Genomic DNA, 56,779 nt, shown 5'->3' on the forward strand with positions numbered 1-56,779 from the left:
GGAAGACCCCCAGTACATCGCTATCGATTGCGGCATCGTGGGCAGCCTGACCCGCGAAGACCAGGACTACCTAGCACGTAACCTTCTGGCCTTCTTTCATCAGGATTATTACGAAGTCGCCGCCCTGCACATCGAATCCGGCTGGGTGGGCGAAAACACTCGTGCCAATGAGTTCGCCGCCGCGATACGCACTGTATGTGAGCCAATCCTGGAAAAGCCGCTCAAGGACATCTCCTTCGCCCAAGTGCTGCTGGGGCTGTTTCAGACCGCACGGCGCTTCAATATGGAAGTCCAGCCGCAGCTGGTACTGCTACAAAAGACGCTGCTCAATATCGAGGGGCTGGGTCGTCAACTCTACCCCGACCTGGACCTATGGAGCACCGCCAAGCCTTACCTGGAACAATGGATGAAAGAGCGCGCCGGCATCGGAGGGCTATGGAAATCTCTCAAGCGCCAAGCGCCGGAACTCTCTCATCAACTCCCGGAGCTACCGGCACTTGCCCATCAGGCACTCAGCCGCATGGAGCACGAACATCGTCAGCGCCTGCAACAGGCCGGGGCCATCGAGGGCATTCGCTACCAGCTGCAGCGCAAGGACAAGCGTCAGCACCGATTACGCCTGGGGTTGATCCTGGTGGCACTGGCCTTGGTCTGGCAACCGCTGAGTGCCTGGTCCTCGACCCAGGATTGGCCGGTACTGGCGGCGGCGGCCATCGGTCTGGCGCTCGTCGTATGGCAATGACTCCCTTTTTACTTTGACCGGATGCTTAGCATGCAAGACACTTATTCTTCACAACCAACCTCTGCCGACCAGAGCATTCTCGATGCATTGGCCGAGGTATTACGCCAAAGGCGGCACGCAGCACCGGAAGATTCTTATGTCGCCGCCTTGCATCACAAGGGTTTGAACAAGATACTCGAAAAAGTCGGCGAAGAAGCGACCGAAACACTGTTGGCGGCCAAGGATGCCGAACACGGCACTGAGGCACAGCGTCACGCCCTTGTCGCCGAAACCGCTGACCTGTGGTTTCATAGCCTGGTCATGCTTTCGCACTTGGGCATGGATCATCAGCCGGTACTCGACGAACTGGCTCGTCGCTTTGGAATCTCGGGTCATGCGGAAAAGTCCGCCAGATCCCAATAACGCACCGCTATCAACCGCAGCACCGTAAAAGAGGAATTGCATATGTTAGGTGGTATCAGTATTTGGCAGCTGCTGATTGTTCTGGGCATCATCATCCTGATTTTCGGCACCAAGAAACTGCGCAACGTAGGGACTGACCTCGGTGGAGCCATGAAAGGCTTCAAGAAAGCCATGCATGAAGACGAAACGGAAGATGCCGACGCCAAGGCCAAGAAGACCGACGAGCCCCGTGCCAAGGTCGCCCATGAAGACAACGGCAACACTTACGATGTGAAAGCCGAAGAAAAGCAGCCCGAACGTTCCGACGAGCGCAAGTAATCTATGCTGGATATCGGTTTTCTTGAGCTATTGCTCATCGGTGTGGTGAGCTTATTGGTGCTGGGTCCCGAGAGGCTTCCGCGCGCCGCGCGTACGGTGGGCCTGTGGATTGGCAAGGTCAAGCGAACGGTGTCCGGCATGCAGCGTGAAATCAACGCCCAGCTGGAAACCGAAGAGTTGCGCCAGAAGCTCAACGAGCAACAACAAAAACTCGACGATAGCCTCAAGAAGGCCAAGCAAGACGTCGAAAGCCTGGCGGACACTCCCCCTTCTCGTTCGGATGCTACGAAAAACCCGAACGAGACGTCGGAGAATGAACCGCCCCCCGAGGATCCTGTGGCGCGTGCTACATCACGGCTCGACGATGCCCTGGCTACCGTGCGTGAAGACCTACCCACCGCATCATCCGATGACACCTCGGCCGCCAAGAAGGATACCGATTCCCGATGAGCACGTCCGGCGACTCGCAGAAAGAGCAAGTCCAGGCCCCTTTGATTGAACATTTGATCGAACTACGCTCGCGCCTGATGCGTGCGGTGGTAGTGATCCTGGTCATTTTTCTAGGGCTATATTCGTTTGCCAACGACATCTATTCCTTTGTCGCCCAGCCATTGATGGCGCTGTTGCCGCCAGGCTCGCAGATGATTGCCACCGAAGTGGCATCACCCTTCCTTGCACCATTCAAACTGACTCTGGTGGTGGCGGTATTCGCCGCCATTCCCTATGTGTTGCATCAGGCCTGGGCATTTGTCGCACCCGGGCTTTACGACAATGAAAAGGCCATGGCAGTGCCAATCCTGGCCTCCAGCATAGCGCTTTTCTATACCGGGGCGGCATTCGCCTATTACGTGGTATTTCCGCTGCTGTTTCAGTTTTTCACCCAGACCGGGCCGGAAAACGTGGCGGTAATGACCGATATAAATCAGTACCTTAACTTCGTCCTCAAGTTGTTTTTCGCCTTTGGTGTGGCGTTTGAAATCCCCATTGCTACCTTTCTGCTGATCGCCTCCGGGGCCACCACGGTGGAAAGCCTGTCGAAAAAACGCCCTTACATCGTCCTGGGGTGTTTCGTCGTCGGAATGCTGCTGACGCCGCCGGATATTATTTCCCAGAGCTTGCTGGCAGTACCCATGTACCTGCTTTATGAAGTCGGGCTGTTATTCGGCCGCCTGGTACGCAAGCGTCGGGCGGAAAAAGATGCCGCCGAGGAACAGGATAAAAATGTCTGACATCTCAGCCAGATAACGTAATTCCTGTACCGTAAAACCGCAACGGCCCCTCTATTGATCAAATAGAGAGGCCATTTTAGATAGAGGGGCCGTTGTGCGTCAGGCTATCAGGTCAGCATTTCGTCGATACGATCCACTAGCTTGAAGATCCCGGTAGCCGCTTCACTGATTCTGGTCGCCAACATGTAGGCCGGTGTGGTCACCACCTGGTGTTCTCGATCCACGACGATGCCTTCTACTCCGCAACTACGGTGCAACCCCCCCATGGCACTGATGGCACCGGAAACGCCCGGGTCGTTGCCCACGGTCACCGCAATGCCCTCGCCTAGCAAACGCGGCACCAACACCGGCGAGATACACATCAGGCCAATCGGCTTGGCATCTTCACGAAAGCCCGCCAAAGCGTCCTTGAGTGCCTCAAGCACCTGCATGTTGTCGCCTGCCCGAGCAAAGTCGGAGAGATTCTTGGCCACCCCGAAACCGCCGGGGACGATCACCGCGTCGTAATCACCGGCCTGGAGCTCTCCCAGCTCGCTGATCTCACCACGGGCCAGGCGTGCGGCCTCTTTCAGTACATTGCGGCTTTCGCCGTCTTCCAGCGCCTGGGTAAGATGATTCACCACCTGATATTGCTCGATATCCGGGGCGAAGCAACGATAACCGATCCCCAACTGGTCCAGACGCAGCAGCGTCAAGGTGGTTTCATAAATTTCCGAGCCGTCGAACACGCCACAGCCTGCCAGGATCACTGCCACCTGTTTGGTCATTTTTATTTCCTCGTTTGGGTGTCGCCGCCATGGGCAATGCTGAATAAATCGATCGTCCACTTTAGTGAGTCTCTTCTCCGGCCACAAGGCGGCTTTCGCCGGATAGCACGGCTGATATACTCAAGGGATTGTTGTCGCCTGTACCGTCGGCGATGAGCTTTCCGTTACTGTCTGGAGAAACGCCTTGAACACGCCCAGTCCTCGCCATTTTCCTGCGCTACGCATGCGCCGTATGCGCCGCGATGATTTTTCTCGTCGCCTGATGCAAGAAGCCTCCCTGACCCCCAGCGACCTGATCCTGCCGGTTTTCGTGCTGGAAGGCGAAAACCAGCGCGAAGCGGTCGCCTCGATGCCCGGCGTGGAGCGTTTGTCGCTGGACCTTTTGATCGAGCAGGCACGCGAAGCCTACCAACTGGGTATTCCCGCCCTGGCATTGTTTCCGGTGGTGACCGCCGAACATAAAAGCGATCTGGCGGAAGAAGCCTATAACGCCAATGGGCTGGTGCAGCGCAGTGTACGGGCATTGAAAACCGCCTTACCGGAACTGGGGATTATTACCGATGTGGCGCTTGACCCCTACACCAGTCATGGCCAGGACGGCATTATCGATGAGCAGGGCTATGTCCAGAATGACCGCACCGTCGACACCTTGCTCAAGCAGGCGTTGTCCCACGCCGAGGCCGGCGCCGACGTGGTGGCGCCTTCGGATATGATGGACGGACGCATTGGCGCCATCCGTCAGGTACTCGAACAGGAACACCTGCACAATGTGCGCATCATGGCCTACAGCGCCAAGTATGCTTCGCATTACTACGGGCCTTTCCGAGATGCGGTGGGCTCGGCAGCCAATCTGGGCAAGGCCGACAAGCGCACCTACCAGATGGACCCGGCCAACAGCGATGAAGCCCTGCATGAAGTCGCCCTGGACCTGGCCGAAGGCGCTGACATGGTGATGGTCAAGCCCGGCATGCCTTATCTGGATGTGGTTCGCCGGGTAAAGGACGAACTCAGAGTCCCCACTTTCGCTTATCAGGTCAGCGGCGAGTACGCCATGCACCGCGCGGCGTTCGACAACGGCTGGCTGGAAGCCGAGCCGGTGATCATGGAATCGTTGATGTGCTTCAAGCGTGCCGGTGCCGACGGTATCTTGACCTATTTCGCCCTGGAGGCAGCCCGCTACATGCAATCTCAAGGGTAGGCCCAGGCTAGACGTTCGCGCCAGATAGCAAGCGCTGCGATAACGAGCGCTGTCATCTGGCTGTCATCCTCGTCGATTAACCTCGACGCATATTCACCAATATTCGCCCCCAAAGCTGCCTGGGCGTGACCGGGAGCGCGTACATGCAAGACTCAGCCATTGATGGTTCCCAGAACGAGAGCAGCGACACCGCAAGCGAGGCGGCACCCTTGCGCCTCAACCGTACCCCTACCGGCGTGCAGACGCGTCACCCCGTGCCGGAAACCGACCTCGACGATCCGTTGCTGTATTTCAATCGTGAGCTCTCCCACCTGCAATTCAACATCCGAGTGCTCGAACAGGCCCTCGATGAGTCGCATCCATTGCTCAATCGCTTGATGTTCCTGCTGATCTTCTCCTCCAACATGGACGAGTTCTTTGAAATCAGGGTGGCTGGGCTCAAGCATCAAATCGCTTTAGGCGATGACACCACCGGCGCGGATGGCCGGCTACCCAAGGCAGTACTCGCGGAAATCTCGCAAACTGCCCATCGGCAGATTATTCGTCAATACCAGATACTCAACGACACCTTGCTACCCCAGCTGGAAGCCCAGGGACTGCGCTTTCGACGGCGTGATCACTGGACAAGCGAGCAAAAGGCCTGGGTGCGCGAGTTCTTCGATAACGAAATCATGCCGGTGATCAGCCCTATCGGGCTGGACCCTTCGCATCCGTTTCCTCGCCTGGTCAACAAGAGCCTGAATTTCATCGTCAGGCTGGAAGGCAAGGATGCCTTCGGACGCGCCGGTGGGATGGCAATCCTTCCCGCACCGCGTTCATTGCCTCGCTTGATGGCCCTGCCCAAGGCCCTTTGCGAGGAAGGCTTCTCCGAATACGTCTTCTTGTCTTCGATGATCCACGCCCATGCTGACGAGCTGTTTCCCGGCATGAACGTGCGCGGTTGCTATCAGTTCCGTCTGACGCGCAATGCCGACATGAGTGTCGACCCCGAAGAAGTCTCCGATCTGGCCTCGGCGCTACGCGGTGAATTGCTCGCGCGTCGCTATGGCAATGGGGTACGCCTGGAAGTGGCGGAAAACTGCCCGGCCGACTTGATCGATTTTCTGCTGACGCAATTCGAACTGGGGCCGGACGATCTGTACCTCGTCGAAGGCCCGGTCAACCTGACCCGCATGATGGCGGTACTGGGAGACGTCGACAGGCCGGACCTGGTCTATCGCCCCTTCACTCCCAGTATTCCCAATTCGCTCAAGAGCGGCAGCTTGTTCCAGGCCATCGCCAAGCACGATATCCTGCTGCACCATCCTTTTCAGTCGTTCACGCCGATCGAAGACCTGCTGCGCGAGGCGGCACGTGACCCGAATGTGCTCGCCATCAAGCAGACGCTATACCGTACCGGCGCCGAATCGCCGATTGTCAGCGCCTTGGTGGACGCCGCAAGCCAAGGCAAGGAAGTCACGGTGGTGATCGAGCTTCGCGCACGTTTCGATGAAGCCGACAACCTGGTACTCGCCTCTCGCCTCCAGGAAGCTGGCGCCATCGTGATTTACGGCATCATGGCCTACAAGACCCATGCCAAGATGCTGCATATCGTGCGACGTGAAAAAGGCAAGCTGCGCCACTATGCCCATCTGGGCACCGGCAACTACCACTCCAAGACCGCCAAGCTGTATACCGATTACAGTCTGCTCACCGCCAATCCCAAGCTGTGTAGCGATGTTCACAAGGTCTTTCAGCAGCTCTCCGGTATGGGCAAGGCAAGGCGTATCGATACCCTGCTGCATGCACCTTTCACTCTGCATGAGCGATTGGTGGAAATGATCGAGCGCGAAGCACAGCACGCCCAGCAAGGTAAGCGCGCTCACATCATCATCAAGTGCAATTCCCTGACCGAGCCCAAACTGATCCGAGCGCTTTACCGGGCGTCTCAGGCGGGGGTCGAGTGCGACCTGATCATTCGCGGCATGTGCTGCCTACGCCCTGGGGTGCCGGGTATCTCGGACAACATACGGGTACGCTCGATTATCGGGCGCTTTCTGGAGCACACCCGCGTGTTTCATTTTCATAACGATGGCGAGCCGGAAATCTGGTGCTCGAGCGCCGACCTGATGGCGCGTAACATGTTTCACCGGGTGGAAACCTGCTTTCCCCTGCTGGAAAAGAAAATCGCCACCCGGGTGCGCAAGGACCTGGAAACCTACCTGGTGGACAACTGCCAGAGCTGGCGGCTGCAATCCGACGGGCAATATGAGCTTCAGTGCCCGAACGGCAGCGCTCCCATCAGTGCTCAGGAAACGCTGCTTTACGCTTATGCCTCGAAAATTTGACCTATCCTCAGCCCTTGGCACTGCTGGTCAAGAGCTGATAGTCAGGGACTGAGAGTCAGGTGCGCTGCCGGTCAGGCGTAACGTTTACGCAGAACTTTCGCGGCCTCCACCATATTGGCCAGGGCCGGTTCGACTTCTTCCCAGTGACGGGTTTTCAACCCGCAATCAGGATTGACCCACAGCCGCTCGGCAGGAATCTTCTCCAGCGCTTTTTCCATCAACTGTACCATCCAGGCTACCTCGGGAATATTGGGGGTGTGGATATCGTAGACACCGGGGCCAATCTCGTTGGGATAGGCGAAGTCCTGAAAGGCCGCCAGTAGCTCCATGTCCGAACGCGAGGTTTCGATGGTGATTACATCGGCGTCCAGTGCGGCAATCGCCCCGATAATGTCGTTGAATTCCGAATAACACATATGCGTATGGATCTGGGTCTCGTCGCGCACCCCGGAGGCGCTCAACTTGAAGCATTCCACCGCCCAATTCAGGTAAGCCTGCCATTGCCCTTGGCGCAGCGGCAGCCCTTCGCGCAATGCCGGTTCGTCAATCTGAATGATGCTGATGCCCGCTCGTTCAAGGTCCACCACCTCATCGCGTAGCGCCAACGCAATCTGACGGCAGGTGGTCTCGCGGGGCTGGTCGTCGCGCACGAAGGACCAGTGCAGAATCGTCACCGGCCCGGTAAGCATGCCTTTCATGGGCTTGTCGGTCAGTGTCTGGGCGTATTCACTCCAGCGCACCGTCATGGGTGCCGGACGGCTGACATCCCCATAAATTACCGGCGGCTTGACGCAGCGTGAACCGTAGCTCTGTACCCAGCCGAACCGGGTAAAGGCGAATCCCTCGAGCTGTTCACCGAAATACTCGACCATATCGTTGCGCTCGGCTTCGCCATGTACCGGTATATCCAGCCCCAAGGCTTCCTGGCGCGTGACGCTATAGGCGATTTCCTCACGCATGCGCGTTTCGTAAGCTTCACGCCCCAGGGTCTTTGCCTTGAACGCCCGGCGCGCCGCACGGATATCCTGGGTTTGCGGAAAAGAGCCGATCGTGGTGGTGGGAAACAGCGGTAGATCAAGTTTGCGCCGCTGGGCCAGGGCGCGTTGGGCATAGGCGCTGCTACGCGCGCTATCGGCAAGCTGTATGGCCGCCAGGCGGGCTCTTACCGTCTTGCGGCAGGTCCGCTCGGAGCCGCGTCGTTCATCCAGGGCGCGGGTGGCTGCGTCCAGGCGTGTTTCATCCTCGGCGGTAGCCCGGTTGTCCAGCAAACGAGAAAGGCTGACCACTTCATCGAGTTTCTGCCGGGCAAACGCCAGCCAGTTTTTCAGCTGATTATCCAGGTCGCTTTCAAGCGCAAGGTCCACCGGCACATGCAACAACGAACAGCTCGGGGCCAGCCATAGGCGATTGCCCAGGCGTACCTTTACCGGCATGAAGCGCTCCCGCAAGGCCGCCAGGTCCGCTCGCCAGATATTACGTCCATCCACCACCCCCACCGAGAGCACTTGATGCGGCCCGAGACGATCGATCACATGGGTCAGTTCATCCGCTCCACGCACCGCATCGACATGCAACCCGGCCACCGGCAGGCGCGTCGCAAGCGACAGATTATCGCCCAAGCCGCCAAAATAAATGGCCACCATCAGTTTGAGCGGTGCCGCCTGGAGGCGGTGATAGGTACGTTCATAAGCTTGCTGCCAGGCCAGAGGGAGATCCTGCACCAAGGCGGGTTCATCGAGCTGCACCCATTCCACCCCCTGTACCGCCAAGCGATTGAGCACCTCGCCGTAAACCTCGACCACTTCTTCCAACAGCGACAAACGGTCGAACGCCTGGCCTTTTTCCTTGCCCAGCCACAACCAGGTCAGTGGCCCGGTCAAGGTCACCTTCACCGAATGTCCGGCCTGGTGCGCCTCGTCCACTTCATCGAACAAGCGAGTGGACGCCAACTGAAAGCGCTGGTGTTCATGCAGCTCAGGGACCAGGTAGTGATAGTTGGTATCGAAATACTTGGTCATTTCGCAAGCCGCCGCCGGGATACCGCTGGGTGCCCGACCGCGAGCCATGCGAAAGGTGGTATCCAGGCTAACGTCACCAGCGGCCAGTTCCTGCTGAGCGGCAAAGCGCTCCGGCACTGCCCCCAGCAAGGCGGAAACATTCAGCACCTGATCGTAGAAAGCGAAATCACCTACGCTGACCCAATCCAGCCCGGCCTGGCGTTGCGCCGCCCAGTGGCGGGCACGCAAGTCACGTCCGACATTTTCCAGGGCCTCGCGATCCTGATCGCCTTTCCAATAGGCTTCCGTGGCTTTTTTCAATTCGCGCTGCGCGCCAATGCGTGGATAGCCCAGAATATGAGAAACTGTCATGATGAAACCTTTCAACGTGAATAATTTCGCACAGTCTGCAAGCCACGCAATTGTGAATCAAACTAAACTTATTAATGATAACCATGAATGAAATTCACTTATGATCGAGTTACGTCACCTGAGAACCCTGGCCGCCCTGCGCGAAACCGGCTCCCTGGTGGAAGCCGCCGACCGCGTGCATCTCACCCAATCCGCGCTTTCGCATCAACTCAAGGACCTGGAAGCCCGTCTGGAAAGCACACTCTTCGTGCGCAAGACGCGGCCGGTGGAATTTACCCGTGCTGGGCTGCGCTTGCTCGCCCTGGGCGATCAGGTATTACCCCAGGTACGCATGGCCGAACGCGACCTGGCACGCCTGGCGGGCACCGAGCAGGGGCGGTTGCATATGGCCATCGAGTGCCACAGCTGTTTTCAATGGCTGATGCCCACCGTGGATCATTTTCGTAACCATTGGCCGGAAGTGGAAATCGATATTCCCAGTGGCCATCATTTCGACCCGCTGCCGGCTCTTGCCCGGGAACAACTCGACCTGGTGATCACCGCCGACCCCCAGCCGATTGCAGGTGTGCACTATGAGCCCTTGTTTCGCTATGAGGGCTTACTGGCAGTGGCTCGTCAGCATGCGCTTGCGGCAAAGCCATTCGTGACCGCCCAAGACCTGCGAGAGGAAACCTTGATCACTTATCCGGTGGAGCACTCACGGCTGGATGTGTTTACGCAGTTTCTCGATCCCGCCGGCGTACGTCCCAAAGAGATACGTACCGCTGAGTTGACCATCATGATGATGCAACTGGTGGCCAGTGGACGGGGAGTCTGCGCCTTGCCCAGCTGGGCATTGACCGAGTATCTGGAGCGCAATTACGTGAGTGCGGTGGGCCTGGGGCGCGAGGGCGTATGGGGAACCCTTTACGCGGCATTGCGCGAAGAAAATCGAAAAGCACCCTGGATGGAGGATTTTCTGCGTACCGCCCGGGAAACCTCGTTTGCAGTACTCGAAGGTATCAAACCGGCCTGAGCCATATCATTCACGGCGGGGAAGCAACAGCGTAAAGCGGGCACCTTGCAACTCAGGGCTTTGATCCACGGTCACGCTGCCCCCGTGCCAAGCCATGATCTTTTCCACGATCGAGAGCCCCAAGCCGTATCCCCCAGAGCTGCGCGCTCGGCTGTCATCAAGCCGGGCAAAAGGCTTGAATATCTCGGCACGCGCCTCCTCCGGTACACCGGGGCCGTCATCTTCGACATCGATACGCACCAGATGAGGCTCGTCGTATAACCGGATAACCACTCGCGACTGGGCATAGCGGCAGGCATTGCTGACCAAGTTCTGCAAGGCGCGCTGCAAGTAACGTGGTTCCACACTCAATTCGACATCGTCATCGTGCACCAGCTGTAGCGACAAGTTCTCATGCAAGGGTGAAAGCGTCTCGATGACTCGCTCTGCCATCGCCCCGCAGTCTATCAGTGCGGTTTGCATTTCCGCGCCGTTGATCGACTCGCTGCCCAGGCGGGCATAGGTGAGAATCTCGTCGACCAGATCGTCAAGTTCGGAAATGTCACCATCAATGCCTTGCAGTTGGCGCCGAATCGCCGGCTCCTCGGTCATGTCTTCGACCATCTGGACGGCAAAACGGATACGTGCCACCGGGGTGCGCAATTCATGCGAGACAGCGCGAATCATTTCCTGCTGACCACGCAACAAGGACTGTACCTGATTGGCCATGCCATTGAACGCCATCCCCAGACGGCCCAGAAAATCGCCGCTTTCCACCTTCACCCGGGTTTCCAGGCGCCCGCTGGCGATGCGCGTGGCGGCCAGTTCCAACCGCGACATACGGGTTTCGATACTGCGCATGATCAGATAGATGATCAGTGCCAGCACCACCATCAAGCCGAGCAACAATGCCAAATGCAGCTTCAGCGGCAGCGACTCCAGGCGGATGACCGGCCCGGCCTGTAACCACTGCGCCTCTCCCGGCAGGCGATACAGCAACTTGGCGTCCAGCGTATACGACAGTAATTGCATGACCACCTGGCCTTGCTCCAGTTGCGCCTGCTGAGCTGAAGTTATTTCTTCGGGCGGTGTCAGCAGCAAACTCAGCGGCCATGCGCCCTGCTCCAGGATATCCAAGCGCTCGACCCGTTGTGATCGGCTGACGCTAGCCAGCCAGTTACCCAGCAAGCGCATCATGCCCTGCCACTGGCGTTCGCTCCAGCCGGGCAACTCGGCCTGAAGTACCCAAGGCATGTCAGGCAACTGCTGTTGTAGTTCCCAGGCGTCGCCCGAACCATTGTTGACCAATACCTGCCCGCGTGCGAGACGGGCGCGGGCGAAATACTGACCACCGAGTTCTTCGATCGGAAGCAATGACAGGTCCATGTCCAGTTGCTGGGCATAGTCAGCCAATACTTCTTCCCAGGATGCCTCGGGCTCATTGGCGAGCGCTTGTGTCAACAGCGACATGGGCAATGCCACCAGTTGTTCCCGGTGGTCTTCGTTACGTACTTGTTCGATCAGCATTCGCCCTGACAATGCCAGGAGAAACAGCATCAACAGCGCCAACCCGAGCAATACATAAAAACGCAGGAAAGTGCCATGGGACAACAAGCGCCGCATCAATTAGCCATCCTTGACGAACAGGTATCCTTTACTGCGCACGGTCTTGATCCGGTGCGGCTGGTTTGGGTCGTCACCGATCTTGGGGCGAATGCGCGAAACCCTCACATCGATCGAACGGTCCTGACCGTCGTATTTGATACCACGCAACTCGCTGAAAATTTCCTCACGAGTCAAAACACGCCCGGCATTGCGCGCCAATAGCCACAGCAGGTCGAATTCAGCGCTGGTCAAATCAATTCGCTCACCCTGAAGCCAAGCTTCGCGAGTGGCGTTGTCGATTTCCAGATTCTCGAATTTCAACCGCATTTCGCCGCCCGGGGCCGGCGCATCGGCTCGTCGCAGCAGTGCCCGCATACGGGCCAGCAACACGCGTGGCTGTACCGGCTTGGACACATAATCATCCGCGCCCATTTCCAGCCCCAGCACTTGATCGAGATCATCGGTGCGAGCGGTCAGCATCATGATCGGTCCGGCGTAATTGGGACGCACCCGACGGCAGACGGAAAGGCCGTCTTCTCCCGGCAACATCAAGTCCAAAATCACCAGATCCGGCTGCAAGGTCAGTATGCGATCCACTCCCTTGCTGCCATCGGCTTCCAAGGTGACCTGAAAGCCATTGGCTTGGAGATAATCACGGGTCAACTCGGCCAGACGCTGGTCGTCTTCAATGATCAGGATGTGGTCCTGATCAGGATAGTCAGGCACTGCAGACTCTTGTGATCCCAGTGCCTGAAATTGTTGTTCCAAGTGATCCACCATCCGCTTTTTTCACTCCATGGGGCTAATTTGTTATCTCACATGCACATTGTGCATGCCAGGGTAGTAACTTGTTACAAGGATACCTTAAAACAACCACTACGCCTTGCCTTAGGCTGCATTTTCACACTTCCTGGGGGTGGCCTTGGCACTGCCGATCAAAAACTTGAACACTGAGACCAAACACACTATCTTGTGTTTTTTTAATAAAAACACACCACATAGTGTGCCTTAGCAGAAGCATCTCCTTCTATCAAGCAGCTTTTTTAGCCGTCCGGCAAAACCTGGCCTCATGGAATTTCCCATCATGTCCGATGATTTGTATCCTTCTACCACCACCGGCGTTGGCGTCACCGCGCCGCAAACCCTAAGTGTCATCAAGCGCGAAGGCGATGTCGCCCCCTTCAATGTCAACAAGATTTCCGTTGCCATGTACAAGGCATTCATTGCCGTGGAAGGTGACGACGCTGCTGCTTCCTCCCGGGTACGAGCGTTTGTCCCACAGGCAGCGCAAACCATTCAGCAGGCCTTTCTACGTCGCATGCCCGATGGCGGCACCGTGCATATCGAGGATATCCAAGATCAGGTCGAACTCACCCTGATGCGCGCCGGCGAGCAGAAAGTCGCCCGCGCCTATGTACTTTACCGTGAAGAACATGCCCGGGCGCGCGCCACCAACGAAGCGGCAATCGCCAAGCCGCATCCCGATTTGAATGTGACGCTACGCGACGGCAGTACCCGCCCGCTGGATCTGGGCCGTATCGAAACACTGGTAACCGATGTCTGTACCGACCTGGCCAATGTTGACGCCGGTGCCATTGTCCAGGCCGCGTTGAAAAACCTCTATGACGGCGTCACCGTCGATGGAGTTTCCCAGGCGCTGACGATGACCGCTCGCACCCTGGTCGAGAAAGAGCCCAACTACAGCTACGTCACCGCCCGCCTGCTCCAGGACAATCTGCGCCGTGAAGCCCTGTCTTTTCTGGGCGTCGCCGACGAAGCCACTTACTCGGAAATGGCAGAGCTCTACTCCCCGGCGTTTCAAGCATATGTGAACAAGGGCATTGAATTCGAGCAGCTTGACCCTCGTCTGGCCGAATTCGATCTCGACCGCCTGGGCGCGGCACTGGATCACCGCCGTGACCTCGCCTTTACTTACCTGAGTCTGCAGACACTTTACGACCGTTACTTCCTTCACCATGACGAGAGTCGTTACGAGCTTCCCCAAGTACTTTTCATGCGTGTGGCCATGGGACTGGCACTGAATGAAGATGATCGCGAAGCGCGGGCCATTGAGTTCTACGAGCTGCTTTCCAGCTTCGATTACATGGCCTCCACGCCGACCTTGTTCAACGCCGGCACCGTACGCAGCCAGCTTTCCAGCTGTTACCTGACCACCGTGCCGGACGATCTAAACGGGATCTATAGCGCCATCCGCGACAACGCCATGCTCTCCAAGTGGGCGGGGGGGCTCGGCAACGACTGGACGCCGGTACGCGCCCTGGGCGCCTGGATCAAGGGCACCAACGGCAAGTCCCAGGGCGTGGTGCCGTTTCTCAAGGTGGTCAACGATACGGCGGTGGCAGTGAATCAGGGTGGCAAGCGCAAAGGCGCGGTGTGCGCCTACCTGGAGACCTGGCACCTGGACATCGAGGAATTTCTCGAGTTACGCAAGAACACCGGCGACGACCGTCGCCGCACCCATGACATGAACACCGCCAACTGGGTGCCCGACCTGTTCATGAAGCGTGTGTTCGACGATGGCGACTGGACGTTGTTTTCGCCCTCCACCTGCCCGGACCTGCACGAGCTTTACGGCGCCGCTTTCGAGAAGCGCTACGAAGACTACGAAGCGATGACCCATGACGGCCAGCTCAGGTTATTCAAGCGGGTCAAGGCCAAGGATCTGTGGCGCAAGATGCTCTCGATGCTATTCGAGACCGGCCACCCCTGGATCACTTTCAAGGATCCCTGCAACCTGAGAAGCCCGCAGCAACACGCCGGTGTGGTTCACTCCTCGAACCTTTGCACCGAGATCACGCTCAACACCAGCATCGATGAGATTGCGGTATGCAACCTGGGCTCGATCAACCTGGCCCGGCATATCCTGGAAGGCAGGCTGGATAGCGCCAAGCTCAGCAAGACCGTACGTACCGCCGTGCGCATGCTGGATAACGTCATCGACATCAATTACTACGCCGTGGATCAGGCGCGTAATGCCAATTTCAAGCATCGTCCGGTGGGTCTCGGCATCATGGGCTTCCAGGATGCGCTCTACGCCCAGGACATTGCCTACGCCAGTCAACAGGCGGTGGAATTCGCCGACCGTTCCATGGAATTGGTCAGCTATCACGCCATCGAAGCCTCCTCGGATCTTGCTGCCGAACGCGGAAAATACTCAAGCTTCGAGGGCTCGCTGTGGAGCCAGGGCGTACTGCCCATCGATTCCATCGAAAAACTCAAGCTCGAACGCGGCGAAAGCTATATCGAGGTCGACACCAGCACCACTCAGGATTGGCAGCGCCTGCGTGAGAAGGTCACCCATCAGGGCATGCGCAACTCCAATGTGATGGCGATCGCCCCCACCGCGACGATCTCCAATATCTGCGGCGTGACGCAGTCCATCGAACCGACCTATCAGAACCTGTTCGTCAAATCCAACCTGTCCGGCGAGTTCACCGTGGTCAACGCCTCTATGGTGGATGATCTCAAGGCTCGCGGCCTGTGGGACGAAGTGATGATCAACGACCTCAAGTACTACGATGGCAGCGTTCAACCCATCGAGCGCGTGCCGGACGACCTCAAGGCCAAGTACGCCACGGCCTTCGAGATCGAGCCCAAATGGTTGGTGGAAGCCGCCTCGCGGCGCCAGAAATGGATCGACCAGGCCCAATCACTGAATCTCTATATCAAGGGCGTTTCGGGCAAGAAACTCGATGTCACCTATCGCATGGCGTGGTTTCGCGGCCTCAAGACCACCTACTACCTGCGTGCCCTTGGCGCCACCTCGGTGGAAAAATCCACCGTCGAACGCGGCACCCTGAACGCCGTGAGTAACGGCTCCGCGCCAACCGCCGCACCCGAAGCCTCTAGCATTCAAGAACCGCAGGGTGTCGACGACTTCCTGAACGGCAAGGGTGGCCAGCGCCCGCCTTCGGCAAGCGATATCGATGAGCTGGGCTGCGAAGCCTGCCAATAACGCCCCTATACAAGAGATTTACATGACAGGAGAGCCACATGCTGAACTGGGATGAATTCCATGAGGACGACCAGGCCGTCGCCGAAACAAGGTCAAAACCCAAGCCGGCTCCCGCCGCACCGACACCGTCTTTTGAAGCCGATGCCGGTGAGCTGAAAAGCGATTACCGCCCGGTGGAGAACGACCGCCTGCAGCGTGCTCGCCAGTCGCTGGAACAATTGGATGTCGCCGCCGGGCTGGAAGAGCTGGAAATGGGTGCCGCGCGTATCGAAGTCGATGACAAGCAGATGATCAACGCCCGCGTCGACCTGAACCAACTGGTACCGTTCAAGTACGAGTGGGCCTGGCAGAAATACCTGGATGGCAGCGCCAACCACTGGATGCCCCAGGAAGTGAACATGAACGCGGACATCGCCCTGTGGAAGAGCCAGAACGGACTGACCGCCGACGAGCGTCGTATCGTCGAGCGTTCGCTGGGCTACTTTTCCACCGCCGATTCGCTGGTGGCCAACAACCTGGTGCTCGCGCTGTATCGCCTGATCACCAACCCGGAATGCCGCCAGTATTTGCTGCGCCAGGCCTTCGAGGAAGCCATTCACACCCATGCTTACCAGTATTGCGTGGAGTCGCTGGGCATGGATGAAGGCGCGGTGTTCAACATGTACCGCGAAGTGCCCTCGGTGGCCGCCAAATCCGCCTGGAGCCTCAAGCACACCCAATCGCTTTCACGCCCGGACTTTCAAACCGGCACCCCGGAAACCGACCAGGAACTGCTGCGCAACCTCGTGGCCTTTTACTGCGTCACCGAAGGCATCTTCTTCTACTGCGGCTTCAGCCAGATTCTCTCCATGGGGCGGCGCAACAAGATGACCGGCGTGGCCGAGCAGTTCCAGTACATCCTGCGTGACGAATCCATGCATCTGAATTTCGGCGTCGACATGATCAACCAGATCAAGATCGAGAACCCACACCTCTGGACATCGGAATTCCAGGATGAAGTCACCCAGATGATTCTCGAAGGCACCGAACTCGAGATCGCCTACGCCCGCGATACCATGCCGCGCGGCGTACTGGGAATGAACGCGGCGATAATGGAGGAATACCTGCATTTCATCTGCAACCGCCGCCTGGCGCAAATCGGCCTGCAGGAGCAATTCCCCGGCGCCAAGAATCCTTTCCCCTGGATGAGCGAGATTATCGACCTGCGCAAGGAAAAGAACTTCTTCGAGACCCGCGTCACCGAATATCAGGTGGGTGGCGCGCTGAGCTGGGATTGAACGACACCGTAAAACGCATCGCAAAAGAAAGCGCCCTCGGCCCAGCGTGGTTGTAGTGATGGGTGGTAACGGTCGAAACCTTGCTGTAACTGCTCAACCGTATCGAACCGGTCCAGATGGAAGTACCCGGCCTTCAGTTTGGTGTCACCGCTTTGCTTTGGATTACCCGTTCAAATGCCGCCAGGGTTTCTTCGCTGACATGATGTTCAAGGCCCTCGGCGTCGCGCTGGGCGACCTCTTCACTGATGCCGAGGGCACGTAGGAAGCTCACAACAATCGCGTGTCGGTGTTTTGAATGCTCTGCGATTTCACGTCCTTTCTCCGTTAAGAAAACCGCCCGGTAAGGCTCGCTGAAAACCAGCTCCTCCCTCTGAAGCCGGGCCAGGGTCTTTACCGCCGTGGGATGAGCGACCCCGAGACGTCGCGCAATATCTACTGCCCGTGCCTCTCCCGTCGTACTGATCAGATCGGCAATAAGCTCAACGTAGTCTTCAGCCACCTCGCTCTGATGGGCTTCTCGTACCCGTTTAAAATTAGCTGCCTGCTGATCCGCATCCAGCAGTGCAGAATGGTGGCTTAATTCCAGCTTCATCACTGTCATTCCTATCTCGTTATAAGCATAACCAGCACAGAGGTGCTGCGGATCATACGATCAGCTTGACAATGCTTGTCATGTCCACATACTTAACATACCCTTGGCTATAAATTTTAGCAGGATGTTCATTTTGGCTCGTTACCGAAATTGATACAAAGCTTACCTTCTTACAGCGGGGCAGGATAATGCAATCTTGGTTTAGTTACCGCCTGACACGACGGTTTTTGTTGGGAGCCGGCGCGCTGATCGGCGGATCGGCGGCAGCTCGATTAGCATTGGGACAAGCGCCGCAGCCTTCACAGCAGGGTGGTTCTCAGCCCGATTCTCCAAAACCGATGGATGAGCACGACACCCACAATGGCATGACTACCGTAGGTGAGGTAGACCATGCTCGTAATGGCTTCGACCCTCATGAAATCCTGACCGATTGGGATAGAGGAACCGTGTCTCGCTTACCAGACGGTCGTATTCTAAGAGAATTCGACATAGTCGCCAGTGACAAGGAGATCGAGATTGCACCCGGCATTTTTTTCCCGGCCTGGACCTATAATGGCCGGGTACCTGGCCCCTCGCTGCGGATGACCGAGGGTGATCATGTACGGATCCGCTTTCGCAACCTCGGCTCGCACGCTCACTCCATGCATTTTCATGGTATCCATTCCGCCCGGATGGACGGTGTACCGGGGGCCGGTAACGTGCTGCCTAACGAGGAGTTCGTCTATGAGTTCGATGCCTTTCCCTTCGGCTGCCATTTGTACCATTGTCACTCGGTCCCGCTGAAGCGGCATATACACAAAGGGCTTTACGGTGCCTTCATCATCGACCCTGACCCGAACCGTCATCCGGAGCAGGTCGATGCCGCGCGCGCGCGCCTCCTTGACTCTCCAGAGAACGCAGAGTGGCAAGAGTTTGTTCTGGTGATGAATGGTTTCGATACGAATTTCGATGAAGAAAACGAGGTCTACGCAGTCAACTCGATCGCTCACGCCTATTCTAAACGGCCCATCGTCGTTGACCGACACCGCCCAATACGGCTTTACCTGATCAACGCCACAGAATTCGATCCCATCAATTCGCTACATCTGCATGCCAATTTTTTCGATTACTATGATCACGGCACCACACTCACCCCAACGCTGCGGATGGTCGACACGGTCATGCAATGCCAAGGGCAGCGCGGCATTCTCGAGATGTCATTCAAGGACCATGAGCCCGGTTTGTACATGTTCCATGCCCATCAGTCGGAATTCGCCGAGCTGGGCTGGATGAGCATGTTCGAGGTGCGCGATGCCACGCCGCAGCCAGCTGCCCTGGGAGAGTAAATCTATGAACCGCCGCATTCTCTGGATTATCCTGCCAGTATTTTTGATCCTGGCCCTCGTGGTTACTTTCTTGGCGAGCGATCCCTTGCGCCCCCTGACCTTTGGCGTTCCGCCTACGGAGGAGCTGACGGTTGAACGCACCTTGCTTGACGACAACGGCATCGCGCTTCGGGTGCGTGCTGGAGGGTCAGAGCCGATGAACATCGCTCAGGTACAGGTCGATGGGGCCTATTGGATCTTCGCTCAGGAACCACAGGGCAGCCTAGGACGCATGGAAACAGCCTGGCTGCGCATCCCGTATCACTGGGTGCCGGGAGAGGCTCATCACTTGACTCTCTTAACCTCGAGCGGTGCGACCTTTGAACACACCATCGACGTGGCGTTGGCCACGCCCACCGTAACCGCGACTATGCTGAGCACCTTCGGCATCGTTGGTTTATTCGTTGGGCTCGTTCCAGTAGCGCTCGGCATGCTGTTCTATCCGGCTCTACGCTCGGGCGGCACTCGGACGTTTCAGTTCGCTCTGGCGCTAACGATTGGTCTGCTCGCCTATTTGCTAATCGATACGCTTGAGGAGGGGCTAGAGTTGGCCGGAGAAGCCGCGCCCGGGCTCCAAGGTGGGATCTTGGTTTGGCTGATTGCCACTCTTACCTTTGTAGCGTTGATGGCAATTAGTCGGCGCAGAGGGCGTGCGCTCACCGGTGTAGGTCTAGCCACCGCCATCGCGTTGGGTATCGGCTTGCATAATCTAGGTGAAGGGTTGACGATCGGCTCTGCGTTCGCGACAGGCTCGGTGGCGCTCGGCTCCTACCTAGTGCTCGGCTTCAGTCTGCATAATCTAACCGAAGGCATCGGTATCGTGGCTCCCATGGTAAAACAGCGGCCAAACCTGTGGCTGTTCGCTGCGCTGGCGGCCCTCGCCGGGCTGCCCGCCGTCGCCGGGATATGGATCGGCAGCTATGCCTTCTCACCCCATTGGGCAGCGATCGCGTTCGCCATTGGGGCCGGTGCTATCCTCCAGGTTATCATCGAAGTCGGTGCAATGCTGGTTAACCATGCGCGCAGCGAAGGACAATCATGGCTTTCTGGTCCCGCCCTCTCTGGCATCGGCGTGGGGGCAGCGGCGATGTATGCTACCGCGCTGCTCGTCCAGGCCTGATGACGGCCAAGGAAGACGCCAAGCTTGGCCGTATCGGGATATTCTTCAGCAAGCTTGTCCGTGGCGAATCGCCAAAATGCCTACCTCGCGTTTGAGCGTTTCTGTAGTGAAATGCACCGTCTGCTCGATGGCTACGGAACAGAACACGCGATTAATTATAAATAATTGCTTAACGTCAGGCTACCTTCCTGATAACGGGGCCCTACATATTATTCTCGAAGCAAAATGCAGGGTCCGTTCAGAGGGGGTTAGAAGGAGAGTCTCGCTCCAATAACGGCGAACCAGTCCTCCGTACTGCCGCCATCGGCTTCGGCGAAATCCGCCGTGTCTCCATACTTGCGTTCATGAACCACCCCCACATAGGGTGAGAAAGAACGGTCTATCAGATCGTAACTCAACCTGAGTCCGGTTTCGGTGGAAACCAGGCCCTTGCCGACCCCAATTTCCCGGTCTTCGCTGAATGCAACCGTGGCATCAAGATTAGCCGAAAGGATCCAGTAGTTCGTGAACAACAGCTCGTACTCCGCATCGAGCTCGGCGGACGTGTCTCCATCCTTGCTCACATAAAAATTCGTATCGACCTCAAACCACTGGGGGGCAAGGCCCGCAACACCCAGCACTGCATAGGTACGGTCGGGCCCCTCTGGGGTGTCGAATCTGACGCCAGCCTTGGCGTCAAAGAACTTGGAGATAGGAATCTGCCCAACCAGCTGGTTTTCAAGTCCCTCGTAAGTCTGCTCCTCTATGGCATACTCGCCCTTGCTCAGCCAACGAACCTTCAGGTCGTCAGTACCATAAAAGATATCTGCATCCCAGACAGCCAGTTCTTCATCGGCATCGCTGTAGCGGTACTCGAATTCTTCAAACTGGGCGCCCCATATAGTGATAGGCTTTTTTCGATCCGTGGTGTCAGACAGCATCTCCTGTGCCGACACCACCGCCGGGATGAGTACGCTACCCAGCAAGCTGACGGCCATCAACGATTTGGTACGGCTCATGCGTCACCTCCAGCGTCGGTCGCAGCTTCAGTGCTGGTCTGAGAAGCCTCAGGTCCGCCCTCGACAATGACCTTCCGGAACATCCCTGCAGCGGCGTGATACGACAGGTGACAATGGAAAGCCCACTGTCCAGGTGCATCGACCTCAGTTTCCATATACAGGGTGGTGCCTGGCTGAACACTGACCGTGTGCTTGATGGGATTCCATTCTCCCGCGCCCACATCGAGAATTGACCACATACCGTGGAGGTGCATGGGGTGCGTCATCATGGTTTCATTGACAAACTTGAAGCGAACGCGCTCGCCGTACTGAAGCCGGATTGGGTCCGCATCCTCGTACTTGACGCCATTGATGCTCCAGGTGTAGCGCTCCATGTTGCCAGTCAGGCGGAGCTCGATTTCCCGGGTTGGCTCCCGGTCTTCATAGAGCGGTTTCTGAGCTTTCAGGTCCGTGTACGAAAGGAACTTGCCACCGTTAGCTGCTGTTGGGGCGATACCACTGCCTTTTGCATAGAAGGGGTCACCGACCTCGCCTCCGTCTTCCATTATGCCGCCATGATCCATACCCGGCATAGAGGAGTGATCCATTCCTGCCATGCTGGAATCATCCATGTCCGACATAGTGGAATGGTCCATGTCACCGTGGTCCATTCCCGGCATTCCCGCCATGTCGGCCATGGTCAGGCGAGCGGGGTCACGCATGGGCGGTACGGGGGCTTGCATTCCTTCTTCCGGCGCAAGTGTTGCCCTGGCAAACCCGGAGCGGCCCATGGATTCGGCGAAAACAGTGTACGCCTGTGCATCTCGAGGACGCACAATCACATCATAGGTTTCAGCGACACCAATCCGGAATTCGTCCACATTGACCGGCTGGACGTTGTTGCCGTCCGCCTGCACAACGGTCATATCCAGGCCGGGAATACGCACGTCGAAATAGGTCATGGCAGAGGAATTGATAAACCTCAGGCGAATACGCTCACCGGGCTTGAACACGCCGGTCCAGTTCTGCTCCGGACCCTTGCCATTAATCATGCCGGTAAAGCCTTGAACATCCTCAATATCCGCCTTCATCATGCGCATATCGCCCCAGGCCAGACGATCTTTTACGCTGTCCATGAAGCCGTGCTCAGAAACCTCTGAAAAGAACTCTCCCACTGTCTGTTGCTGGCGATTGTAATAATCCGGCGTGGTTTTCAGATTGCGCATGATGCGGTCACCGGAGTGGGGATGTTTATCCGTCAGCTGGATGACGTAGTCGCGATCGTACCGGAAGGGTTCCCTTCCTTCGGGCTCAATCACGATGGCGCCAAAGGCACCGTCTGGCTCCTGAAAACCGGAATGGCTATGAAACCAGTAGGTTCCGGCCTGGACAATCGGGAAGTTGTAGGTGAACGTTTCGCCCGGCTTGATGCCGGGAAAGCTGATTCCCGGTACACCGTCCTGGTTGAACGGAAGAATCAGGCCGTGCCAGTGAATTGATGTCATTTCATCAAGGTTATTCGTCACATTGATGGTGACTTCTTCGCCTTCCTTGAAGCGCAACTCCGGGCCGGGCGATTTTCCGTTGTACCCGATACCTTCTTTTACGAAATCTCCGGTGTCAATCTTGATCCGGTCAACCGTCAGGTCGTATTCGCCAGCCAATGCGATCATCGGCAATAGCATACTCAAGGCACCTGCCAAAAGGCGTGCTTTCATTATGTTTTACTCCGCTATGCACTTACCACTTGCGGGGTGCCGAGCTTAAGCCGCCCGCGGCACCCGAATGACTCAGAGGATGGCCTCCGGATCAGTTGAAATTCACGTCGCCGTACATGCCAGCCTGGTAGTGGCCGGGCACATTGCAGGCGAATTCAAGATTGCCCTTCTCCGAAAATGTCCAGACGATCTCCTTGCTCTGGCCCGGCTCTAGCAACACACTGTTCGGATCGTCATGCTTCATGGAATGGCCGTTGCCCATATCCATTTCCATCATGTCGTGGTGCAGCTTGCCACCCTGGATAACCCCGTGCTCAACCATCATCATCATTTCCTCTTGGTGAGCTTCGTGCATGGCAGGCGTACCGATATTGAATTCGTGCACCAGATTGCCCTTGTTCTCCACCACAAAACGTACAGTCTCCCCCTGCTGGACCTTGAGAGATTCAGGCTCGTAGTAGTTGTCATGCATCTCGACAGTAATAGTTCGATCGGCTTCCGACGCCTTAGCCGGTTCACCGCTCTTCGCACCATGCCCATCTTCATGGGCACCAGCCCCTAGAGCTGTTACTGAAATCGACATGGCCACTGCGGCAACTATGAATTTTGATGCGTTCATCAAAACGTCTCCTGTGATATGGCTTGCGTTAAACCCTTTGTGGGTTTGTCCGGTAACTTGAGCATTCGATCAGAACGATCGCCACCATGGCGCATTAACCTGAATTCTTTCTGAAAATGCCGATATATTTGCTGTTCAGGCTGAATTCAGGTTACTCAGCGACACTGCCACAGCCTGCTTTGACCAAGAGAAGGAAACGATAAATGCGATTACTGCTGGTAGAGGATGACCACCTGTTAGCCGACGGGCTTGCCAGCCAACTTGAGAAAGCCGGTTTCAGCGTGGATACCACCCACACTGCCAGAGAAGCGATAATTCTGGGTGAGCAAGAAGATTATAGGGCCGGCGTATTGGACCTGGGACTGCCAGACGGAAATGGCCTTGACGTATTGCGGAAATGGCGCATGAGCAACGCCAACTTTCCGGTATTGATCCTTACTGCGCGAGGAGACTGGCAAGACAAAGTAAACGGCCTGAAGGCTGGCGCAGACGACTACCTTGCCAAGCCATTTCAGACGGAAGAATTGATTGCCAGGCTGAATGCCATCGTGCGCCGAAGCGAAGGGCGCGTGCAGTCCACTTTAAAGGCTGGACGCTTTGAGCTGGACGTGAACCGACAGAGCCTAAAAATGCCAGATGGTACTGAGCACAGTTTGACCGGTACTGAATTTCGCCTGCTTCGATGTCTCATGAGCCGCCCGGGGCATGTTTTTTCCAAGGAACAGCTCATGGAGCAACTTTACAACCTTAACGACAGCCCAAGCGAAAACGTCATCGAAGCCTATATCCGTCGCCTGAGAAAGCTGGTGGGTGTAAATACCATCGCCACACGCCGTGGTCAGGGGTACTTGTTTAATGATGCTGTTTAGAAAGCCGGCGTCCGTTAAGGGAACACTTCTGGCCCTGTTATTGCCGGCCAGCATCGTTCTGATGGCGCTTGCATGGCTTGTCCAGGGGTTATTGCTGGACAGGATGTCCCGAGAGTTCGTTGAGAGCCGGCTAAAGGATGAAGTGGCCTTCCTTGAGCATCAGATTCGTCAATCCGGTGGCAGAATAGACACGCTCCAGACAGGTGATTACTTCCAGGAAGTGTTTCATCATGCTTTCGCCATCCACTCATCCTCTCAAACGATGATTTCGCCGCAATCCTGGCGCCCTCTGCTGAGTCCCTTGCTGCAGTCCGATCGACAGGGAACTCTCAGAGTACGCGATGCGAAGGCACCCAATGCGCCTTCGGATATTCTCGCCTATCGCAAATCGTTTCTCGTTAACGACATCCCCATGGTGGTTATCGTTTCAGAAGACATGGGCGCGTTACAAAACAGCCAGGCAGAGCTACATGCTTGGACGGCTATCGTATCTATCCTGCTGATTCTTTTGCTTGTCGGGGTCATCTGGATGGTTATTACCCTGTCAATGTGGCCCGTTGCATCGCTTCAGGCCGCACTTAAAAAACTGCAGGGCGGTGAAATATCACGAATCAATGTCCAGGCCCCTGAGGAGTTCCGGCCCCTCGTGCAACAGCTCAATCAACTCCTCGATTCTCTCGATCAAAGGCTCGAACGTTCACGAGAGGCGCTAGCCAATCTCTCTCACAGTGTCAAGACGCCAATCGCGGCAGTTAGGCAGATCCTCGAAGATACCAGCCGCCCGCTCGATAATAGTCTGAGACACGAAATGGGATTGCGACTTGGTGATATCGACAAGCAGCTTGAAGCGGAAATGCGGCGTAGTCGATTCGCTGGCCCACAGGTTGGAAAAAGCACCTACCCAGTGAAACAAGCCAGAGATCTTTTGTGGATGCTAGGCCGTTTGTATCCTGAAAAGTCTTTCGAGCTGTCAACTGAACTTACGGACGAGCATCGTTGGCCCATTGAAGAGCATGACCTGAACGAAATACTCGGCAATCTTCTCGATAACGCTGGAAAGTGGTCCTCGCGATGCATCGAACTTTCCTTGAAGGAAGATCGCAAGCAAATGCAGATTGTGGTTAATGACGATGGCCCCGGCGTAGCCGAAGACGCCATAGGTAAGTTAGGCAAACGAGGGTTGAGGCTCGACGAACAGACGCCCGGACATGGCTTGGGTCTGGCAATCGTTTACGACATAATTCAACACTATGAGGGGCAGGTGGACTTTTCAAGAAGCCCCTCGAATGGATTAAAAGTGGAAATCGCCATTCGCCATCCTGCCTGAGACACCGGTTTCCATACACGAATATCGAGGCGTGGGCAATCAGGTTACCTATGTTAATGAGTTAATTACTCCCGGTCACTACAAGACACCCCTTGTTGATTCTCACGATATAAACGCTGCAGGGTTAGCGCTAGGCCAGAAGCACTCCCTCAAATGCCAATCCTGGCCCGAAGCCCAGCATTACGCAGGGACCGCTTGCCGCCTGGGCTTGCAGGCGTTCAAGCACGAACAGCACCGTTGGCGAGGACATGTTGCCATGTTCGGCCAATACCTCCCGGGAAGCCGCGTCGGCCTGCTCCGGCAGCGATAACGTCTGGGTTACCGCTCGCAGAATATCCGGCCCTCCCGGGTGGATCGCCCAGTGGGTCACGTCACTGACGGTCATGCCATGCCCTGCCAGCCAGCTTTCCATCCATTCTCCCAGCGAGGCACAAATCAATTTAGGCACTTCGCTCGATAGGGTCATTTCAAAACCATAATCCCCGACGCTCCAGGTCATGGCATTGCTGGAATGTTGAGCAATACGGCTCTGCGTCTCGATCAATTGCCACTTTTGCGCCCGGCTATCAGCCGGACCCAGAATCGCTGCTCCGGCGCCATCCGCGAACAGGCCATTGGCGACGATTTTCTGCGGGTCCCAGCCATACTGAAAATGCAAGCTGCATAGCTCGACACAGCAAAGCAGTACCCGCGCCTCTGGATGCTCCCTGACCAATCCACTTGCAGCGCGCATGCCATTGAGAGCGCCATGACAGCCCATGAAACCCAGGTTCAAGCGCCCGATATCCGCTGATAGTCCTAGGCGTTGAGGAAGTTCGCTATCGAGCCCCGGCGCTACCAAGCCGGTGCAGGTTACCGTCACCAGATGGGTAATTTCCCGGGGTTCGACCCGGCTGTTGCGCAGAGCCTCGCGACAGGCCCGCTCCGCCAGTGGGCCGGCTTCCTTCACATAACGTTGCAGCCGGGTGGCGGTACTCGGCCCGCGATCCTGTGCCGTTAGCGGAGGAGGAAAGAATCTCTCGAACCCTTCTGCGCCTTCTCCAGGACGCAGCAAGACACTGCCGCGACGTTGCACTCGGGTGTGTCGATAGATGCGTCGAAGCCAAGCCTGCTGGCGTTCATCACTGGTACAGCGCTGCTGGGCGAGTTCAATTGCAGCATCCTGCCCTAACACGCCTCTGGGCGAGGCGACACCGACCCCCATAAGGCTTGCCTGTGGCGTTTTCATTTCCCCTCCTTGGCGCTGAATCGGTAGCGACGATTGAGCCGTGCAATTAACGGCGCGGCCAGCGTCGGCACAGCGGTGACTACCGGCAATAATGTCGCCATCAGACGAGGACTACGCAGCAAGGCCGATACCATCCGGCAGGTGCGTTGCCGTTTGCCGATTATTTGGGTATGCCGGGCCGTCCACTGCCTGACAAGGCCAGGTCGCCACTGCTGGATAGCGTCAAGGGCCAAGGGTTCAATGGCAGCGGCCCCCGCCAGTGCCCAGCTCATGCCTTCGCCAGTGAAGGGTTCCACGTAGCCGGCCGCGTCTCCCACCATTAGTAGTCGCTCGGCACCCAGGCAAGGGCGGTAGCGTCTCATGCGGGGCGTACCCTGCCAATTCGACTCGTACAGCGAATCGAACAGCGCAAAACCCGAGGCTTGTAGCAAGTGAACCACGGCGAAAGTCGGTCCACCACACTGCTTTACCCAGGCCGGATCAAGAGCGGCACCGATATTCAGTTGCCCTCCCTCGACACGCACCAGGCCAACGTAACCATGCCGTCCACAGGCCATATGTATCGTGCCCGGATAGTAAAAAGCCGGCGCCTCAGCCAGCGTGGTACCTAGCCCGATGCGTGAAGTCTTATCGACATGCCGTACTTTCACGCTATCACCACGCAACAGCCGGCTACCCAGCCCATCAGCCCCGATGACCAACCGGGCACCGAGCGTTACTCGATCAGTGCCGTTATCCAGCACCACAGGGCGACACTCACGGCTGAAGGCCGGGGTATCGGCACCTTGCGTATTCGTCAACGATGCATGGGTGGTGGGTAGAAAACAGGCCCCGGCATCGATGGCGCGCTCCACAAGCCGGGCATCCAAGGTGCGGCGGCTAACGGCTCGGCCGATAGGCAATCCCAGCACCGCCTGCCTCTTACCGTTGGCCAGGCGAAGGTGAGAGTAAATCGGAGCGGTGCTAGCAACATCTTCCAGGCCGGCCTCATACAATGCTTGCAGCGTGGCGGCATTGAGACAGCCACCACAGGCCTTGTGACGCGGCCACACGGATTTTTCAACCAGCAAGACGCTGAAACCGCGGCGTGCCAGACGATAAGCCGTCACGCTTCCGGCGACACCCGCCCCCACGACGATCACATCCCACTCCCGGGACAAGCTGTGAAGCCTCATGGCAACGCGCCTTGGTGCGTCATTGGTGCCACTCCCTGGTTACGCGACCAGGACAGCATGAAGCGACTCGGCCAATGCCGCTCGAATCGCACTCCTTGAAGCCCTGCCTGACTTGCCAGCCGCCGTGCCTCGGCCACCGTCAGTGCTGCACGCACCGACCGCATTGCATCCACATGGACGATTTTCGAGGCCGAGAGCAGGCGAGTACCCACGTAGGCTAGACCATAGCCAGTGTGATTACGGATCAAATCACTGACCAGCAGGTGGTCGGTCTGTGCGGCCAGTTTTTCAAGTAGAGCGGCAATCTGGGCATCGCTGAGATGGTGCAGAAAAAGCGTGGAAGTGATGATGTCATAGCGAGCAAGCAAGGGGTCTTCAAGCACATCGAGAGGAAAAAAACTGACGTCCACCTTTTCACGAACGGCTTGACCCTGGGCGAAGTGGAGAGCCGTGGGACTGATATCACAGGCCTCGATACGCAGGCGAAGACCGGCGTCACGCGCACGACATGCCAAGGCAATGGCCACATCTCCCCCGCCGGTGGCGACATCCAGAACCGAAAGGCTGGAAAACCGCCGGGCCTTGGCAATGCGTGCAATTCGAGGCCACAATGCCGCCGCCGTTCGGCTTGCAGCATTGATGCGGCGCAGACCGTTTAGCGCTGCCTGATGCGCCTTTCGATCCAGCGCCGGATCGTCCATCAGTTCGCCTTCAAGCTGACGATGGGTAAGCGACATGAGCATGGTCCAAGCACCGGTGGTGAAAGAAACTGCATTCACTATCGTAAGCTCACCGCCAGGGGTCAAGCACTTGCCATCTGCGCTGATGATAGCCCGGTAACGCCCTCGCTCACTTTCGAGCGTCTTTCTCCGATGACTCATCGGGTATCGCAACCGGGCGAAAAGTGTCCTCGAACAACACATCCAGATCAAAGGTCGAATGATCGCCGAGGGCATCGAAATGGTCGTTCAGCCAACGTTCGGCCCAGGCGCGGCCCTGGGCATGCAGGCGAGACACAAAACCCCACTCGGCATTCATCTTGCTCGAAGCGCTGAGCTTCTCAACCTCCTGTTCGGCGTGAATCAAGTGCAAGCGCATTGAGCGATAGCTTTCCAGCTCCAGCCCTTCGGCATCGATCAATTGATGTAACAGCTGAATGCTGCGCAGCTCCTTTATCAGGCTTGAGTTGAAGGTTATTTCGTTGATTCTGTCGAGTATTTCCCGTGAACTCTCGGGCAATTTCTGTCGCACCAGCGGGTTGACCTGCACCACCACCAGGTCGCGACACCCTTGGTCATCGACCAGCGGATACAGCGCCGGATTACCGCTATACCCGCCATCCCAATAGGCTTCGCCATCGATCTCGACTGCCGGAAACATGAACGGTAGGCAGGCCGAGGCCATGACGGTGTCCACGCTCAACTCAGGCTGACGAAAGATCTTTGCCCGCCCGGTGCGCACGTTGGTGGCGGTCACGAAGACCTTTACTTTGCGACAGGCATTGACCAGGTCGAAATCGACCTGCTCCAATACCAGATCACGCAAAGGATTGACCTTGAGTGGATTAAGCTTGGTCGGCGGTATCAGCTGGGTCAGGTTTTCAAAAAACAGGTAGCTGGGTGAGTAATCAAGGCTGTCATTACCCATTAGCCGATCCCAGAAGCTGCGCTGAATCGGTGAAAAGCGCGCGGCCTCACTGACGGCTTTCCAGAACGTATACAATGCTTCGCGCGCACCCTCACGGCCCCCCGTATGCAAGCCGGAAGCCATCACCACCGCATTCATGGCCCCGGCACTGGTACCGCTGACACCATCGATTTCCAGACGTTCATCTTCCAACAGGCGGTCCAGAACTCCCCAGGTCAGAGCTCCGTGCGAGCCACCGCCCTGCAACGCCAGGTCAATGCGCTTGCAATCGCTGTTTGGCATAATTTCTCCTTTCAAGCCCAAGACTGACCTGCAGTGTAAGCGGTCTCTTTCTCGAAGTCGCATGGACAAAAAAGGGCAAGCCATTGGCTTGCCCTTGAAAGAAGCTACATTTTTACGACTATCCCTTGGGCCCGAACAATAACCAGACGATCAGACCGACTAGCGGGAAAATCAGCAGACCAAGAATCCAGAGAACCTTGGCCACCCCCCCGGCCGAGCTTTTTGCCACCTTGACGATTGCCCAGATCACGATGATCAGCCAAATCAGCCCCAGTAGCCCACCAACTTCAATGCCCATGGTAATCTCCTTATCCTTAGCGGGGTGGTAATGAGTAGCCCTCAGCTAAGCACAAGGTCGAAGACTTCTCAAGAGGAGTATTTACTGGCTCGGGGGTCTGAGCAACATCTCCCCGTCACGAATTTCAATGGTCAGGTGATTGAGAAAACTCATCCCCAGCAGGACGGTATCGCCTTCCATGCCCGGGCTGATCGAACCCTTTACATTACGCAGCCGAATGCCTCCCAAGGCGATTTCCTCAACCTCGGTCAAGGAGCCTTTCACTCGTCCATTGGCGGTATTGAACCAGGCACTACGCCCGGGCTTCAGCCCCAGAGTTTCGGCAAGTGGTGTCGGTATCGCCACATAAGTGGCCCCGGTATCGAGCAGAAACCTTACCGGTTCCCCATTGATATACCCCGGGGCCACAAAATGCCCCGCCCGGTTACGTCTGAGAGTGACCGGTTCATCATCGGGCGACGTATTGACCAAGTGAGCATTGGGGCGAACCATATTCTCCAGGCCACCTTGCAGCCACCAGGTACCCACGACCATCAGCAACACCCAGAACAGCAGCATCATTCCCAGCCCGCTGCGGCGAAGCCTACGATTGGACATGGCTCACCTCACCTCATTCAATGGGTCTCAATTGGAAGAGCGTTCCTGTGGTTTCCATGCGCAAGCCGCCCGGCGTCCTCGGGTTTCATTCACTTGCGTACATATCAACATAGCCGTAATAAACAAGGCAGCACATAATAGAATAGAGGCTTGAAGACCGATAAATGCCTGTAATGTACCCAGCATGACAATACCGAACACACTCGCCAGCTTGTTGGCCAGGCCCCAAAACCCAAAAAATTCTGCCGCTTTGGGTAAGGGCGTGAAAAGCCCCACCAGCACGCGGCTGGCAGATTGGCTCGACCCCAGGCTGGCACCCGCCAAGCAACCCACCACCAGAAATACATGTTGTGCTTCCAGTGTCAGGTCCAGGTAAGTATTCAGTAATACCGTGAGTTGTGGCGTGGCCCAAATAGCCAGGATGGAGCTCACCCATAACCCCAAGGTGATCTGATAGGTGAGTTTGGCCCCCAGGTGATCCTGTATCCAGCCGAAGCCAAGCGCTCCGGCGGCGGCGGTAATCTGCACGATAATGAACATCACGTTGCGAATAGCGCCATCCCACTGGATAACCTGGGCACCGTAGATAAACGCGAAGGAAATAATGATGTAAATGCCTGCCATGGAGAACAGCAGCGATACCAGAAATATTCCCAGATCCTGAAAATAGCGCAGGTCTTCCAAGGTCGTCCTGACCCGCTCCTTGGCGATCACCCGGTAGTGGACGCCCGGTGGTTGAGGCGTGCCACGCTCTTTCAGCCACATGAAAGTGGGAATGGCGGCCACCAGAAAAAAGCCGGCGGCAAACGGCCCGACCCAGCGGATACGCTCGAAATTCTCGGCGGTGGTCTCGCCCAGTGCCACCAGGGTAAAGCCCGCGGCAAACAACCCCCCAATGTAGCCCAGCGCCCAACCGAATCCTGAAATCTTGCCCATTGCCTCCGGTGGGCCGAGATCCGGCAGAAATGAGGCGATAAAGGCTTCTCCCATCGAATAGGCGTAATTCGACAGCACAATCAGCAAGAACCCCAACATCACATACCCCGGCGCGACAAAATACAGCATCGCCGTGGTAGCCACGGTCGCCAGGTAGCTAAGGAACAAAAAGCGTTTCTTCTCGGCACGATAATCCATTACCGCGCCGCACAATGGCGCGGTGAGCACCACCATCAACGAACTGAGTGCTAACGCCAGGCTCCACAGAAAATTCGCAAAGCGATAATTGTCGCCACGCTCACCCACGATCACGGTAGTGAATAACTCGCCGAACACCACGGTAATGATCAGCAGCGTATACGCCTGGTTAGCAAAGTCGAACATTGCCCAGCCAAAGATTTCACGGCGTGAGGTCCGGCGCGGAAGGGAAGGCAGCTCTACCAATGACACGATAAGTAGTCTCTCAGGGGCAAGCGCAGAGCCTAACAGCTTGGGGTTTGAAGACGCCACGAAGAAAATATGGGAAAACATAAGGGCACGTTATAATGGGAGGAATTCGTCTGTGTGCTACACAGCACGGATAAGCAAGGCGCAACACGTGTCGCTCAACAGTTGCGATGCGCCATCATGAACCTGGCGATTCCTCATGCCTATTCGCCCATTTACCCTCACTTGACCGTGAGTATGGGGGGTAGCCAGCCTGCCTCCACTGACACCTACCACACCGGAAGTACTCCTTGAATGTGCCGACCAACGGCTTTATCAAGCCAAACGCCCCGGGCGTGATCGCATCGAGACCGGTGCAGCAGAGAATATGGGATAAAACCCGCTTACGTTCCAGAAGCCTACAACAGCCAATGAGCGACCACGGCCGCCAGCCCGACGATCAGTGCCGTTATCACGGCAACCGACACCACTCGGTCCAGCCAACGATCAAAGGTGGCCCATCGCGGTCGGCGTCGCGTGGCACCTTGGCGGGGCTGCCGGCTCATGAGACTTTCTTGTTCATGATGAAGACCTTATTTGTTGAAATGCCGAGACCGCATTGTGCTCCTCTTGGCATGATATACAGCATAAAAGTGAACTCGCCATCTACAGTATGTTCGAATGGGTTGAGATTTCACTTACGGAGCAGCGCAATGTCTCATACCAATCGGGACCCGCGAAACAACGCCGCTTGGCAGGCAGCCAGTCAATGGCGGGCGCGGGCCACCCGGACTCGCCCTAACGGGATCATGGATAGCCTCAAGCTGCTGCTTATCTGGTTGGTTCTGGGTGCGCTGATGATCGTCGGCGTTATTCTGGGGCTATTCTTTCTGCTGGTTGGCTGGGCGATGATGCCCTTGGTGCGTTACCGGTTGAAAAAGCGCATGGAGCAGATGCGGGCCAACCAAGCCGAAGATATTGGCGGCGATACGTCTGCATACGATAAGAATCGTTCAGGCTCGCAGGACGTACTCGAAGGTAGCTATGAGGTGAAGGACCAGGTGAAAGACAACCCTAGAGACTCCTCGCGCTAACCTCTCAGCCGGGTGCGTACACCCAGGCGAACACTGCCGCCAGGGTCAATGGCATCACCACCAGACTACCCAAGTTGCCGATCAGCACCAGCGAGGCCACTTTTTGCGGTGAGAGGCGGTACTGTTCGGCCACCAGGTAATTGAGCACCGCCGGGGGCAGTGCGGAAAACACCAGCAAAACCGCCGTCTGGAGAGGGTTCAGTGGCAATAGCCAGATTAACGGCAACGCAATCACCAAGCCGGAAAGTGGGCATAACAGCGCTCCCAGCAAGCCGGTTCGCCAATCACTGAAATCAATCTCCAGCAACCGCACGCCAAGCGCAAACAACATTAACGGAATACAGACCCCGCCCAGCATGTGCATGGCTTCCAGCAACCAGGCGGGTAACGGCAAACCGCTGACGTTCACTCCCAGCCCGGCCAGGCTCGAAAACACGATCGGCATGCGCAGCAAGCGCCACAGGGATGTGCGCGGGTCGAGCATGTAAAGCCCCACCGAAAAATGCAGCAGCATCTCCACGATGAACACCACCACCGCCGCAGGCAATGCCTCCGGGCCGAAGGCCAGCACCAGCAACGGCACCCCCATGTTGCCGGAATTGTTGAACATCATCGGGGGCAAAAATACCTTGGGGTCGAGCTTCAGCCATTTAACCAACGGCCATAGCACAAGCCCCGCGCCCAGCACCACGACCATGGCTGCGGTCGCCAGCCAGGCGTAATCCGCCAGCGGCGCCTGACGGTCGGCCAGCACCGCAAAAACCAACAGTGGAACGAACAGCTCCATATTGAGGGTGTTGAGGCTGCGAATGTCGGGGGTACGAAAGCGGCCATACAGGACGCCGCAGCCGGCGATCAAGAACACCGGCAGCAAGGTCGTCAGAATATGTCCGATCATGCCATCCCCCTGCGACCCACCCAGGAGGTGGGTCGCGGCTGTCTATCACCCATGTTGAGAAACCCTTGTCGGTTCACGCAGAACACCGCTTGATTGACGCCTCAAGCAACGTCAGGTTCGAGGAAACGTTTCCATAGGGTGATGACGGCCTGACGGTGTGCCTCGAAGTCTCGCTTATTGCCCTTGGCAGGTTCTCCGGTCAAGGCCGCGCGGTGAACCCGGCTGCGATAGGCCAGATAAGCCTCGCGCAGCCGCTCGGCTTCGTCATGATTCAGGTGGCCAGCGTCGGCCAACGTCTCCAGAATCCGGCTGTTATCGCTGTAGTTCAGCAGTGCCGGCGTTTCGTGAGCGAGAGAAAGCACGGCGTACTGACACAGGAATTCGATATCCACCATGCCGCCCGGGTCATGCTTGAGATCGAAAGTACCGCCGTCTTGTTGTTTGCTGGCCAGATGTTCCCGCATCTTGTGGCGCATCTTGACCACTTCGTCGCGGAGCGTCTTTTCATTCCGCGACTGCGCCAGAATATCGCCACGCAGCGCCGAAAAACGCTCGGCCAGGGCCGGGTCTCCCGCCACCACCCGTGCACGTACCAGCGCCTGATGTTCCCAAGTCCAGGCATGCTGGCGCTGGTAGTCGATAAACCCATCCAGAGATGTCACCAGTAGCCCGGCGTTGCCCGAAGGCCGCAACCGCATGTCCACTTCATACAGGCTTCCGGCCGGGGTGACAGCGGTTAAAAGATGAATGATGCGCTGTCCAAGCCGGGTGAAAAAGACCGGCGTATCGATCGACCGGGGGCCGTCGGTGCTGCCCTTGCCGTCGCTGTCGTGCAGAAACACCAGGTCCAGATCGGAGCGATACCCCAGCTCGATCCCCCCCAGCTTGCCGTAGCCCACAATCAGAAAAGCCGGATCGCCCACCGCCGCCAGGCCCTCAGGCGTTCCGTACTTGCGGGTGACGTGCTTCCAGGCCATGGCCAGGACGGCGTCCAGAATCACTTCCGCGATATAGGTCAGGTAATCGCTGACTTTCATCAGATGGCGGGTGCCGGCGATATCGGACGCGGCCACGTGAAGCACCTGAGCATGCTTGAACACGCGCAGCGCCTCTAGTTGGGCCTCTTCATCGTCTTCGGGAATGCGATTGAGCGATTGGCGCAATTCATCGGCCAACCGCGTCTTGTCCGCCGGCGTGTAAAGCGTTTCCGGCGTCAGCAATTCATCCAGCAGCAGGGGGTAGCGTGCCAGTTGCTCGGCAATCCAGGGGCTGGGGCCGCACAGGTGCATCAAATGCTCGAGTGCCTGGGGGTTTTCCCGCAGCAGTGCCAAGTAGGCGGTGCGGCGTAATACCGCTTCTATCAGTGGTAGCACCCGTGCCAGCGCCAGGTCGGGAATCTGGCTTTCGGACAATGCATCCAGCAACAACGGCATCAACGCATCCAGGCGTTCAAAGCCGATACGCTGCATGCTCTGTACCTGGCGCGAATGATAGAGTCCGTGCAGGCGTTTGAGCGACTTGGCGGGATCTTCGAACCCGGCCTGGGCCAGCAGCGCCTGGGCTTCCTCCTGATCCAGCTCCCCCCGCCAGACCAGGCGCCATTGGGCCAGGCTCAGGCCTTCACCGCTCACGCCGGTATCGTTGATATCATCTTCCGGGTCTGCGATCACCGCATCGAAATGGCCACGCACCCGCTCGCGCACCTCGTCGAGCTGAGCCATCAGCGACGGCCAGCCGTCATGATCAAGGGCCAGTGCCACGCGTTCGCGATCATACTCCTCCACCGGCAGGGTTTGGGTCTGTCGGTCTTCGAGTGCCTGGATGGCATGTTCCAGATCGCGCAGAAAAGCGTAATCCGGCAATAACTCATCCACGACCTCTTGCGGCAACAAACCCAGTGCCGGGAGGCGCTTGAGTGCCGTTTGCAGGGAGGTGACCTGAAGTTCGGTGTCGCGTCCACCGCGAATCAACTGGAAGGCCTGTACCACGAATTCAACTTCGCGAATGCCGCCCGGCCCGAGCTTGATATTGCTTTGCATGCCGCGCCGTCTCACTTCGCGGTTGATCATGCCCTTGAGTTCGCGCAGCGATTCGATCGCCCCGAAATCCAGGTACTTGCGATACACGAAGGGTCTCAAACCGGCCAAGAGTTCCGCTCCTGCGTCACGGTCACCGGCTACCGGGCGCGCCTTGAGCATGGCGTAACGCTCCCATTCCCGACCCTGGTCCTGATAGTAGCTCGAGAGCATGGCGAAGCTGCCCACCAGAGGGCCGCCATCGCCCAGCGGGCGCAGGCGCATGTCCACGCGAAAGGCAAAACCGTCCGCCGTCACCGCATCCAGGGCGGTAATCAGGCGCTGGCCCAGCTTGGTGAAATATTCCTGATGATCCAGAGACTTGCGACCGCCTTGGGTCTCGCCTTTTTCGGGGAAGGCGAAGATCAGATCAATGTCCGAGGAAAGGTTGAGCTCACCGGCACCCAGCTTGCCCATCCCCAGAATGACCAGGCGCTGAGAACTGCCATCGTTGCGCACTTGGGGATATCCCCAGCGTGGTGCCAGGAAGGCTTCCAGCCAACCCAGGGCGGCATCCAGACACACTTCGGCCAGGCATGACACCGCCGCCGCGGTGTCCCACATATCCACACCTTGCTTGCGATTGAGATCACGCCAGACGATACCCAGCATGCGCGCTCGGCGGAATTGACGAACCACCTTGTGCATGGCTTCTTCGTCAGCGGCACCTTCCAGCGTTTCGTCGAGCCATTGGCGTAGGGTATCGGCGGCGGGCGCCTCATCCAGCTCACCCACGGCATCCAGCTCGGCAAGCCAGCTTGGGTAACGCGCCAGGGTATCCAGGGCAAACGTGGAGATGCTCACCACCCGCGCCAGCGCCCGGCGACGGCTGTCACTCAATGCCTGCCAGCTTTCCGACGGTAACTCCTGTTTATTCATCGAGGCCAGATTGTCCGCCTGCTCCAAGGACTCCTGCAAACGTTGCCAGGCTTGGGCTAGCGGTTCTTGCAGCGGAGTGGGAATTTCATCCCGTGGCAGAAAATCTTCGGCAAAGCCCATGCGTACCTCACGAATTCAAGAGTCAACGAAACGATGGAGAAAACAGCGCGAGGCTCCTCAGCCCCACATCTTTTGGCCCAATAGCAGCAACCAGACGAGCCCCGCCAGTAGCAGCGCCAACATCACCGCCGCGGAACTGATGTCCTTGGCTCGCCCGGAAAGCTCATGATGCTCGATACCGATACGATCCACCACGCTTTCAATGGCACTATTGAGCAGTTCCACAATCAGCACCAGTACCGCGCTGCCAATCAACAGAATCCAGCTTACTGGGTCCTCGCCTACCCACCACGCCAGCGGCAACAACAGCAAGCAAACGCCGACTTCCTGACGAAAAGCGGTTTCATGGCGAAAAGCGGCGTTTAACCCCCTGAGTGAATAATGCGTCGACTTGACCAGATGGCGCCAACCGGTATGTCTGGGTTTCATGAATGTTCCTTTGTGCGAGCGGCTGAAAAGCGTCTTCCTGTCAGATTAATGTGCCAGGATAAACGTCTCAAGATCCTGAGACAGGGGGTCGAGCACAAGCGACCAGTTTAGGTACGGTGTCGAACCAGTCCCATTGACCAGCACGCTGAACACGCCCCAATCTCCTGAAACGGTGCGGAAATAGCCCCCCACCGCGCGCACTGCCACCGGCTGGTTCAAGGTGCCGGTCTTGAGCATGACATTATTCTGGAACACCTCCGGGCCGCGTCGGATAAAGCGCATCACCCCGTTGGAAGGCGATTGAAACGCCGCCACGAAGCTGGGAAACAGCGCCCCTTGATGAAACATGTTTTCGAGCATGACATTGATGCCATGGGCGGAGGTACGGTTTTCCGTGGTCAGCCCACTACCACTGAGCAACTCCAGCGGTCCATGCCCCGGCAGGCTTGCCGCGAAGCTTTCCAAGGCCGCCCCAGCCTGATCCAGTTCTGCTCGGGGCGTCTCTACCAAGGAAAGCGCCAGCACATCGGCCATGAAATTATTGGAATAGTTCATGGTACGCAGCAATAACTCCTGCAGTGGCAAGCCTTCCACCACTGCCAGGCTGGTGGCATTACTCGGTGGAGGCTCAGTGGTGATACGCGCAGGTGCAGCCAGCCTTATTCCTGCCTGTTGCAGCATGGCGGCAAGGGTCTGGGCGGTCTGCAAGGCGGGGTCACTCGCCGCCCGGTAGATGTCCCTTGGATGGGCGTTGGTGGAAATCTGGCCGCTCACCCTCATCACATCCCCGCTCTCACTGCTGATACGTTCGGCATTGAGCTCTGTACCGCTATTGTCCGGTCGGGTCACCACGCGATTGTCGATCCGCGTGAGCGGCACCTGGCTATCGCAGCTGGTGACCCTTGCGGGTTTCTCTGGCGTGCCGGCCGGTGCCACATTGATACACCAGTTGCCGTAATTGACCCCCGCCGAAGACAGCAGCGCACTGTAGGAATTGGCCACTCGCGACTGCGCCTCGCAGCGATCGGTGGTCAGACAGTTAACCGGGCCGAAACGCCATTGGCTGATCACCAGGGCGCCATTCACATCGCGCACACCGGTCTGTTGCAAACGCTGCACCAGACGCCACAGATTTTCTGTGGTCAGGTTCGGATCGCCGCCGCCTTCGAACACCAGGTCGCCGTGCAAGACGCCATCGGCATCCACCACGCTGCTACTCACCAGGCGTGAGGTAAACCGATGCTGCGGGCCGAAGCGCGCGAGCATCGCCGCCGCCAGGTAAGCCTTGGTCACCGAGGCTGGCGACAACTGACGCAGGGGTTCGATCTGGCCCAGCATTTTACCCGGCACAGCGCCCCCGCCCAGCAAACGCGCTTCGGCACTGATTGAAAAGCCCTTCTCGCTGAGTTGACCTAGCCGCGAAAAATCCGCTTGCAGGCTGTGGCTGACCAACAAAAAAGCCAGCGCACCGCCGGCCATCAGGGTACAGCGGTATATCCGTCCGGCAGCCCACTTCATTATTCTCACGTTGCTCTCACCTTCACTTCAATGCACAGTCATATTGGAAAACAGCTGCAGGGTAACCACCCCCACCACAATAAAGCCAATGCCGATCACCGCCGGCAAGTCCGGCTTTTCGCCGTACACTACCATTCCCACCACTGTCACCAGCACAATGCCCAGCCCAGCCCAGATGGCATAGGCCAACCCCACCGGCAGGCTGCGCAGCACCAGGCTCAACAAATAAAAAGCCAGGCCATAGCCCACGACGACCACCAAGGTAGGCACCGGCTGGGTAAACCCCGACGAGGCCTTTAGCGCACTGGTGGCGACAACTTCCGCGATGATCGCCAGGATCAGGTAAACAAAGGCCATTTTCGCTCCAGCTCCACTACTGAGCGCCACAATGCCTGGCCACTCTGGTTGTATTTGGCTTCAAAGGGTGTCAGATAATCATCCCCCGGGTAAAACCGTTCAATGGTGGCCGCCTTGCCGGTTACCTGGGTAACCGCCTGGGCAAACTCTTCCACGTAAATCTGCCAGTTGGAGCGCAGTTCCAGGCGTCCGCCCAGCGCCAGGAGCGTGGGAAATACCGGGTGCCCATGCCAGCGCATCTTCAGGTGTCCCGCTTTGGGGTAAGGGTTGGGGTACAGCAGGTAATGGTAGGCAAGCGGCCATTCGGCCTGATACAGAAGACGCCAGAAATCCACCAGGTCGGCCCTGACCAACAAGGCGTTGGAGGGCAAATGGCCATGCTCACGGCTCAGGCGGTCGGCGCTGCGGTCCACGCCGATTACCGCATGATCGGGAAATTGCTGCGCCAGGTGCCGTGTCGACACGCCCACCCCGCACCCGGCATCCACGATTAGCGGCAGTTCATGTCGCTGCGCGTACCACTGTTCAGCCAAGGCAAACCCCTGGCGGGTATGCTCGGCAATCGGTTTTTGCATCGGATGGGCCAGAGCGCGACTGACGCGGCGCGGCAAGTCCTGATGCGGCCCAGCTTGATTGGACACTACCTGGCGTGAATTGTGTTGCATCCCGGCCTCTTGGCGATATAAAGCCCGGATTCTACCAGTCTCACGGCGCTGCGGCATGACGCAGTCACATCGCCGGTGCTATCATCACAGGCCTGATACTGATAACCACCGTTCAACGAGGAACCCGGCTTGTCACACTTACCGGTGATTGTCGGCATGGGCGGCATCAATCCCGCCGGCAGAACCTCGGGCCACCAGGCCTTTCGCCGCACCGTGCTTGATGCCCTTCCCGCTGACCAACAGCGCCAGACGCTAGACGGCTTGGCTGCCCTGATGCGTCTTGTGAAAGCTACTGAAACTGGCTGGCAAGACGCCTCGGGCAACCGCGTCGAGGCGCCTTCGGAGCAGTTTCACGACCAGGTACTCAACCATACGCTGGTACGCCGCAACGAAGACCCGCGCTTTCAGGCACCGGGCCTGGCGACCAATCGACAGGCCAGCATGGGGTTCGAGGCGCCTCTGCGTTTTCGCCTGCCCAGACGCCAATTGCCCGAGCATATTCCGCCTAGCTGGGAAGTGCGCCCCCTGGATGCCCGTCAGGTGGAAGTCACGGTGCCGGCCGGAAGCCTGGATGTGCTGCTGCCGGATGCCCAGACGTCCAAGGTATCCACCGCGGCACAACTGCCAAGCGGTTTCGACCCGGCCGGCCTTTATCGCAGCGTGCACCATCCACGCGGCTTGTCCATGGCAATCTTCGCTGCCAGTGACTGCCTGGGCGCCAGCGGCCTTCATTGGGAGAGCTTGCGCCAACGCCTCGATCCGGACCTGATCGCGGTATATGCCGGCAATTCCATCGGCCAGATGGATGACCAAGGGTGGGGTGGCCTGCTCAAGAACCTGGTCAGCGGCAATCGCGCCACCTCCAAGCAAATGCCACTGGGTTACGGCCAGATGCCGGCCGATTTTCTCAATGCCTATGTGCTGGGCAGTGTTGGCGGTACCGGTGCGGCCTTGGGCGCCTGCGCCAGCTTTCTGTATAACCTGCGCCTGGGAATCGACGATATTCGCGCCGGCCGGCGTCGCGTTGTCATGGTGGGCACCGCAGATGCACCGATCACCCCGGAAATCATCGAAGGTTTCCGCGCCATGGGCGCCCTGGCCGACGATCTCAGCTTGAAAGCGCTGGATGCGTTGACCCTGCTGACCGACAGCGACTACCAGCGCGCCTGCCGCCCTTTCGCTCGCAACTGTGGCTTCACCATGGCTGAGGCTAGCCAATTTGTATTACTGATGGATGACAGCCTGGCCATGGAAATCGGTGCCGATATCCTGGGCTCGGTGCCGGATGTATTCGTCAATGCCGATGGTTACAAGCGTTCGATCTCTGCACCGGGTATCGGCAATTACATTACCTTGGGCAAGGCCGTCTCCCTGGCACGCGACATCCTCGGAGAAAAAGCCTTGCGGGAACGCACTTTTGTGCATGCCCACGGCACCAGCACGCCGAAGAACCGCACCACCGAATCGCATGTATTCGACCAGGTGGCGCGCGCCAACGGGCTATTCGACTGGCCGTTGGTGGCGGTCAAGGCGTTTGTCGGCCATTCGCAAGGCTCGGCAGCAGGTGATCAGCTAACCAGTGCCTTGAGCAGCTTCGCTCATGGCCTGCTTCCCGGCATTCCCACCCTGGATGCCGTGGCCGACGATGTTCATGGCGAACGCCTGCGCCTGTTTGCTGAACCGCAAGCTTTCACGGCGGATGCCGCCTTCATCAATGCCAAGGGCTTTGGTGGCAACAACGCCACAGGCGTGGTGCTTTCGCCCCAGGTGACCGAAAAGCTGCTGCTTCAGCGTCATGGAAGCCGGGCACTAGCGGCATGGAAATCACGACGTGAAGCCGTCCGCGAGCAGGCCCAGGCCTACCTCGACCAAGCTGACCTGGGTCACTATCAGCCCCGCTATCAGTTTGGTGAAGCAGTGCTCGAAGGTCCCGAACTTACCGTTCACGCCGACAGCATCACGATTCCCGGCTATGCCCATTCGGTGTCTCTCAAGGTGCCCAACCCCTTTGGCCATGTTGAAGACGAAGGAGGCGAAAATTCATGAATACCGCGGTCTATCCCGGCACTTTCGACCCCATTACCCATGGCCATTTCGACTTGATAGAGCGGGCCGCCCGTATGTGGGACAAGGTAGTGGTGGCGATTGCCGCAAGTCCTGGGAAAAGTCCGACGCTCTCATTAGATACCCGTATCGAGCTGGCAAGAACGGTATGTGCCGACTTGCCCAACGTGGAAGTCATCGGCTTTTCCGGCCTTCTGACCACCTTGATGAAGGACCAGGATGCTACCATCATCCTGCGTGGCTTGCGCGCCGCCTCGGATTTTGAATACGAGCTGCAACTGGCCAACATGAACCGCGCCCAGAACCCGGAGTTGGAAAGCGTGTTTCTGACCCCGGCGGTGGAAAATTCCTACATTTCCTCGACGCTGGTGCGTGAAATTTCCAAGCTCGGCGGCGATATTGGCTCTCTGGTGCATCCTCAGGTCGCACAAGCGCTGCGCAACCACTACACTACGTGACTGTCGTCTTTACCTGACCAAAACACTCGGCTATTTGCCGACTGTGTCACGCTAGCCATTCGCGAGGTATGCCCATGGCCCTGATTATCACCGACGAGTGCATCAACTGCGACGTCTGCGAACCGGAATGCCCCAACGATGCCATTTCCGCCGGGGAGGAGATCTATGTGATCGATCCCAATCTGTGTACGGAATGCGTCGGCCATTACGACGAACCGCAGTGTCAGCAGGTCTGCCCCGTAGACTGCATCCCGCTCGACCCGAACCGCCCAGAAGACCATGACCAGCTGATGCAAAAATATAACCGCATCACCGCGGCCTGAATTCTTGTAAATATGGGCTTGTAGATAGCTCATTGCTGACGCCCCGCCTGCCAACGGGGCGTTTTTGTTTCCCTTCGCCAGACGAGACATCGCCTTGCCGGTAACCACTTTTTCCCGCCCCCGCATCTGGACGCTGGCTTGGCCGATCATCATCTCCAACATTACCGTGCCCCTATTAGGGCTGGTGGATACTGCCGTGGTCGGCCATTTGCCGGATTCAAGCTACCTGGCCGGGGTTACCTTGGGCGCGACACTGTTCAGCTTCCTTTACTGGGGATTTGGTTTCCTGCGTATGGGCACCACAGGCCTGGTGGCCCAGGCGGTCGGCCGCGAAAGCGATGACGATGTACGCAATCTGCTGGGACAGTCGTTACTGCTGGCGGGGGTCATCGGAGTGCTGTTGATCGTCTTCTCGCAGCCCCTGATTCAACTGGGATTATGGCTGTTGGGCGGCAGTGAAACTGCCACCACCTTGGCCCGCGACTATGCCCAGATCCGACTTCTTTCGGCACCTGCGGTGCTGGCCAACTATGCCATCATCGGCTGGTTTCTGGGTCAGCAGAACTCCCGGGTGATATTGATTCTGCTGGTACTCACCAACAGCGTAAACATTCTTCTGGACCTGCTGTTCGTGGTCGGGCTGGGCATGACCAGCAATGGCGTGGCCTGGGCCAGCGTTATCGCCGACTATACGGCGCTGGTAGCCGGGGGCTGGTTGATCGTTAGTCGGCTCAAGCGGCTGGAGGGGCGATTTCTGCGCGAACGTCTCGCCCGCTTGTCGGCTTACCGGGAACTTTTTCAGGTCAATGCCAATCTCTTCGTGCGTACCTTGGGCCTTCTGTTCGCCATGGCGTTCTTCACCGCTCAGGGGGCAAGCCAGGGCGATACCATCCTGGCGGCCAATGCGGTATTGATGCAGTTCATCATGCTCACTTCCTATGCCCTGGATGGCTTTGCCCATGCAGCGGAATCGCTTGTCGGACGTGCCTACGGCCGCCGTCACTGGCAAGAGTTTTCGGTCACCGTGCGTGCGGCGGCACGCTTTTCGCTGCTCGCCGCGACCGGGGCCGCCATCGCCTTTGCCCTGGGAGGCAATGCACTGATTGCCCTGCTCACTGGCTTGCCTGAGGTGCGCGCCACAGCAGCCATCTACTTACCCTGGATGGTAGCCATGCCATTGATTGCGGTATGGAGTTACTTACTTGACGGGGTGTTCATCGGCGCGACCGCCGTACGTGAAATGCGTAACAGTATCTTCGTCGGGCTGGCGGTCTACCTACCGGTCTGGTGGTTGACTGCAGGCCTTGGCAATCACGGCCTATGGCTCGCCTTCACACTTTTCACACTGGTGCGCTCGGTAGTATTGGTGAGTTATTACCTGCATTATCGCCGCTCGTGCTGGCGACCCAACCCCCGATAATCGTTGAAGTTGGGTTATAGGAGAGCTCTAAAAACTGAGCTAACGTTAGTCGAGCATGTCATCAACTACCCTGAAGCCTCCTCTAACCGGGTGACCCCCCTGATCATCCGTATATTAGCGACGCGTCTTCTATAACCCAATAAAAGTGAGCATTTCATGCTTAAAATGATCTCGAAACCTGCGGTCAAGTTGGTGGAACGCTACCTGCCTGACCCTTATATCTTCGTGTTGCTACTTACCTTGGTTGCCGCCGTGGCGGCGATCGCCGTCGAGCGTCAAACGCCGCTCGCTGTATTACGTTTTTGGGGTGACGGCTTCTGGAACCTCTTGACCTTCTCGATGCAGATGCTGCTGGTGTTGATCACCGGCTTCATGCTCGCCAGCTCCCCGCCAATCAAGCGTATTCTTCAGCGCATTGCCGGCAAGGCCACCAATGCAGGTAACGCCATCTTGCTGGTGACGCTGGTGTCGCTGGCTGCCAGCTGGATCAACTGGGGGTTCGGTCTGGTGGTAGGTGCCCTGTTCGCCAAGGAGCTGGCTCGCCTGATACGTGTGGATTATCGCCTGCTGGTGGCGAGCGCCTATTCCGGCTTTGTGGTGTGGCATGGCGGGCTTGCAGGCTCCATTCCGCTGGTCATTGCGACCGACGGCCACTTCACCGCCGACCAGATCGGCATTATCGGCACCGGCTCGACCATCTTCGCCTTCTTCAACCTGGCCATCGTGGTGTGTTTGTTTATCGCCATCCCCCTGGTCAACCGGATGATGCTGCCCGACGAGAAAGATAGCGTCTATATCGACCCCAAGCTCCTCGACGACCAGATCGAAGTCCCAGGACGCGCCATACGCCCGGCGGAAAAGCTTGAAAACAGCGTGCCGCTGGCATGGATGATCGGGATACCGGGGCTCTTGTTCCTGCTCGATCATTTTCTGCTGCGTGGCGGCGGTTTGAACTTGAATATCGTCAACTTTCTCTTTCTGTTCCTGGCCCTTGTGCTGCACCGTACCCCACGCAGCCTGCTCAATAGTCTCAACGAGGCGATCAAGGGTGGTGCCGGCATCGTCATCCAGTTCCCTTTTTACGCCGGCATCATGGCGATCATGGTTCAATCCGGCTTGGCCCAGAGCATGTCGGAATGGCTGATTTCCTTCGCTACCGAGACGTCACTGCCGTTCTGGTCGTTCTTGAGTGCCGGTATCGTCAATCTGTTCGTGCCTTCCGGTGGCGGCCAATGGGCGGTGCAAGCTCCGGTCATGCTGCCTGCCGCTGAAGCCCTGGGTGCCGATATCCCCCGCATCGCCATGGCAGTGGCTTGGGGCGATGCCTGGACCAACCTGCTGCAGCCTTTCTGGGCATTGCCGGTACTTGCTATTGCCGGCCTCAAGGCCAAGGACATCATGGGTTTCTGTCTGATTCAGCTATTCATTACCGGAGCGATTATCAGTATCGGTCTGACCTGGTTCTAAATTTCTTCTTTGCATGGTTACGCTCGTCTCAGGTGTTGTAACCTTGGACGAGCGTTTTGCTGAAATCATGAAAGTGATACCCCTCACGTCTGGAGCCCATGGCCGTGTATAACAATGACCTCCTATGTCAGCACGAACTGAGCATGACCGTATTGATGACGCCGGATATGGCTAATTTCAGCGGCAAGGTGCATGGTGGCGCCATTCTCAAGAAGCTCGATGAAGTTGCCTACGCCTGTGCCAGTCGCTACTCGGGCAGTTATGTGGTCACGCTTTCAGTGGACCAGGTATTGTTCAAGCAACCGATTCACGTTGGCGAGCTGGTCACCTTTCTGGCCTCGGTCAACCATGTGGGGCGCTCGTCGATGGAAATCGGCATCAAGGTGCTTGCTGAAGACATCCGTAACAAGGTGATACGCCATACCAATAGCTGTTATTTGAGCATGGTCGCTGTGGATGAGAAAGGCACTCCTGCTGAAGTCCCTCCGCTCAAATTGGAAACATCGCTGCAAAAGCTACGTTTCGACAAGGCCACCCTTCGCAAGAAACTACGCAAACAGGCCGAAGTAGAGGCCCGCCGCACGCATGAACAGCATTATGAAACGCAGCGTCTTGCCAAGGAGTAGCCTTCTCCATAAACGCTAGCACCTGAAAAATGCAGTATCTGAAATAATATTGATCATTCCGGCTGCGGCCGGATATTTTGCTGAATACGGCAAACATCGCCATTCTGTTAAATGAGTTTGTTTCAATCACTCAAAGGCGAGACATGCATGGAACATTTTATCACCATCATCGACTTCGTTGCCTTGGGCGTAGAAGTGGCCGGGGTAGTGGTTATCGTGGCCGGTTTCATTTTCGCCACCTACCGTTTCCTGCGAAACCCCAAGGTAAAAGGCAGCACTCACCTGGCTTATCTCGACTATCGCCATGCAGTGGGAAGGTCGCTTCTGATAGGCCTGGACTTTCTGATCGCAGGCGATCTAATCAAGACGGTGATCATCGCCAACACCGGTTCGCAAGTGGCGACGTTGGCAGCGGTCGTTCTGGTGCGTGCCTTCCTGGGTTTCACCTTGCATATCGAGATAGAAGGCCAGTTGCCGTGGCACGCCAGTAAAACCAAACCGGCTCACCACGACGATAACAAGCCTTCCCACACTCATCAGGAGTAATGCCAATGGCAGTTAACCACTCGCCTTGCGCTGCGCGCGAAAGTTCCTATCACCTGGACGAGAAGCATCCATGACGGCTCCAGCCACGTCGCGTAGGCTCCCCAAGAACGTGGAATATGTTCATCTGGCCTGGGATATGCTGATCCTGGCCGCGGTCGTGATCAACCTGAGCCTACTCCTGTTTGATTCATTATTTTTGTTGGATTACATGAGTGATGGACTGGAACGTATGGCGCCTGATTTTCATGCCTTCTATGCCCAAAACATCCATGCCAATTTCATGCGTATCGACTTGGCATTCGTGGCCATTTTCGTTGCCGACGTACTGTTGGGCTGGGCAGTTGCCATCGTCGAACGGCGCTATCACCGTTGGTTTTTTTACCCCTTCGTTCACTGGTACGACGTCCTGGGCTGTATCCCCTTGGGCGGTTTTCGCCTGTTGCGTATCCTGCGGGTGGTATCGCTGCTCTATCGCTTACAGCGGCTGGGATGGATCCACGTCGAACAGTGGGCCATTTACGCCTTTCTTGCCAAGTATTACGAGATACTGCTGGAAGAACTTTCCGACCGTATCGCCCTGCGCCTGCTCGACGATGTGAAACATCAGGTGCAAGCCAGCGATTCTCTGACCGAACAGCTCATCGAACGTGTGGTGAGGCCTCGCAAACAGCAGCTCATCCATGAAATTGCCCAGCGACTTGAAGACATGGTGGGTGGCACCTATCAGCGCAATCGCCAGGACATCATGACCTACATCACTGAAGTGGTCGGGCGTACCCTGCGCGAGAGTCCGGAAATTCAGCGTCTGAGCCGCTTGCCCATGGGGCATCAAATCACCCAGGCAATGAATGAATCACTAAGCGGTATCGCCCGCCGGCTGGTCGATGAAATAGCGCTCGGGATTCATTCTCGCGAGTTCAACGCCCTTGTCGAAGGCGTGGCGGACAACGGCTTCGACACCTGGCTGCGGGTCAATGACCATAGCGCCAAGGTATCCGAACAGGTGGTGGTTGAGGTACTGGAAATGCTCAAGGATCAGGTTCGCCGCCAGCGCTGGAAGGAACGCTACGACTGAAACCAGACCTTGCAGCTAGAGCGTTGCGGCAGGCAGGCAGGCGGCCACCATCCAACCCTGAGCACTAAGCAAGGAAACGCACCTGAGTACAATGTTCATTTATCGGCGAAGCTAGCCACAGCGCAGTTGGATTATCTCGTCTCGCTCGTTGAGATGAATATTAAGGCGGTCGGGGCGATGGTCCATGGTAGCGGCCTCGCCTGGACGCAGCACCCGCACTTGATTGGCACCGCTTTGCTGCTTGATCCGTTGTGCATCGTTCTCGCTGAAGGTGCGGCCTATCTCGTCCTGTACCGCCTCGGCATCACATGGCTCCTGCTCTGCTGCGGCGCTCTCCTCAAGCGGGGCGGGCTTGGGTGCCGAAGGTGCCGGAGGCATTTGCGCTGTCGTGCAAGCAGTCAGTATCAGCGCCAACCCTGCTCCGGCAGTTTGTAACGCGACATTGCGTGGAATGACCATCGGGCAGCTCCCTTTTCGAGACGTTAAAGGCAACGGGGCAAGCATTTCTGCTTACCCCGTCTTATCTTTTAATCAATTTTTGCCAGGCATATCGTATTACTCGGCCGCTTCTTCTACGGCTCTTCCTCCTTCCTGTACATCCTGTCCCGCCCCTGCAATGGTGTTGCAACCTGTCAGAACACCGGCGGACAACAATAAGATAAAGCTCATTGCGAGTAGCTTTTTCATTGTGATTCTCCTTAACCATAGAACAAGACATAAGGAAACTTATGTGCTTCAGCGTAACAGCATTTCGCGGTTTTGCTTAGCTTTCTCAACCGCTTTTATCCAGCCTACTCCCGTGTTGCAGCAAGCCTGCTATGATAAAAATCATCTTCTCGCGACAAGGAACCGCCATGAACGATCTGGAACTGGATGAACGCCTGCAAGCCGATACATTCCCCGTGACCGAGCTTCCGCTGTGTCGGGTATTACTGATGGATGATGCCCGCTTTCCATGGATTATCCTAGTACCCCGGCGCCCCGCTGTCAGGGAAGTCTTCGAGCTTTGTGAAGAGGATCAGCGCCAACTGTGGCGTGAAGCCACCGCCATCGGCGAAGTCATGAAGGCCGATTGTCACGGGGATAAACTCAATATCGCCACCCTGGGTAATGTCGTCGAGCAACTGCATGTGCATGTGGTCATACGGCGCAAGGATGACGCTGCCTGGCCCGCCCCGGTATGGGGGCAGGGTAGCGCGGAACCTTACGGCAAGAACGGACTGGCCGCCATGCGCGACCATCTACTGGCTCAGATCGAAGGATTGCAGCTCGACTCTCAACCGTCCTGACCGCTAAGCAGGCTAGTACGGGGCTGCGGCTCATTGAGCAAGGGCCCACCACCGGCGGGTTGCGTGACGCCCGCAACGCTCAAGGAAATTCCCAAGGCGGCAATGATTAGTCCGCCGCTCAAGGCGGCCCAGCCGGTGACCCGCTGAAGCCCTTGTTGACTGCTCTGACGTGCCAAGCGTTTTTGTGCCCAGCCCCGCGCCACCACACTGGCTAATGCCAAGGCGGAAACGGTCAGGGCAGTCCCCAGCGACATGACCAACACCGCCGCAACTCCCACCGCAAACTGCCCAAGCAAGCTTGCCGCCCCCAGCATCAGTACCGCTCCCGAGCAAGGCCGCATGCCGATGGCACCCACCGTCATCAGGGCGGTACGCCAGTCCAACGCCTGGGAAGGCTCGATATGGTGCGCCCCGCCACAGCAATGGCTATTGTCGTCGTGGTCGTGGTCGTGGTCGTGAGTATCAGCTGAGTGGCGATAGGCCCGGTGCAATTGCCTGACGGCACGCCAGCATAACCACAAGCCAAGCCCTGCCACCAACAGAAAACTTCCCTGCTCGACCCAGGCGACACTTCCCATGGCCTGGCGTGTCACCCAGCCGAGTCCATGTACCAGCACCATTACCAGGGCGATGGCGGTGACACCCTGAAGCAGGGAAGCAGCGAATGACAACCCCAGTGCTCTACGCACCGCACCGCCATGCGTGGCCAGGTATGTTGCCAGCACTGCCTTGCCGTGCCCCGGCCCTGCCGCATGAAAGACACCATAGCCGAAGCTCACTCCCAACAACGTCGTCCAAGCCGCACTTGAAGGCTCTCGGGAAAGCTCGGTGATAGCCAACGTCAAGCCACGGTGAAGTTCACGCTGCCAGGCCAGAAGCTGATAACTGGACGTCTGGAAACCGCCTTGGGTCACCCAATAAACCAGCATTCCCAGTACAGCCACCAGGACGATGAGCACGAGAGCTTGATGACGGTTCACGGACATGCCACCTCCCCGGTTTCCGCAAAGTGGCGCCCCAGCCCCGGTGTCGCCTGCTCATCGGCGCCCAGCATGGCTGCCGCCATGACGCGTTCAGGATCAGGGTCGGCGGGAAAGATGCCTAGCCGGCACTGCTGTTCACCGTTCAGAACCAAGGCACTCTCCAGCGGTTCACCTTGATCGGCTTCATGCACCACTTCCAGGTAATAGCTTGGGTCAAATACCTGGTAGCGCAGGATGCTTCCTGTGAGAGGCTGCGGCGTCTGTAACGGTAAGATGAACATGAAGCTGACCCGCCCATCACGCTCCATCACGGTATAATCGGTGACCTCACCCAACCCTTGCAGCTCGTCATTGAGATAAATCTCGGTGAAGTAGCCCTGGGTTGCCAGATTGGCGCGAATTTCATGCCCGAGTTGATCCAGGGCGGCATCCAGGTTGTCGCCTTCTACCTGCTGAAGTTCTTCGAGTACCACCAGGCTATAAAAAGGGTCCATCCGCCAGGTTTGACGCAACCCTTCCACCCGGCCTTGCTCATCGGTCATCACCCGCACACTCAGGTCTATCCACCCATGAGGGTGAGCGCTTACATTGGCGCTCAGCATGCCCAACAGCAATAACGCAGCGCCTTTCCACCCACCGGCACGCAAAGGTCTTGTTAGCCTCATCTTACGATCAGCCTCACCTGGTTGTTTGTTAGTTAATCTCATTGCAGCGATAAAATTCAGTGAGCCAGCCCCATCTTGGCCTGAAGGCTGGCTAACCAAGGGTCAAGCAGGTAGGCGGGCAGAGGCTTTCCACCCCGTTGCGCCATTACCCGGATGAGGCTGGCATTCTCGCCTTGTTCGATCACCTGAAGTGTCACGCGATATTCCGGCCAGCGTGCCAACGACGCTTCCGCGCGCCCCAGTGCAAGGTCGGCATGCCGAATCACGTAGCCCTGTTCCACCAGCAGCTCAACCGCCTGACGCAATGTCGTTTCGGCGGGTGCCGAAAGTGTCATTTCACTCGGAGGCACAGGCGGTGTGGCGGCACAGCCCGCCACCATGATCAGCAATAAACAACCCGCTAGCAGACGGCAACTCATGGCGCGGCTTCCTGCTTTTGAGAAGGCTCTTGAGAAAACGCTGCCATGGCTTGATACAGGCGCTGACAGAAATCGGCATCGCTGGCGCTGCGCGCTTCGCGCAGATCCCCGAGCTGATCGAAGCGGCGAATATCGCGTGACACCCGCACCTCATTTTCATCGACCAGTAGCGTTACCCGCTCCACTTCCGTGGGCCGCTGTCCGATACCTCCGTAGCCCAGCATGACCCCTGTGGAAAAGCCTCCCCGGCTGCCCAACCCGATACTTCCGAAAACCCGCGTGCCTCCTGCATACCAGCCATGGAGATCTTGCCAGGGATCATAGGCGAGCAGTTCACTGCTACGGCTGGCACTGACCAGACCAAGGTCGGTATCCGACGCATCCAGCGAGAACCCCCATTCGGTCAACACTTCCACCCCGGCCGTCAAGGGGTCGGCGGCCTCGCTCACGAAATGGCAAGCCGAGTCTGGGTCGGGTTCTGCCTGCGGCAAGCGGTCCGGCACTACCTGGCAGCCTACCAGCCCTAGCACCCCGACCATACTGAGTAGTTTCCACTGCATTGGGAATCCTCTGTAAAGCGGCTTGCCTGGTCCGGCGCCACCGGTTCGCGTTAAGCTCACCATGCTATGCCTCAGTGACAGCCGTTTGCGGAGATCGTGCCCATGAATATCCTGCTTTGTCCGGACAGTTACAAGGATGCCCTGAGTGCCCAGGCGGCTACTGCGGCCATGGCTCGCGGCGTGCTGCGGGCTGCCCCTGATGCCACAGTGGTTTCCTGCCCCCTGGCCGATGGTGGCGAGGGTAGCCTTGAGGCCTTGATTGCCGCCACTAGCGCCCAGCGACGCCTGACAACGGTACAAGATGCTCTGGGTCGCCCCATCGAGGCCGCTTGGGGCTGGCTTGCCGAGCAGCATACCGCCTTTATCGAGCTGGCTGAAGCCAATGGACTACAGCACCTTGCGCCGGAAGAACGCGATGCCGGACACACATCTTCCTTCGGCACCGGCGAACTGATACGTGCAGCTCTCGATCAAGGTGCACGGCGGCTTTTGCTCCTGCTGGGCGGCAGTGCCACCAACGATGCCGGTGCCGGCATGCTTAGCGCCCTGGGGGCTCGTTTGCTGGATGACCAAGGACAGCCGCTGCCTCCCGGTGGAAAGGCACTTGCCCAGTTGGCGAGCCTGGATATTACCCAGCTGGACCCCAGGCTCTTTCAATTGAGCATGGAGGCGGCGGTGGACGTGGACAATCCCTTGCTGGGCGAACGTGGCGCGAGCGTGGTATTCGGCCCGCAAAAAGGCGCCACTGCACAGGATGTCGCCATTCTGGACCAGTCGCTCGAGCATTTTGCCACTATTTGCGCCACAACCTTGGGCAAGGATTACCGTGCGCTAGCCGGTGCCGGTGCCGCCGGCGGGATGGGCTTTGCCGCCCATGCCTTTCTACAGGCCAAATTGCGCCCGGGTATCGAGATGATCATGGCACAGACCCATTTTACCCAGCACCTATCCCGGGCGGACCTGGTGATTACCGGCGAAGGCCGCCTGGACGGCCAGAGCCTTTCCGGCAAGACACCCATTGGCGTGGCACGCCTGGCCCGGCAGCACGCCAAACCGGTGGTGGTACTGGCCGGAAGCCTGGGAGATAACTGGCATGCCTGTCTGGAAGAAGGGGTCACGGCCGCCTTTGCCCTGGCGGACGGTCCCATGTCTCTGGAACAGGCGCTACGCCATACCCCCGAACTCCTCGCCGACCGCTGCGAGAACGTGATTCGGCTGTGGCAGGCAAGCTCAGCACTTCGACCTTGAAAAACCTTCGACCTTGAAAAATCAAGCCACCGTCAGCATTTAGGGTGAAAGAGACTAATGGCGCAGCGCTATCGCAACGATAAGTAGAAGTTACTTTTCCTCTTTCGCGCAGCGCTTTACCCTGAAGCGTGGGCGAGCGCTCAAAATGAGCGCACCAGACAAGGAGATATTCCATGACAGAGACCAACAGCATCGGTTTGCACGAAGGCAACGCCAGCCAGCTCGCTGAAAAGCTCAATCACCTTCTGGCGAACTATCAGATCTTTTACATGAACGTGCGTGGTTATCACTGGAACGTGAAAGGCTCCCACTTCTTCGAATTGCACACCAAGTTCGAAGAACTCTACACCGATCTGTTGACCAAGGTGGATGAAGTCGCCGAGCGCATCCTGACCCTGGGTCATACGCCGGTACACGCCTACAGCGATTACGTGACGATGGCCGACATCCAAGAAGCCAAGGACGTACAGGATGGCGAAGCCTGCGTGCGAGGCATTCTCAAGGGCTACCAGACCTTGATCGAACTGCAGCGTGACGTTCTGTCGCTGGCGTCGGATGCCGATGACGAAGGCACCGCTTCCCAGGCCGGAGACTATATCCGCGAACAGGAAAAGACCGTCTGGATGCTCAACGCCTACCTGGGGTAGAGCTTTTTGAGATAGAGCTTCTTAGAAGATCGGCACCGTTCCAGCAATGCCGATCTTTTTGATTTCGCCGATCAAAGTACCTCGGCGTGCAGCAGCGCAGCCACCGCCTGCCGCAACTCAAGAGTTGCCGTGCGCCGTGCTTTGTCCAGCGCCCAGCCCTGGAAGGCCCAGCCCGCCAATTGCCGACAACTTTGCTGGTCCGCTGCGGCCAACGGTCGTTGGCACCCATGCAATACCAATGCCTGAATCGCCGGTCGCGCCAAGGCCGGTTCACGCTGGGCGAAGGCCACATCCTCAAGGTCCTGACGTATCGCCTCCGAGACGGCGGGTTTCGGCAGGTCGGCGAGCAAGGCGGTCGCCACCGCGGCCGGCAAATTGGTCAGTTCAAAGGCGAGCAACCCAGGCAGGGCCGCATGGAAACGCCGGCGTAGCTGCTCAACCAGGGCGCGTCCCTGCGCAGTAAGCCCTTGCGCCACCATTAACGCATGCTCCCCGGTAGTCGTATCCCGCTTCAAGCCTAGGCGCAGCGGAGTGAAACCTAGCGCACGCCAGAAGGCCAGCAGATCAGGGTCGGCACCAAAGGTGGCACCGTAAATTTCACGGCCTTGCGCTCGCGCCAGCGGAATATCCGCTTCGATCAATGCCCGGCCCAAGCCTTCACGGCGGCGCTCTGGGTGCGTGGCGATACGCGTCACTCGCCGCCAGCGCCGCATTACCGCCTCGCGAGAGCCAGCATGAGCGGCCAGTGATTGCGCCAGCAAATGGCCCTGGGGGCGCCGCTCGCCCCGTGCTACCCGGTCCGCCATCGCGCTATCGAAGCCGCCTTCATCCCGGGTGACCAGCACCGCCTGTGGCCAATCCTTCGCCTTGACTACTTGCAACCGCGTACTGGGGCCATCGAGCAACTGACGCAGGTCACTGGGCGTGGTGCGATAATGCGCCTGTACCAGCAGGCCGAATACCGCTCGCAAGCGAGGCTCGTCATGCGCCAGGTCCGCTCGCTTCAGCGAGACCACTTCAACTGGCTGGAAGGATACTGGCCCCGGCTGGGCATCGAGCAATAGAAGTGACGACGTGACCTCTTCCAAGGGATCCCCGCTTGACCAGCGTACCGGCGTTTGCATCTCGATTTGACGCCAATCGGGGGTGCGTTGGTCCAGTTGGGCGCGAAAACGCAAAGCAAATCCGCGCCCCGAGCCTTCATAGCCATGAACCGTGGTGGCAAAAGCGATGCGTGGAAAGGCTTCCAGCCAGGTGCCGAGCAGGGCCGCGGGAATCGCAGCGGCTTCATCGACCAGTAGATAGCTGCCCTTGCCGCCCAGGCTATTTTCCACCACCTGACGCGTCAGGGCATCCGGCGCGACGAAGCGAACCTCACCGGCGCCGGGAAGCACAAAGCGTAAGCCATCACGCAGGCCTTGTGGACACAGCACTTCCAGCCGTTCGAATACCGCTTCGACGGCACTCGGGCGAGGCGCGCTGAGCACCACCAATGCCACACCGGACTGCAGCAGTTGGGCACTGGCAATGCCTAGGGCCGCACTCTTGCCGCGCCCACGGTCGGCGGTGATCACAAGCGGTCGGCGGCGACGCAGATGGGTCAATTGCTGCACCACCGCCGCCTGGTCGGGCGTCACGCACTCAGAGGCTAGAACTTGATCGCATTCACCTAGCGTTGCAAGCTTCGGCCTTGCCGAAAGCCGGGGCAATCGCGGGCATTGGTCAGCCTGCCAATCCACCACCTGGTTGGAGCGATGCAGCAGTTGCGCCAAGCGCTTCAGATAATTGGCGGATAACGAGGACCAGGCGTGGGGGTAATCGGCAAATCGAGCATAGTCGGCATCCGGCGTTTCGCCCCAGTCAATCGGCGTCATCAGCACCAATAGCCCTCCGGCTTGCAAGGTGCCGGAAAGCGCACCCAGGGCGTCCGGGTCAAACCCGTTGGCTTGGCTTACCGCGTCGATGATGACCAGCCCATGCTCGGCGCCTAGCCGCGTGCGTGCCTGGCGTGGGCTGATAGCTTCAATAACTGGCGCGGGGTCTCCCACCCAGAGAGGCGCTTGCCAGGAATGCGCTTGCCATAACGCCAGGGCGAGCCGATGGCAGTCAGCTGCATCGCCACGCAACCACACCAGATTACGCCAGCCTCGCCGTTCCAGCCGACAGGCATGGTGAACCACCAGGCCGACGGCACGCTTTGAGATTTCGCTGGGGGAGAAATGCGGCATGCATGTTCCTTTAAATAGGCGCCCTGCTTACAACTTTAGTATTAATACCGCCTGCTTTTCAACGGCTTTTGATTCCTGCCCGATGCTTGGAATACACCAATAAAATCACAACTCATTGAATTAAATAATAATTAAAATTAGCAACATCCACTAACTAAGAGTTTAAACACCGCTTACTGATATTGCGCCGCAACGGTTGAAATATGCTAGTTTGAAGCGGCAGTTGACCGATTAGGCAAGGCTTCGCCTGACGTGCACGTCAACTGCACCTTCCTGTTTCCCGATGATCAAGACCAAAAATTTCACAAGCCAAACACCAGGAAATATGCCATGAAGAAGACAACCCA

The 56,779-nt window shown here is 57.7% G+C and carries 56 protein-coding genes (2 of these 56 cut by a window edge); 27 read left to right on the forward strand and 29 right to left on the reverse strand.

The features are described from left to right. The 5 genes in view from ubiB to tatC are tightly spaced (at most 42 nt apart) and all read left to right on the forward strand, a layout consistent with a single transcriptional unit that may run on beyond the window. Positions 1 to 742, forward strand: partial view of a ubiquinone biosynthesis regulatory protein kinase UbiB gene (gene ubiB / locus LG290_RS14080; protein WP_499835331.1) — the 3' end only. 881 nt of this gene lie to the left of the window's left edge; 742 of the gene's 1,623 nt are visible here — the last part of the coding sequence; its start codon lies off the left edge, out of view; it ends in the stop codon at positions 740 to 742. A 30-nt stretch (positions 743 to 772) separates the two neighbouring features. Next, entirely contained in the window at positions 773 to 1,144 is a 372-nt protein-coding gene (locus LG290_RS14085; protein WP_499835332.1) for a phosphoribosyl-ATP diphosphatase, read from the forward strand. 42 nt (positions 1,145 to 1,186) lie between these two features. Next, complete coding sequence (gene tatA / locus LG290_RS14090; protein WP_114486073.1) at positions 1,187 to 1,462, forward strand: Sec-independent protein translocase subunit TatA; 276 nt, start codon at positions 1,187 to 1,189, stop codon at positions 1,460 to 1,462. A 3-nt stretch (positions 1,463 to 1,465) separates the two neighbouring features. Beyond that, positions 1,466 to 1,912, forward strand: coding sequence for a Sec-independent protein translocase protein TatB (tatB, locus tag LG290_RS14095; RefSeq protein ID WP_499835333.1), 447 nt, complete (start codon positions 1,466 to 1,468; stop codon positions 1,910 to 1,912). Beyond that, positions 1,909 to 2,691 carry a twin-arginine translocase subunit TatC gene (gene tatC, locus LG290_RS14100; RefSeq protein ID WP_499835334.1) on the forward strand — a complete coding sequence of 261 codons (783 nt, stop codon included), beginning with the start codon at positions 1,909 to 1,911 and terminating at the stop codon, positions 2,689 to 2,691. The genes tatB and tatC overlap by 4 nt, the downstream gene beginning before the upstream one ends. A gap of 107 nt (positions 2,692 to 2,798) precedes the next feature. On the opposite strand, the gene elbB is transcribed toward tatC, so the two are convergent. Then, entirely contained in the window at positions 2,799 to 3,458 is a 660-nt protein-coding gene (gene elbB, locus LG290_RS14105; RefSeq protein WP_499835335.1) for an isoprenoid biosynthesis glyoxalase ElbB, read from the reverse strand. Between the two features lie 184 nt (positions 3,459 to 3,642). Between elbB and hemB the strand changes: the two genes are divergently transcribed. Continuing rightward, positions 3,643 to 4,656: a porphobilinogen synthase gene (gene hemB / locus LG290_RS14110; RefSeq protein WP_499835336.1), complete on the forward strand. Its 1,014-nt coding sequence runs from the start codon at positions 3,643 to 3,645 to the stop codon at positions 4,654 to 4,656. A 143-nt stretch (positions 4,657 to 4,799) separates the two neighbouring features. Then, a complete protein-coding gene (ppk1, locus tag LG290_RS14115) occupies positions 4,800 to 6,983 on the forward strand; it encodes a polyphosphate kinase 1 (RefSeq protein WP_499835337.1) in 2,184 nt (727 codons plus the stop codon). Positions 6,984 to 7,054: 71 nt separating this feature from the next. On the opposite strand, the gene metE is transcribed toward ppk1, so the two are convergent. Further along, positions 7,055 to 9,352: a 5-methyltetrahydropteroyltriglutamate--homocysteine S-methyltransferase gene (metE, locus tag LG290_RS14120; RefSeq protein WP_499835338.1), complete on the reverse strand. Its 2,298-nt coding sequence runs from the start codon at positions 9,350 to 9,352 to the stop codon at positions 7,055 to 7,057. 100 nt (positions 9,353 to 9,452) lie between these two features. Between metE and LG290_RS14125 the strand changes: the two genes are divergently transcribed. Next, on the forward strand, positions 9,453 to 10,367 hold the full coding sequence (locus tag LG290_RS14125) for a LysR family transcriptional regulator (RefSeq protein WP_499835339.1): 915 nt from the start codon (positions 9,453 to 9,455) through the stop codon (positions 10,365 to 10,367). 6 nt (positions 10,368 to 10,373) lie between these two features. Here the strand turns inward: LG290_RS14125 and LG290_RS14130 are convergent, their stop codons facing one another. Both LG290_RS14130 and LG290_RS14135 read right to left on the reverse strand, forming a co-directional pair. Next, positions 10,374 to 11,969, reverse strand: a complete 1,596-nt coding sequence (locus LG290_RS14130; RefSeq protein WP_499835340.1) for an ATP-binding protein — start codon at positions 11,967 to 11,969, stop codon at positions 10,374 to 10,376. 3 nt (positions 11,970 to 11,972) lie between these two features. Further along, the gene (locus LG290_RS14135) at positions 11,973 to 12,731 is read right to left on the reverse strand and encodes a winged helix-turn-helix domain-containing protein (RefSeq protein WP_160419057.1); all 759 of its coding nucleotides are present in this window, start codon (positions 12,729 to 12,731) and stop codon (positions 11,973 to 11,975) included. A gap of 304 nt (positions 12,732 to 13,035) precedes the next feature. Between LG290_RS14135 and LG290_RS14140 the strand changes: the two genes are divergently transcribed. After that, complete coding sequence (locus LG290_RS14140) at positions 13,036 to 15,927, forward strand: ribonucleoside-diphosphate reductase subunit alpha (RefSeq protein WP_499835341.1); 2,892 nt, start codon at positions 13,036 to 13,038, stop codon at positions 15,925 to 15,927. A 38-nt stretch (positions 15,928 to 15,965) separates the two neighbouring features. After that, positions 15,966 to 17,204 (forward strand): ribonucleotide-diphosphate reductase subunit beta, encoded by a 1,239-nt coding sequence (locus LG290_RS14145; protein ID WP_499835342.1) that lies wholly within the window; start codon positions 15,966 to 15,968, stop codon positions 17,202 to 17,204. A 133-nt stretch (positions 17,205 to 17,337) separates the two neighbouring features. Here the strand turns inward: LG290_RS14145 and mntR are convergent, their stop codons facing one another. Continuing rightward, positions 17,338 to 17,805, reverse strand: coding sequence for a manganese-binding transcriptional regulator MntR (mntR, locus tag LG290_RS14150; protein ID WP_499835343.1), 468 nt, complete (start codon positions 17,803 to 17,805; stop codon positions 17,338 to 17,340). Between the two features lie 179 nt (positions 17,806 to 17,984). Here mntR and LG290_RS14155 point away from each other — a divergent pair, with 179 nt between their 5' ends. Both LG290_RS14155 and LG290_RS14160 read left to right on the forward strand, forming a co-directional pair. Beyond that, positions 17,985 to 19,121, forward strand: coding sequence for a multicopper oxidase domain-containing protein (locus LG290_RS14155; RefSeq protein WP_499835344.1), 1,137 nt, complete (start codon positions 17,985 to 17,987; stop codon positions 19,119 to 19,121). 85 nt (positions 19,122 to 19,206) lie between these two features. Then, positions 19,207 to 20,280: a ZIP family metal transporter gene (locus LG290_RS14160; RefSeq protein ID WP_499835345.1), complete on the forward strand. Its 1,074-nt coding sequence runs from the start codon at positions 19,207 to 19,209 to the stop codon at positions 20,278 to 20,280. Positions 20,281 to 20,528: 248 nt separating this feature from the next. Here LG290_RS14160 and LG290_RS14165 read toward each other — a convergent pair whose 3' ends face one another. The 3 genes from LG290_RS14165 to LG290_RS14175 all read right to left on the reverse strand — a co-directional run bounded on the left by LG290_RS14165 (position 20,529) and on the right by LG290_RS14175 (position 23,594). Beyond that, positions 20,529 to 21,278: a copper resistance protein B gene (locus tag LG290_RS14165; RefSeq protein WP_499835346.1), complete on the reverse strand. Its 750-nt coding sequence runs from the start codon at positions 21,276 to 21,278 to the stop codon at positions 20,529 to 20,531. After that, positions 21,275 to 22,975, reverse strand: a complete 1,701-nt coding sequence (locus LG290_RS14170) for a copper resistance system multicopper oxidase (RefSeq protein WP_499835347.1) — start codon at positions 22,973 to 22,975, stop codon at positions 21,275 to 21,277. The genes LG290_RS14165 and LG290_RS14170 overlap by 4 nt, the downstream gene beginning before the upstream one ends. A 91-nt stretch (positions 22,976 to 23,066) precedes the next feature. After that, positions 23,067 to 23,594 (reverse strand): cupredoxin domain-containing protein, encoded by a 528-nt coding sequence (locus LG290_RS14175; protein ID WP_499835348.1) that lies wholly within the window; start codon positions 23,592 to 23,594, stop codon positions 23,067 to 23,069. Positions 23,595 to 23,797: 203 nt separating this feature from the next. Between LG290_RS14175 and LG290_RS14180 the strand changes: the two genes are divergently transcribed. Continuing rightward, positions 23,798 to 24,463 carry a response regulator transcription factor gene (locus LG290_RS14180; protein ID WP_499835349.1) on the forward strand — a complete coding sequence of 222 codons (666 nt, stop codon included), beginning with the start codon at positions 23,798 to 23,800 and terminating at the stop codon, positions 24,461 to 24,463. Continuing rightward, complete coding sequence (locus LG290_RS14185; protein ID WP_499835350.1) at positions 24,450 to 25,790, forward strand: ATP-binding protein; 1,341 nt, start codon at positions 24,450 to 24,452, stop codon at positions 25,788 to 25,790. Before LG290_RS14180 ends, LG290_RS14185 begins: the two co-directional genes overlap by 14 nt. Before the next feature lie 130 nt (positions 25,791 to 25,920). Here LG290_RS14185 and LG290_RS14190 read toward each other — a convergent pair whose 3' ends face one another. The 8 genes from LG290_RS14190 to LG290_RS14225 form a co-directional block, all read right to left on the reverse strand. Then, entirely contained in the window at positions 25,921 to 27,018 is a 1,098-nt protein-coding gene (locus LG290_RS14190; protein ID WP_499835351.1) for a type III polyketide synthase, read from the reverse strand. Further along, on the reverse strand, positions 27,015 to 28,193 hold the full coding sequence (locus LG290_RS14195) for an NAD(P)/FAD-dependent oxidoreductase (protein WP_499835352.1): 1,179 nt from the start codon (positions 28,191 to 28,193) through the stop codon (positions 27,015 to 27,017). Before LG290_RS14195 ends, LG290_RS14190 begins: the two co-directional genes overlap by 4 nt. Beyond that, positions 28,190 to 28,972, reverse strand: coding sequence for a methyltransferase domain-containing protein (locus tag LG290_RS14200; RefSeq protein WP_499835353.1), 783 nt, complete (start codon positions 28,970 to 28,972; stop codon positions 28,190 to 28,192). Before LG290_RS14200 ends, LG290_RS14195 begins: the two co-directional genes overlap by 4 nt. 70 nt (positions 28,973 to 29,042) lie before the next feature. After that, positions 29,043 to 30,122 carry a patatin-like phospholipase family protein gene (locus LG290_RS14205; protein ID WP_499835354.1) on the reverse strand — a complete coding sequence of 360 codons (1,080 nt, stop codon included), beginning with the start codon at positions 30,120 to 30,122 and terminating at the stop codon, positions 29,043 to 29,045. A 118-nt stretch (positions 30,123 to 30,240) separates the two neighbouring features. Then, entirely contained in the window at positions 30,241 to 30,420 is a 180-nt protein-coding gene (locus tag LG290_RS14210) for a PLDc N-terminal domain-containing protein (protein WP_160419045.1), read from the reverse strand. A gap of 81 nt (positions 30,421 to 30,501) precedes the next feature. Next, positions 30,502 to 31,017 (reverse strand): retropepsin-like aspartic protease family protein, encoded by a 516-nt coding sequence (locus tag LG290_RS14215; RefSeq protein ID WP_499835355.1) that lies wholly within the window; start codon positions 31,015 to 31,017, stop codon positions 30,502 to 30,504. Positions 31,018 to 31,044: 27 nt separating this feature from the next. Further along, entirely contained in the window at positions 31,045 to 32,337 is a 1,293-nt protein-coding gene (locus tag LG290_RS14220; RefSeq protein ID WP_499837116.1) for an MFS transporter, read from the reverse strand. 461 nt (positions 32,338 to 32,798) lie between these two features. Continuing rightward, entirely contained in the window at positions 32,799 to 32,945 is a 147-nt protein-coding gene (locus LG290_RS14225) for a hypothetical protein (RefSeq protein ID WP_499835357.1), read from the reverse strand. 147 nt (positions 32,946 to 33,092) lie between these two features. Between LG290_RS14225 and LG290_RS14230 the strand changes: the two genes are divergently transcribed. Beyond that, positions 33,093 to 33,473, forward strand: a complete 381-nt coding sequence (locus LG290_RS14230) for a hypothetical protein (protein ID WP_499835358.1) — start codon at positions 33,093 to 33,095, stop codon at positions 33,471 to 33,473. A 4-nt stretch (positions 33,474 to 33,477) separates the two neighbouring features. Here the strand turns inward: LG290_RS14230 and LG290_RS14235 are convergent, their stop codons facing one another. From LG290_RS14235 to trmB, 6 genes are all read right to left on the reverse strand, one after another. Further along, positions 33,478 to 34,371, reverse strand: a complete 894-nt coding sequence (locus tag LG290_RS14235) for an AEC family transporter (protein ID WP_499835359.1) — start codon at positions 34,369 to 34,371, stop codon at positions 33,478 to 33,480. Positions 34,372 to 34,472: 101 nt separating this feature from the next. Beyond that, positions 34,473 to 37,445 carry a bifunctional [glutamate--ammonia ligase]-adenylyl-L-tyrosine phosphorylase/[glutamate--ammonia-ligase] adenylyltransferase gene (glnE, locus tag LG290_RS14240; RefSeq protein ID WP_499835360.1) on the reverse strand — a complete coding sequence of 991 codons (2,973 nt, stop codon included), beginning with the start codon at positions 37,443 to 37,445 and terminating at the stop codon, positions 34,473 to 34,475. A gap of 57 nt (positions 37,446 to 37,502) precedes the next feature. Next, positions 37,503 to 37,874: a diacylglycerol kinase gene (locus LG290_RS14245; RefSeq protein WP_499835361.1), complete on the reverse strand. Its 372-nt coding sequence runs from the start codon at positions 37,872 to 37,874 to the stop codon at positions 37,503 to 37,505. A 45-nt stretch (positions 37,875 to 37,919) separates the two neighbouring features. Further along, positions 37,920 to 39,392, reverse strand: a complete 1,473-nt coding sequence (dacB, locus tag LG290_RS14250) for a D-alanyl-D-alanine carboxypeptidase/D-alanyl-D-alanine endopeptidase (protein ID WP_499835362.1) — start codon at positions 39,390 to 39,392, stop codon at positions 37,920 to 37,922. Between the two features lie 27 nt (positions 39,393 to 39,419). Beyond that, positions 39,420 to 39,749, reverse strand: a complete 330-nt coding sequence (locus LG290_RS14255) for a DMT family transporter (protein ID WP_499835363.1) — start codon at positions 39,747 to 39,749, stop codon at positions 39,420 to 39,422. Next, complete coding sequence (gene trmB, locus LG290_RS14260) at positions 39,731 to 40,414, reverse strand: tRNA (guanine(46)-N(7))-methyltransferase TrmB (RefSeq protein ID WP_499835364.1); 684 nt, start codon at positions 40,412 to 40,414, stop codon at positions 39,731 to 39,733. The genes LG290_RS14255 and trmB overlap by 19 nt, the downstream gene beginning before the upstream one ends. Before the next feature lie 156 nt (positions 40,415 to 40,570). On the opposite strand from trmB, the gene LG290_RS14265 reads away from it, so the two are divergent. The 8 genes from LG290_RS14265 (at position 40,571) to LG290_RS14300 (ending at position 48,393) form a co-directional block, all read left to right on the forward strand. Continuing rightward, positions 40,571 to 42,460 carry a beta-ketoacyl synthase gene (locus LG290_RS14265; RefSeq protein WP_499837117.1) on the forward strand — a complete coding sequence of 630 codons (1,890 nt, stop codon included), beginning with the start codon at positions 40,571 to 40,573 and terminating at the stop codon, positions 42,458 to 42,460. After that, positions 42,457 to 42,936, forward strand: coding sequence for a pantetheine-phosphate adenylyltransferase (gene coaD / locus LG290_RS14270; RefSeq protein WP_499835365.1), 480 nt, complete (start codon positions 42,457 to 42,459; stop codon positions 42,934 to 42,936). The genes LG290_RS14265 and coaD overlap by 4 nt, the downstream gene beginning before the upstream one ends. A 74-nt stretch (positions 42,937 to 43,010) precedes the next feature. Then, positions 43,011 to 43,259 (forward strand): YfhL family 4Fe-4S dicluster ferredoxin, encoded by a 249-nt coding sequence (locus tag LG290_RS14275; RefSeq protein WP_160419036.1) that lies wholly within the window; start codon positions 43,011 to 43,013, stop codon positions 43,257 to 43,259. Between the two features lie 94 nt (positions 43,260 to 43,353). Continuing rightward, entirely contained in the window at positions 43,354 to 44,679 is a 1,326-nt protein-coding gene (locus LG290_RS14280) for an MATE family efflux transporter (RefSeq protein ID WP_499835366.1), read from the forward strand. Positions 44,680 to 44,835: 156 nt separating this feature from the next. Then, a complete protein-coding gene (locus LG290_RS14285) occupies positions 44,836 to 46,146 on the forward strand; it encodes a short-chain fatty acid transporter (protein WP_499835367.1) in 1,311 nt (436 codons plus the stop codon). Between the two features lie 143 nt (positions 46,147 to 46,289). Then, positions 46,290 to 46,772, forward strand: a complete 483-nt coding sequence (locus tag LG290_RS14290) for an acyl-CoA thioesterase (RefSeq protein ID WP_499835368.1) — start codon at positions 46,290 to 46,292, stop codon at positions 46,770 to 46,772. A 147-nt stretch (positions 46,773 to 46,919) separates the two neighbouring features. Then, positions 46,920 to 47,318, forward strand: a complete 399-nt coding sequence (locus LG290_RS14295) for a DUF1622 domain-containing protein (RefSeq protein WP_499835369.1) — start codon at positions 46,920 to 46,922, stop codon at positions 47,316 to 47,318. A gap of 70 nt (positions 47,319 to 47,388) precedes the next feature. Next, positions 47,389 to 48,393 (forward strand): ion transporter, encoded by a 1,005-nt coding sequence (locus LG290_RS14300; protein WP_499835370.1) that lies wholly within the window; start codon positions 47,389 to 47,391, stop codon positions 48,391 to 48,393. A 111-nt stretch (positions 48,394 to 48,504) separates the two neighbouring features. Here LG290_RS14300 and LG290_RS14305 read toward each other — a convergent pair whose 3' ends face one another. Together LG290_RS14305 and LG290_RS14310 are read right to left on the reverse strand one after the other, a co-directional pair. Continuing rightward, positions 48,505 to 48,852, reverse strand: a complete 348-nt coding sequence (locus tag LG290_RS14305) for an I78 family peptidase inhibitor (RefSeq protein WP_499835371.1) — start codon at positions 48,850 to 48,852, stop codon at positions 48,505 to 48,507. 96 nt (positions 48,853 to 48,948) lie between these two features. After that, positions 48,949 to 49,080, reverse strand: a complete 132-nt coding sequence (locus LG290_RS14310; RefSeq protein WP_499835372.1) for an entericidin A/B family lipoprotein — start codon at positions 49,078 to 49,080, stop codon at positions 48,949 to 48,951. Positions 49,081 to 49,247: 167 nt separating this feature from the next. Here LG290_RS14310 and LG290_RS14315 point away from each other — a divergent pair, with 167 nt between their 5' ends. Next, positions 49,248 to 49,682, forward strand: a complete 435-nt coding sequence (locus LG290_RS14315; RefSeq protein ID WP_499835373.1) for an HIT domain-containing protein — start codon at positions 49,248 to 49,250, stop codon at positions 49,680 to 49,682. Here the strand turns inward: LG290_RS14315 and LG290_RS14320 are convergent. Genes LG290_RS14320 through LG290_RS14335 form a run of 4 tightly spaced genes read right to left on the reverse strand, consistent with a single transcriptional unit; the run spans position 49,670 to position 52,309 of the window. Further along, positions 49,670 to 50,668, reverse strand: a complete 999-nt coding sequence (locus tag LG290_RS14320; RefSeq protein WP_499835374.1) for a nickel/cobalt transporter — start codon at positions 50,666 to 50,668, stop codon at positions 49,670 to 49,672. The genes LG290_RS14315 and LG290_RS14320 overlap by 13 nt on opposite strands. Further along, the gene (locus tag LG290_RS14325; protein WP_499835375.1) at positions 50,659 to 51,330 is read right to left on the reverse strand and encodes a DUF1007 family protein; all 672 of its coding nucleotides are present in this window, start codon (positions 51,328 to 51,330) and stop codon (positions 50,659 to 50,661) included. Before LG290_RS14325 ends, LG290_RS14320 begins: the two co-directional genes overlap by 10 nt. 56 nt (positions 51,331 to 51,386) lie before the next feature. Continuing rightward, entirely contained in the window at positions 51,387 to 51,749 is a 363-nt protein-coding gene (locus LG290_RS14330; RefSeq protein WP_499835376.1) for a hypothetical protein, read from the reverse strand. After that, positions 51,746 to 52,309 (reverse strand): hypothetical protein, encoded by a 564-nt coding sequence (locus LG290_RS14335; RefSeq protein ID WP_499835377.1) that lies wholly within the window; start codon positions 52,307 to 52,309, stop codon positions 51,746 to 51,748. Before LG290_RS14335 ends, LG290_RS14330 begins: the two co-directional genes overlap by 4 nt. A 102-nt stretch (positions 52,310 to 52,411) precedes the next feature. On the opposite strand from LG290_RS14335, the gene LG290_RS14340 reads away from it, so the two are divergent. Both LG290_RS14340 and LG290_RS14345 read left to right on the forward strand, forming a co-directional pair. After that, a complete protein-coding gene (locus LG290_RS14340) occupies positions 52,412 to 53,557 on the forward strand; it encodes a glycerate kinase (RefSeq protein ID WP_499835378.1) in 1,146 nt (381 codons plus the stop codon). Between the two features lie 173 nt (positions 53,558 to 53,730). Next, positions 53,731 to 54,204: a Dps family protein gene (locus LG290_RS14345; protein WP_499835379.1), complete on the forward strand. Its 474-nt coding sequence runs from the start codon at positions 53,731 to 53,733 to the stop codon at positions 54,202 to 54,204. Positions 54,205 to 54,275: 71 nt separating this feature from the next. On the opposite strand, the gene LG290_RS14350 is transcribed toward LG290_RS14345, so the two are convergent. Then, positions 54,276 to 56,432, reverse strand: a complete 2,157-nt coding sequence (locus LG290_RS14350) for a tRNA(Met) cytidine acetyltransferase TmcA (protein WP_499835380.1) — start codon at positions 56,430 to 56,432, stop codon at positions 54,276 to 54,278. 330 nt (positions 56,433 to 56,762) lie between these two features. Here LG290_RS14350 and dctP point away from each other — a divergent pair, with 330 nt between their 5' ends. Beyond that, positions 56,763 to 56,779, forward strand: partial view of a TRAP transporter substrate-binding protein DctP gene (gene dctP, locus LG290_RS14355; RefSeq protein ID WP_499835381.1) — the 5' portion only. 1,087 nt of this gene lie beyond the right edge of the window; the window shows 17 of its 1,104 coding nt (coding positions 1-17); it begins with the start codon at positions 56,763 to 56,765; its stop codon lies off the right edge, out of view.

It is taken from the genome of Halomonas sediminis (assembly GCF_044871105.1).
GTDB lineage: Bacteria > Pseudomonadota > Gammaproteobacteria > Pseudomonadales > Halomonadaceae > Vreelandella > Vreelandella zhuhanensis.

Bases quoted from the DNA above. Each gene is read 5' to 3' on its own strand.
- LG290_RS14085 (WP_499835332.1), top strand. From the start codon at position 773: ATGCAAGACACTTATTCTTCACAACCAACCTCTGCCGACCAGAGCATT.
- tatA (WP_114486073.1), top strand. From the start codon at position 1,187: ATGTTAGGTGGTATCAGTATTTGGCAGCTGCTGATTGTTCTGGGCATC.
- tatB (WP_499835333.1), top strand. From the start codon at position 1,466: ATGCTGGATATCGGTTTTCTTGAGCTATTGCTCATCGGTGTGGTGAGC.
- tatC (WP_499835334.1), top strand. From the start codon at position 1,909: ATGAGCACGTCCGGCGACTCGCAGAAAGAGCAAGTCCAGGCCCCTTTG.
- elbB (WP_499835335.1), bottom strand. From the start codon at position 3,458: ATGACCAAACAGGTGGCAGTGATCCTGGCAGGCTGTGGCGTGTTCGAC.
- ppk1 (WP_499835337.1), top strand. From the start codon at position 4,800: ATGCAAGACTCAGCCATTGATGGTTCCCAGAACGAGAGCAGCGACACC.
- metE (WP_499835338.1), bottom strand. From the start codon at position 9,352: ATGACAGTTTCTCATATTCTGGGCTATCCACGCATTGGCGCGCAGCGC.
- LG290_RS14125 (WP_499835339.1), top strand. From the start codon at position 9,453: ATGATCGAGTTACGTCACCTGAGAACCCTGGCCGCCCTGCGCGAAACC.
- LG290_RS14130 (WP_499835340.1), bottom strand. From the start codon at position 11,969: ATGCGGCGCTTGTTGTCCCATGGCACTTTCCTGCGTTTTTATGTATTG.
- LG290_RS14135 (WP_160419057.1), bottom strand. From the start codon at position 12,731: ATGGTGGATCACTTGGAACAACAATTTCAGGCACTGGGATCACAAGAG.
- LG290_RS14140 (WP_499835341.1), top strand. From the start codon at position 13,036: ATGTCCGATGATTTGTATCCTTCTACCACCACCGGCGTTGGCGTCACC.
- LG290_RS14145 (WP_499835342.1), top strand. From the start codon at position 15,966: ATGCTGAACTGGGATGAATTCCATGAGGACGACCAGGCCGTCGCCGAA.
- mntR (WP_499835343.1), bottom strand. From the start codon at position 17,805: ATGACAGTGATGAAGCTGGAATTAAGCCACCATTCTGCACTGCTGGAT.
- LG290_RS14155 (WP_499835344.1), top strand. From the start codon at position 17,985: ATGCAATCTTGGTTTAGTTACCGCCTGACACGACGGTTTTTGTTGGGA.
- LG290_RS14165 (WP_499835346.1), bottom strand. From the start codon at position 21,278: ATGAGCCGTACCAAATCGTTGATGGCCGTCAGCTTGCTGGGTAGCGTA.
- LG290_RS14170 (WP_499835347.1), bottom strand. From the start codon at position 22,975: ATGAAAGCACGCCTTTTGGCAGGTGCCTTGAGTATGCTATTGCCGATG.
- LG290_RS14175 (WP_499835348.1), bottom strand. From the start codon at position 23,594: ATGAACGCATCAAAATTCATAGTTGCCGCAGTGGCCATGTCGATTTCA.
- LG290_RS14180 (WP_499835349.1), top strand. From the start codon at position 23,798: ATGCGATTACTGCTGGTAGAGGATGACCACCTGTTAGCCGACGGGCTT.
- LG290_RS14185 (WP_499835350.1), top strand. From the start codon at position 24,450: ATGATGCTGTTTAGAAAGCCGGCGTCCGTTAAGGGAACACTTCTGGCC.
- LG290_RS14190 (WP_499835351.1), bottom strand. From the start codon at position 27,018: ATGAAAACGCCACAGGCAAGCCTTATGGGGGTCGGTGTCGCCTCGCCC.
- LG290_RS14195 (WP_499835352.1), bottom strand. From the start codon at position 28,193: ATGAGGCTTCACAGCTTGTCCCGGGAGTGGGATGTGATCGTCGTGGGG.
- LG290_RS14205 (WP_499835354.1), bottom strand. From the start codon at position 30,122: ATGCCAAACAGCGATTGCAAGCGCATTGACCTGGCGTTGCAGGGCGGT.
- LG290_RS14210 (WP_160419045.1), bottom strand. From the start codon at position 30,420: ATGGGCATTGAAGTTGGTGGGCTACTGGGGCTGATTTGGCTGATCATC.
- LG290_RS14215 (WP_499835355.1), bottom strand. From the start codon at position 31,017: ATGTCCAATCGTAGGCTTCGCCGCAGCGGGCTGGGAATGATGCTGCTG.
- LG290_RS14220 (WP_499837116.1), bottom strand. From the start codon at position 32,337: ATGTTCGACTTTGCTAACCAGGCGTATACGCTGCTGATCATTACCGTG.
- LG290_RS14225 (WP_499835357.1), bottom strand. From the start codon at position 32,945: ATGAGCCGGCAGCCCCGCCAAGGTGCCACGCGACGCCGACCGCGATGG.
- LG290_RS14230 (WP_499835358.1), top strand. From the start codon at position 33,093: ATGTCTCATACCAATCGGGACCCGCGAAACAACGCCGCTTGGCAGGCA.
- LG290_RS14235 (WP_499835359.1), bottom strand. From the start codon at position 34,371: ATGATCGGACATATTCTGACGACCTTGCTGCCGGTGTTCTTGATCGCC.
- glnE (WP_499835360.1), bottom strand. From the start codon at position 37,445: ATGGGCTTTGCCGAAGATTTTCTGCCACGGGATGAAATTCCCACTCCG.
- LG290_RS14245 (WP_499835361.1), bottom strand. From the start codon at position 37,874: ATGAAACCCAGACATACCGGTTGGCGCCATCTGGTCAAGTCGACGCAT.
- dacB (WP_499835362.1), bottom strand. From the start codon at position 39,392: ATGAAGTGGGCTGCCGGACGGATATACCGCTGTACCCTGATGGCCGGC.
- LG290_RS14255 (WP_499835363.1), bottom strand. From the start codon at position 39,749: ATGGCCTTTGTTTACCTGATCCTGGCGATCATCGCGGAAGTTGTCGCC.
- trmB (WP_499835364.1), bottom strand. From the start codon at position 40,414: ATGCAACACAATTCACGCCAGGTAGTGTCCAATCAAGCTGGGCCGCAT.
- LG290_RS14265 (WP_499837117.1), top strand. From the start codon at position 40,571: ATGGGCGGCATCAATCCCGCCGGCAGAACCTCGGGCCACCAGGCCTTT.
- coaD (WP_499835365.1), top strand. From the start codon at position 42,457: ATGAATACCGCGGTCTATCCCGGCACTTTCGACCCCATTACCCATGGC.
- LG290_RS14275 (WP_160419036.1), top strand. From the start codon at position 43,011: ATGGCCCTGATTATCACCGACGAGTGCATCAACTGCGACGTCTGCGAA.
- LG290_RS14285 (WP_499835367.1), top strand. From the start codon at position 44,836: ATGCTTAAAATGATCTCGAAACCTGCGGTCAAGTTGGTGGAACGCTAC.
- LG290_RS14290 (WP_499835368.1), top strand. From the start codon at position 46,290: ATGACCGTATTGATGACGCCGGATATGGCTAATTTCAGCGGCAAGGTG.
- LG290_RS14295 (WP_499835369.1), top strand. From the start codon at position 46,920: ATGGAACATTTTATCACCATCATCGACTTCGTTGCCTTGGGCGTAGAA.
- LG290_RS14300 (WP_499835370.1), top strand. From the start codon at position 47,389: ATGACGGCTCCAGCCACGTCGCGTAGGCTCCCCAAGAACGTGGAATAT.
- LG290_RS14305 (WP_499835371.1), bottom strand. From the start codon at position 48,852: ATGGTCATTCCACGCAATGTCGCGTTACAAACTGCCGGAGCAGGGTTG.
- LG290_RS14310 (WP_499835372.1), bottom strand. From the start codon at position 49,080: ATGAAAAAGCTACTCGCAATGAGCTTTATCTTATTGTTGTCCGCCGGT.
- LG290_RS14315 (WP_499835373.1), top strand. From the start codon at position 49,248: ATGAACGATCTGGAACTGGATGAACGCCTGCAAGCCGATACATTCCCC.
- LG290_RS14320 (WP_499835374.1), bottom strand. From the start codon at position 50,668: ATGTCCGTGAACCGTCATCAAGCTCTCGTGCTCATCGTCCTGGTGGCT.
- LG290_RS14325 (WP_499835375.1), bottom strand. From the start codon at position 51,330: ATGAGGCTAACAAGACCTTTGCGTGCCGGTGGGTGGAAAGGCGCTGCG.
- LG290_RS14330 (WP_499835376.1), bottom strand. From the start codon at position 51,749: ATGAGTTGCCGTCTGCTAGCGGGTTGTTTATTGCTGATCATGGTGGCG.
- LG290_RS14335 (WP_499835377.1), bottom strand. From the start codon at position 52,309: ATGCAGTGGAAACTACTCAGTATGGTCGGGGTGCTAGGGCTGGTAGGC.
- LG290_RS14340 (WP_499835378.1), top strand. From the start codon at position 52,412: ATGAATATCCTGCTTTGTCCGGACAGTTACAAGGATGCCCTGAGTGCC.
- LG290_RS14345 (WP_499835379.1), top strand. From the start codon at position 53,731: ATGACAGAGACCAACAGCATCGGTTTGCACGAAGGCAACGCCAGCCAG.
- LG290_RS14350 (WP_499835380.1), bottom strand. From the start codon at position 56,432: ATGCCGCATTTCTCCCCCAGCGAAATCTCAAAGCGTGCCGTCGGCCTG.